Source organism: Corynebacterium sp. KPL2734, from assembly GCF_040225595.1.
Lineage (GTDB): Bacteria > Actinomycetota > Actinomycetes > Mycobacteriales > Mycobacteriaceae > Corynebacterium > Corynebacterium rhinophilum.
The window spans coordinates 1-57,247 of record NZ_JBEHFO010000012.1; the positions used below are offsets into that span (position 1 = coordinate 1).

At 61.5% G+C, this 57,247-nt stretch carries 49 protein-coding genes and 1 tRNA gene; 27 read left to right on the top strand and 23 right to left on the bottom strand.

The features are described 5' to 3' along the window. Positions 1 to 61 precede the first annotated feature (61 nt). Positions 62 to 412, bottom strand: a complete 351-nt coding sequence (locus ABRP88_RS08305) for a hypothetical protein (RefSeq protein ID WP_502879884.1) — start codon at positions 410 to 412, stop codon at positions 62 to 64. A 266-nt stretch (positions 413 to 678) separates the two neighbouring features. Then, on the bottom strand, positions 679 to 1,434 hold the full coding sequence (locus tag ABRP88_RS08310) for a hypothetical protein (protein WP_349836921.1): 756 nt from the start codon (positions 1,432 to 1,434) through the stop codon (positions 679 to 681). Between the two features lie 294 nt (positions 1,435 to 1,728). Here ABRP88_RS08310 and lysS point away from each other — a divergent pair, with 294 nt between their 5' ends. Beyond that, on the top strand, positions 1,729 to 3,306 hold the full coding sequence (gene lysS, locus ABRP88_RS08315; protein ID WP_349836922.1) for a lysine--tRNA ligase: 1,578 nt from the start codon (positions 1,729 to 1,731) through the stop codon (positions 3,304 to 3,306). A 375-nt stretch (positions 3,307 to 3,681) separates the two neighbouring features. Here lysS and crtI read toward each other — a convergent pair whose 3' ends face one another. The 3 genes from crtI to ABRP88_RS08330 are packed head-to-tail and all read right to left on the bottom strand — an operon-like array spanning position 3,682 to position 7,646. After that, complete coding sequence (gene crtI / locus ABRP88_RS08320) at positions 3,682 to 5,265, bottom strand: phytoene desaturase family protein (RefSeq protein WP_349836923.1); 1,584 nt, start codon at positions 5,263 to 5,265, stop codon at positions 3,682 to 3,684. Positions 5,266 to 5,320: 55 nt separating this feature from the next. Continuing rightward, on the bottom strand, positions 5,321 to 6,178 hold the full coding sequence (locus ABRP88_RS08325) for a phytoene/squalene synthase family protein (RefSeq protein ID WP_349836924.1): 858 nt from the start codon (positions 6,176 to 6,178) through the stop codon (positions 5,321 to 5,323). A 31-nt stretch (positions 6,179 to 6,209) separates the two neighbouring features. Then, positions 6,210 to 7,646 carry a GuaB1 family IMP dehydrogenase-related protein gene (locus ABRP88_RS08330; protein ID WP_349836925.1) on the bottom strand — a complete coding sequence of 479 codons (1,437 nt, stop codon included), beginning with the start codon at positions 7,644 to 7,646 and terminating at the stop codon, positions 6,210 to 6,212. A gap of 97 nt (positions 7,647 to 7,743) precedes the next feature. On the opposite strand from ABRP88_RS08330, the gene ABRP88_RS08335 reads away from it, so the two are divergent. Beyond that, complete coding sequence (locus ABRP88_RS08335) at positions 7,744 to 9,165, top strand: MDR family MFS transporter (RefSeq protein ID WP_284852294.1); 1,422 nt, start codon at positions 7,744 to 7,746, stop codon at positions 9,163 to 9,165. A gap of 94 nt (positions 9,166 to 9,259) precedes the next feature. On the opposite strand, the gene ABRP88_RS08340 is transcribed toward ABRP88_RS08335, so the two are convergent. Then, the gene (locus ABRP88_RS08340) at positions 9,260 to 10,597 is read right to left on the bottom strand and encodes a serine/threonine protein kinase (RefSeq protein WP_349836926.1); all 1,338 of its coding nucleotides are present in this window, start codon (positions 10,595 to 10,597) and stop codon (positions 9,260 to 9,262) included. A 216-nt stretch (positions 10,598 to 10,813) separates the two neighbouring features. Here ABRP88_RS08340 and ABRP88_RS08345 point away from each other — a divergent pair, with 216 nt between their 5' ends. Together ABRP88_RS08345 and ABRP88_RS08350 are read left to right on the top strand one after the other, a co-directional pair. Beyond that, the gene (locus ABRP88_RS08345) at positions 10,814 to 13,648 is read left to right on the top strand and encodes an ATP-dependent Clp protease ATP-binding subunit (protein ID WP_349836927.1); all 2,835 of its coding nucleotides are present in this window, start codon (positions 10,814 to 10,816) and stop codon (positions 13,646 to 13,648) included. A gap of 136 nt (positions 13,649 to 13,784) precedes the next feature. Then, the gene (locus ABRP88_RS08350) at positions 13,785 to 13,955 is read left to right on the top strand and encodes a DUF4236 domain-containing protein (protein WP_081443674.1); all 171 of its coding nucleotides are present in this window, start codon (positions 13,785 to 13,787) and stop codon (positions 13,953 to 13,955) included. A gap of 104 nt (positions 13,956 to 14,059) precedes the next feature. Here ABRP88_RS08350 and ABRP88_RS08355 read toward each other — a convergent pair whose 3' ends face one another. After that, positions 14,060 to 14,914, bottom strand: a complete 855-nt coding sequence (locus ABRP88_RS08355) for an HhH-GPD family protein (RefSeq protein WP_296089072.1) — start codon at positions 14,912 to 14,914, stop codon at positions 14,060 to 14,062. A 35-nt stretch (positions 14,915 to 14,949) separates the two neighbouring features. Between ABRP88_RS08355 and ABRP88_RS08360 the strand changes: the two genes are divergently transcribed. Together ABRP88_RS08360 and ABRP88_RS08365 are read left to right on the top strand one after the other, a co-directional pair. Next, on the top strand, positions 14,950 to 15,609 hold the full coding sequence (locus ABRP88_RS08360) for a carbonic anhydrase (protein ID WP_284770336.1): 660 nt from the start codon (positions 14,950 to 14,952) through the stop codon (positions 15,607 to 15,609). Positions 15,610 to 15,619: 10 nt separating this feature from the next. Continuing rightward, on the top strand, positions 15,620 to 16,339 hold the full coding sequence (locus tag ABRP88_RS08365; RefSeq protein WP_349836928.1) for a hypothetical protein: 720 nt from the start codon (positions 15,620 to 15,622) through the stop codon (positions 16,337 to 16,339). Between the two features lie 132 nt (positions 16,340 to 16,471). Here the strand turns inward: ABRP88_RS08365 and radA are convergent, their stop codons facing one another. Continuing rightward, positions 16,472 to 17,836, bottom strand: coding sequence for a DNA repair protein RadA (radA, locus tag ABRP88_RS08370; protein ID WP_349836929.1), 1,365 nt, complete (start codon positions 17,834 to 17,836; stop codon positions 16,472 to 16,474). Between the two features lie 84 nt (positions 17,837 to 17,920). Further along, complete coding sequence (locus ABRP88_RS08375) at positions 17,921 to 18,520, bottom strand: hypothetical protein (protein ID WP_296089066.1); 600 nt, start codon at positions 18,518 to 18,520, stop codon at positions 17,921 to 17,923. Positions 18,521 to 18,712: 192 nt separating this feature from the next. On the opposite strand from ABRP88_RS08375, the gene ABRP88_RS08380 reads away from it, so the two are divergent. The 5 genes from ABRP88_RS08380 to rlmB are packed head-to-tail and all read left to right on the top strand — an operon-like array spanning position 18,713 to position 22,948. Beyond that, positions 18,713 to 19,297: a CarD family transcriptional regulator gene (locus ABRP88_RS08380; protein WP_005279544.1), complete on the top strand. Its 585-nt coding sequence runs from the start codon at positions 18,713 to 18,715 to the stop codon at positions 19,295 to 19,297. Next, positions 19,269 to 19,994 carry a 2-C-methyl-D-erythritol 4-phosphate cytidylyltransferase gene (ispD, locus tag ABRP88_RS08385; RefSeq protein ID WP_349836930.1) on the top strand — a complete coding sequence of 242 codons (726 nt, stop codon included), beginning with the start codon at positions 19,269 to 19,271 and terminating at the stop codon, positions 19,992 to 19,994. The genes ABRP88_RS08380 and ispD overlap by 29 nt, the downstream gene beginning before the upstream one ends. Further along, positions 19,987 to 20,475 carry a 2-C-methyl-D-erythritol 2,4-cyclodiphosphate synthase gene (gene ispF, locus ABRP88_RS08390; RefSeq protein WP_005279548.1) on the top strand — a complete coding sequence of 163 codons (489 nt, stop codon included), beginning with the start codon at positions 19,987 to 19,989 and terminating at the stop codon, positions 20,473 to 20,475. Before ispD ends, ispF begins: the two co-directional genes overlap by 8 nt. Before the next feature lie 31 nt (positions 20,476 to 20,506). After that, complete coding sequence (cysS, locus tag ABRP88_RS08395; protein WP_349836931.1) at positions 20,507 to 21,937, top strand: cysteine--tRNA ligase; 1,431 nt, start codon at positions 20,507 to 20,509, stop codon at positions 21,935 to 21,937. A gap of 60 nt (positions 21,938 to 21,997) precedes the next feature. Further along, complete coding sequence (gene rlmB / locus ABRP88_RS08400) at positions 21,998 to 22,948, top strand: 23S rRNA (guanosine(2251)-2'-O)-methyltransferase RlmB (protein ID WP_349836932.1); 951 nt, start codon at positions 21,998 to 22,000, stop codon at positions 22,946 to 22,948. 169 nt (positions 22,949 to 23,117) lie between these two features. Here the strand turns inward: rlmB and ABRP88_RS08405 are convergent, their stop codons facing one another. From ABRP88_RS08405 to ABRP88_RS08425, 5 genes are all read right to left on the bottom strand, one after another. After that, entirely contained in the window at positions 23,118 to 24,254 is a 1,137-nt protein-coding gene (locus tag ABRP88_RS08405) for an HNH endonuclease signature motif containing protein (protein WP_349836933.1), read from the bottom strand. A 68-nt stretch (positions 24,255 to 24,322) separates the two neighbouring features. Then, complete coding sequence (locus tag ABRP88_RS08410) at positions 24,323 to 25,153, bottom strand: CE1 family esterase (protein WP_349836934.1); 831 nt, start codon at positions 25,151 to 25,153, stop codon at positions 24,323 to 24,325. An 11-nt stretch (positions 25,154 to 25,164) separates the two neighbouring features. Continuing rightward, entirely contained in the window at positions 25,165 to 26,064 is a 900-nt protein-coding gene (locus ABRP88_RS08415; RefSeq protein WP_349836935.1) for a metal ABC transporter permease, read from the bottom strand. Next, a complete protein-coding gene (locus ABRP88_RS08420; protein ID WP_349836936.1) occupies positions 26,057 to 26,758 on the bottom strand; it encodes a metal ABC transporter ATP-binding protein in 702 nt (233 codons plus the stop codon). Before ABRP88_RS08420 ends, ABRP88_RS08415 begins: the two co-directional genes overlap by 8 nt. Further along, positions 26,758 to 27,768 carry a metal ABC transporter solute-binding protein, Zn/Mn family gene (locus ABRP88_RS08425; protein WP_502879889.1) on the bottom strand — a complete coding sequence of 337 codons (1,011 nt, stop codon included), beginning with the start codon at positions 27,766 to 27,768 and terminating at the stop codon, positions 26,758 to 26,760. Before ABRP88_RS08425 ends, ABRP88_RS08420 begins: the two co-directional genes overlap by 1 nt. A 39-nt stretch (positions 27,769 to 27,807) precedes the next feature. Between ABRP88_RS08425 and ABRP88_RS08430 the strand changes: the two genes are divergently transcribed. Then, a complete protein-coding gene (locus ABRP88_RS08430; RefSeq protein ID WP_349836938.1) occupies positions 27,808 to 28,962 on the top strand; it encodes a LacI family DNA-binding transcriptional regulator in 1,155 nt (384 codons plus the stop codon). On the opposite strand, the gene otsB is transcribed toward ABRP88_RS08430, so the two are convergent. The 5 genes from otsB to thrE form a co-directional block, all read right to left on the bottom strand. Continuing rightward, entirely contained in the window at positions 28,934 to 29,692 is a 759-nt protein-coding gene (otsB, locus tag ABRP88_RS08435; RefSeq protein ID WP_349836939.1) for a trehalose-phosphatase, read from the bottom strand. The two genes, ABRP88_RS08430 and otsB, sit on opposite strands and share 29 nt — an antisense overlap. Before the next feature lie 11 nt (positions 29,693 to 29,703). Next, a complete protein-coding gene (locus tag ABRP88_RS08440) occupies positions 29,704 to 30,279 on the bottom strand; it encodes an META domain-containing protein (RefSeq protein WP_349836940.1) in 576 nt (191 codons plus the stop codon). Continuing rightward, positions 30,279 to 31,748, bottom strand: a complete 1,470-nt coding sequence (locus ABRP88_RS08445; protein ID WP_349836941.1) for an alpha,alpha-trehalose-phosphate synthase (UDP-forming) — start codon at positions 31,746 to 31,748, stop codon at positions 30,279 to 30,281. Before ABRP88_RS08445 ends, ABRP88_RS08440 begins: the two co-directional genes overlap by 1 nt. Before the next feature lie 14 nt (positions 31,749 to 31,762). Further along, on the bottom strand, positions 31,763 to 32,119 hold the full coding sequence (locus tag ABRP88_RS08450; RefSeq protein ID WP_023017948.1) for a hypothetical protein: 357 nt from the start codon (positions 32,117 to 32,119) through the stop codon (positions 31,763 to 31,765). Positions 32,120 to 32,181: 62 nt separating this feature from the next. Further along, positions 32,182 to 33,912: a threonine/serine exporter ThrE gene (thrE, locus tag ABRP88_RS08455; protein ID WP_349836942.1), complete on the bottom strand. Its 1,731-nt coding sequence runs from the start codon at positions 33,910 to 33,912 to the stop codon at positions 32,182 to 32,184. 152 nt (positions 33,913 to 34,064) lie between these two features. Here thrE and ABRP88_RS08460 point away from each other — a divergent pair. Then, positions 34,065 to 34,140, top strand: a tRNA-Thr gene (locus ABRP88_RS08460). 65 nt (positions 34,141 to 34,205) lie between these two features. Here ABRP88_RS08460 and ABRP88_RS08465 read toward each other — a convergent pair. Continuing rightward, positions 34,206 to 35,732: an MFS transporter gene (locus tag ABRP88_RS08465; RefSeq protein WP_349836943.1), complete on the bottom strand. Its 1,527-nt coding sequence runs from the start codon at positions 35,730 to 35,732 to the stop codon at positions 34,206 to 34,208. Between the two features lie 159 nt (positions 35,733 to 35,891). Here ABRP88_RS08465 and ABRP88_RS08470 point away from each other — a divergent pair, with 159 nt between their 5' ends. The 3 genes from ABRP88_RS08470 (at position 35,892) to ABRP88_RS08480 (ending at position 40,095) form a co-directional block, all read left to right on the top strand. After that, complete coding sequence (locus ABRP88_RS08470; RefSeq protein ID WP_284850201.1) at positions 35,892 to 37,637, top strand: pyruvate dehydrogenase; 1,746 nt, start codon at positions 35,892 to 35,894, stop codon at positions 37,635 to 37,637. 212 nt (positions 37,638 to 37,849) lie between these two features. Beyond that, complete coding sequence (locus ABRP88_RS08475; protein WP_349836944.1) at positions 37,850 to 38,554, top strand: response regulator transcription factor; 705 nt, start codon at positions 37,850 to 37,852, stop codon at positions 38,552 to 38,554. A 14-nt stretch (positions 38,555 to 38,568) separates the two neighbouring features. After that, positions 38,569 to 40,095, top strand: coding sequence for a sensor histidine kinase (locus ABRP88_RS08480; protein WP_349836945.1), 1,527 nt, complete (start codon positions 38,569 to 38,571; stop codon positions 40,093 to 40,095). Here ABRP88_RS08480 and ABRP88_RS08485 read toward each other — a convergent pair. Continuing rightward, a complete protein-coding gene (locus ABRP88_RS08485) occupies positions 40,092 to 40,520 on the bottom strand; it encodes an HIT family protein (RefSeq protein ID WP_284770355.1) in 429 nt (142 codons plus the stop codon). The two genes, ABRP88_RS08480 and ABRP88_RS08485, sit on opposite strands and share 4 nt — an antisense overlap. Before the next feature lie 34 nt (positions 40,521 to 40,554). Between ABRP88_RS08485 and purD the strand changes: the two genes are divergently transcribed. The 5 genes from purD (at position 40,555) to ABRP88_RS08510 (ending at position 47,240) form a co-directional block, all read left to right on the top strand. Then, positions 40,555 to 41,829, top strand: a complete 1,275-nt coding sequence (purD, locus tag ABRP88_RS08490; RefSeq protein WP_349836946.1) for a phosphoribosylamine--glycine ligase — start codon at positions 40,555 to 40,557, stop codon at positions 41,827 to 41,829. 33 nt (positions 41,830 to 41,862) lie between these two features. Then, the gene (gene purB, locus ABRP88_RS08495) at positions 41,863 to 43,302 is read left to right on the top strand and encodes an adenylosuccinate lyase (RefSeq protein WP_005279575.1); all 1,440 of its coding nucleotides are present in this window, start codon (positions 41,863 to 41,865) and stop codon (positions 43,300 to 43,302) included. A 52-nt stretch (positions 43,303 to 43,354) separates the two neighbouring features. Next, positions 43,355 to 44,248: a phosphoribosylaminoimidazolesuccinocarboxamide synthase gene (locus ABRP88_RS08500; protein ID WP_349836947.1), complete on the top strand. Its 894-nt coding sequence runs from the start codon at positions 43,355 to 43,357 to the stop codon at positions 44,246 to 44,248. 95 nt (positions 44,249 to 44,343) lie between these two features. Next, positions 44,344 to 46,467: a S9 family peptidase gene (locus tag ABRP88_RS08505; protein WP_349836948.1), complete on the top strand. Its 2,124-nt coding sequence runs from the start codon at positions 44,344 to 44,346 to the stop codon at positions 46,465 to 46,467. Positions 46,468 to 46,556: 89 nt separating this feature from the next. Then, entirely contained in the window at positions 46,557 to 47,240 is a 684-nt protein-coding gene (locus tag ABRP88_RS08510; protein ID WP_349836949.1) for a DUF2334 domain-containing protein, read from the top strand. Between the two features lie 267 nt (positions 47,241 to 47,507). Here ABRP88_RS08510 and ABRP88_RS08515 read toward each other — a convergent pair whose 3' ends face one another. Together ABRP88_RS08515 and ABRP88_RS08520 are read right to left on the bottom strand one after the other, a co-directional pair. Next, the gene (locus ABRP88_RS08515) at positions 47,508 to 49,490 is read right to left on the bottom strand and encodes an ExeM/NucH family extracellular endonuclease (protein WP_349836950.1); all 1,983 of its coding nucleotides are present in this window, start codon (positions 49,488 to 49,490) and stop codon (positions 47,508 to 47,510) included. Beyond that, positions 49,472 to 50,275 carry a lamin tail domain-containing protein gene (locus ABRP88_RS08520; protein WP_349836951.1) on the bottom strand — a complete coding sequence of 268 codons (804 nt, stop codon included), beginning with the start codon at positions 50,273 to 50,275 and terminating at the stop codon, positions 49,472 to 49,474. Before ABRP88_RS08520 ends, ABRP88_RS08515 begins: the two co-directional genes overlap by 19 nt. A 246-nt stretch (positions 50,276 to 50,521) precedes the next feature. Between ABRP88_RS08520 and purS the strand changes: the two genes are divergently transcribed. The 6 genes from purS (at position 50,522) to ABRP88_RS08550 (ending at position 57,076) form a co-directional block, all read left to right on the top strand. After that, positions 50,522 to 50,764: a phosphoribosylformylglycinamidine synthase subunit PurS gene (gene purS, locus ABRP88_RS08525; protein ID WP_005279580.1), complete on the top strand. Its 243-nt coding sequence runs from the start codon at positions 50,522 to 50,524 to the stop codon at positions 50,762 to 50,764. Next, entirely contained in the window at positions 50,765 to 51,448 is a 684-nt protein-coding gene (purQ, locus tag ABRP88_RS08530) for a phosphoribosylformylglycinamidine synthase subunit PurQ (protein ID WP_349836952.1), read from the top strand. A gap of 13 nt (positions 51,449 to 51,461) precedes the next feature. After that, a complete protein-coding gene (gene purL / locus ABRP88_RS08535) occupies positions 51,462 to 53,771 on the top strand; it encodes a phosphoribosylformylglycinamidine synthase subunit PurL (RefSeq protein WP_349836953.1) in 2,310 nt (769 codons plus the stop codon). Positions 53,772 to 53,916: 145 nt separating this feature from the next. Continuing rightward, on the top strand, positions 53,917 to 55,200 hold the full coding sequence (locus ABRP88_RS08540) for a glycosyltransferase family 87 protein (protein ID WP_349836954.1): 1,284 nt from the start codon (positions 53,917 to 53,919) through the stop codon (positions 55,198 to 55,200). Positions 55,201 to 55,432: 232 nt separating this feature from the next. Beyond that, a complete protein-coding gene (locus ABRP88_RS08545) occupies positions 55,433 to 56,587 on the top strand; it encodes an ImmA/IrrE family metallo-endopeptidase (protein WP_349836955.1) in 1,155 nt (384 codons plus the stop codon). A gap of 3 nt (positions 56,588 to 56,590) precedes the next feature. Continuing rightward, positions 56,591 to 57,076: a DUF4411 family protein gene (locus ABRP88_RS08550; RefSeq protein ID WP_349836956.1), complete on the top strand. Its 486-nt coding sequence runs from the start codon at positions 56,591 to 56,593 to the stop codon at positions 57,074 to 57,076. Positions 57,077 to 57,247 lie beyond the last annotated feature (171 nt).

A 57,247-nucleotide genomic window follows, 5' to 3' on the forward strand; every position in this document is an offset into this window, starting at 1 on the left:
CGTGATGGTCGCCTTATTGTGCACCGGCACGAGGCTTACCACGGGTTACAGATACACCACACTAGCGGACGCAACCGAGGCCGTTGCTTCCGCGAACAATACACTGGATAGATGGATCGACATCAAAGAGTACCTGGCGGCATTTACCACAGGGTGAAATTACTTGTCCGGTAGGTCCATATATAGCGACTACTGCTTGGATGGGATCCCCTGGATAACTAGCGGCATGGTTTGCTAAAGCAGAGACTTCGCCACAGGGGCCACCAAGGAAATGGTGTGCGTTTAAACCGAGAACGTGTTTTCCTGATTTGGTCAGGAGAGCTGCGGCTACGGTGTGGTCACCTCCGTCTTGGAAACGCTGCGCATGGGCGGTTGCTTTGGCTGTTAATTCCCGAAGTTCGTTAGTAATCACGCTTTAATGGTAGTAACTACTAGCAGCTTCGATCTATTTAAAGCTAGGGGCCAATCAAACCGGGATTTCCTGGGTTTGCTCGATCGCAGGAAACCTTAGCTCCGAAGCGTCACTTGGTTTATTCTTCTTAGGATTAGCAGAGTGTAATTAAAGTGGCCCGATGGAAGCATCTCAAATCCTATGCTCGAAGGCTGGGCTGCAGAAAATGCTAGGCAACTCCCAGGGTATTCAGGCATTCAACTTTCCCTTGGGTTTATTGAGTATATTCACAGAGTATGCGGCTTGGCCTTAATAACGGTCGGAAGAGTAGCTTGACCCGCAATGATCTGTGCAAAATCAGTATCCATAGAACGAAGTAAGCGTATCGCGTAGCGATGCGCAGACCAGAGACGATTAATATCGAGCATTGGCCGTAGATGAGCAGCTCGGTTTCTCATCCACCGCAGTTCATGGGCATAGCGATATACCGCTTCACGTCGAACGCCGTGAAATCCCGATGACAGTGCTGAGTTCCAGATTTCGACGCGTTTGTTGCGAGGACCAGCACTCGGAGAGGGAAGAATGCTAGTCCATGATCCGAAGTTCAAACTCGCCACCAAATCATCGTGAGTTGGCGGAATGGACTTCACCGAACGGCTACCAGGATGAGGTTTAGCATAATTATCTAGGGCCTTCTTCTCCCACCACTTTGGATATAGATCTGCAGTATTTCGAGGTTGCCATGAAGCAGGAATATTGGGGCGAACTAGATGTTGCAAAATCTTTGGAGCCGGATTCACAATCCAATCTTCATGACCTCCGAGAGCAGCATTCCATTTACGGAGACGCATATCGATTGTCTCGCGGAGCAAGACTTCGACTATCCCCGTTAGCTCGGTAACCGCGCTGGAAGCTTGTATATTCCATAGATAAAGCTGAGCTGCCTCAACAAGCCCTAGCGTGGCTTGCTTATATGTCTGGAAGCGCGCAGGAGGGATAGCCTGCTCTATTTGCCTAGCCGCACGATATGTCAGTTTAGGCATAGCACACTTGCCTTTCCTTTAGGATAGGTATAATATTTTGGCTATAAAGCGGGACAGTACCCGCAGCTACAGAATACCGGCGCTGAGAGGCTATCTCAGGGCCGGATTCTTTTTATAGGTGGGGAAGCGCAGGCTTAAACGAGGATTAAACGATATTTTGTAGGAATCGTTAATGTTCTCGGTCGATACAGCGTCATGGTGTGTACTTGCTGTCTGTGCGCTCTTTCGTTGCTTTGGCAGACATGGCTGGGCCAAATCGCGGGTAGCGGGCGGGATCGACTACCCTTGGCTAACGTGAACGAGCAGAAGAATACTGAAGTAAACGATGTCCCTGAGCAGCTGCGCATCCGCCGCGAAAAGCGCGACCGCCTGCTCGAATCCGGCGTGGAGGCCTACCCGGTATCCGTCGAGCGCACCATCGCGCTTAAGGAACTGCGCCATGATTTCCGCGTAGTGGCCGAGGGCGAAGAGCCGGGCAATGAAGAGGGCGTGACCTACCTGGAGCCCGGCGAGGAAACCGAGGTCACCCACGCCATCGCTGGCCGCCTTATCTTCATGCGCAATACCGGTAAGCTGTGCTTTGCCACCTTGCAGGACGGCGATGGCACCCAGATGCAGGCTATGCTTTCGCAGGCCAAGGTGGGCAAGGAGCGCCTCGATGCCTGGAAGTCCGACGTGGACTTGGGCGACTTCATCTCCGTTAGCGGCCACGTGGTTGCTTCCCGCCGCGGCGAGCTGTCCATCATGGCTGAGGAATGGACCATGGCGGCCAAGTCCCTGCGCCCGCTGCCGGTGTCCTTCGCGGATATGGCTGAAGATACCCGCGTGCGCCAGCGCTATAACGACCTCATTATCCGCGAAGAGGCCCGCAAGAACGCTATGGTGCGCGTGAAGGTCATGCGCGCGCTGCGCAATTACCTGGAAAGCCAGGACTTTGTAGAGATCGAAACCCCGATGCTGCAGACCCTGCACGGTGGTGCGGCCGCTCGCCCGTTTATCACCCACTCCAATGCGCTCGATATTGACCTCTACCTGCGCATTGCCCCGGAGCTGTACTTGAAGCGCGCCGTCGTCGGTGGCATCGACCGCGTCTTTGAAATCAACCGCAACTTCCGCAATGAGGGCGTGGACCGCTCCCACTCGCCGGAGTTCGCCATGCTGGAGACCTACGCCGCCTGGGGCGATTACAATGATTGCGCCCGCATGACCCGCGAGTCCATCCAGTCCGTGGCTCGCGAGGTCTTTGGTTCCACCACCGTCACGCTTGCCGACGGCACCGATTTCGACTTCGGCGGCGATCAATGGCCCGAAATCGAGATGTATCCTTCCCTGAATGAGGCCTTGCAGCGCAAGTTCCCCGGCCAGCCGGAGGTCACCATCGATACCGACGTGGAGACCCTGAAGGGAATTGCCAAGGTCATCGGCCTCGACGTGCCGAAGGGTGAAGGCTGGGGCCACGGCAAGCTGGTGGAGGAAATCTGGGAGGTCTTGTGCGAGGACCAACTGGAAGGCCCCATCTTTGTGAAGAACTTCCCGGTGGAGACCTCCCCGCTTACCCGCCAGCACCGTTCCGAGCCCGGCGTGACCGAAAAGTGGGACCTTTACGTGCGCGGCTTCGAGCTGGCCACCGGCTATTCGGAGCTTGTCGATCCCGTTGTCCAGCGCGAGCGCTTCGAGGATCAGGCCCGCCTTGCCGCCGGCGGCGATGAGGAAGCCATGGTCTTGGACGAAGACTTCCTCGCCGCGATGGAACAGGGCATGCCGCCCACGGCTGGTACCGGCATGGGCATGGACCGCCTGCTCATGGCCCTGACCGGCTTGGGCATCCGCGAGACCGTGCTCTTCCCGCTGGTAAAACCAGAACAGAAGTAGCCATACCCGGCGCCCACTCGGTGCCCGCCCACGCGGGCACACGTTAGCGCCCCGACACCGGCTGCAGCCTTCCTTTGGCTGCAGCCTTTTTGTTTACCCATTGCACCCGCCGCGTGTGCCTCGCAGCCCTAGTTGCACGCCTACTTCTGCCTAGTTCTATCGGTTTCACAAAAGTGCAACCTCCTCGGTGATATCTGAGCGAAAAATGCTACATCTCAGGGCCGAGTTTGCTCAGTTATCACCGAGGACCTATTGCATCGGAGGTTGCACAAAGGAGGTTGCGCATCAGAGGCTCCACAATCGAGGCCGAACGGAAGGCGTTGCGCATCGGAGGCCGCGCCGCGAAGAGCGAGCGACAAAGAATACCTAGTGTTCTCAGGCGCCATCTGTGGGAAGCGGCCCAGCGGAGGTATCGCCGCGCAGGCGCTTGATAATGTTTTCTGCAGAGATCAGGCACATCGGCACGCCGACGCCCGGCACGGCGGTCGCACCGGCGTAGTAGAGGCCGGCCACCTTGCGCGAGGCATTGCGCCCGCGGAAGAACGCAGATTGAAATAGCGTATGTGCTGGCCCCAAAGCGCCACCTGACCAGGAGTGATAGCGCTCGGCAAAATCGGCTGGTCCAAGGCTGCGCGTGATGGTGATTCGCTCGCGGAGGTCAGGAATATCGGCGGTGCGGGAAAGCTGGTCGAGGGCGGCATCGGCAATAGCAGCAACGCGCGGGGAAGCCTCGGGATGGTAGGCATCGCCGTGCCCGTAGGCTTCTGCAGCGGGGACGGGGATGAGGAAGAACAGATTTTCGTGGTCTTCTGGTGCGACATCCGCGTCAGTGGCCGAAACCTTCGAAATGTAGATGGACTCAGAGGCACCGAGGGGACGTTCCGTTTCCGGCGCGGAAAAGACCGCGCGGAAATCGGGGTCCCAGTCTTGGCTGAACAAAAAGGTGTGGTGAGCTAACTGCGGGAGCTTCCCCTTCACGCCGGCGAGTACCACCACGGTACCCAGCCCCGGATTGCGGCGGGCCCAGTAGCGCTCCGGATAGGTGCGCAGCTTCCGGGGCAGCAGCTGATTTTCGGTGTGGTGCAGGTCAGCAGCCGAGACCACAATATCGGCATCGATGTGCCCGTTCGTTGTGCGGACGCCGGTGGCGCGGGTAGAGGACCCACCGGTGGTGGTGATGGCGGTGACCTCTTCACCCAAACGGAAGGTGGCGCCGAATTTTTCTGCTTGGCGGCAAATGGCCTGCACCACTGCGTGGAATCCGCCGAGGGGGTAGCGCACACCTTCCACCAGGTCAGTATGGCTTAAAAGGGAATACAGCGCTGGGGCCGCGGCAGGCTCGGAGGAGAGAAAAACCGCTGGGTAGCTCAGGATCTGGCGCAGGCGCGTATCCGAAAATTGCCCGTTGACGTGTTTTTGCAAGCTAGTAGTAAGCAGCGCTGCAATCCGCGCTAGCCGATGCCGAATATCTGCATGCACCAAGTTCAAGGGCGCCGAAAATGTGGTGTACAAAAAGTGATCGAGCGCTACGTTGTAGGCGTCGCTGGCATCTGCCAAATAGCTGCGCACCTGGCTGCCCGCGCCTGGTTCTAGCGACTCGAAGAGTTGGGCCACGTTATCGGTCCCGGAATGTACATCCACGGGGGTAGGGCGCGAGCCGGTGCCAGTAGCGGATTCGGCGGGGCCGCCGGTATAGACGCGGTAATCCGGCGAGAGTCTCACTAGATCCAGTTCCTTTTCTGTCGAGGTGCCGCAGAGGGAAAAGAAGTGGTCGAAGGCATCCGGCATGAGGTACCAGGACGGTCCGGTATCCCAGCGGAACCCAGCCTCCGCATAGCTGCCCGCGCGCCCGCCGACCTCGTCTAGGGAGTCTACGACGGTAACTTCATAGCCCTCTTTTCCGAGGAGGGCAGCGGTGGCAAGGCCGGCGATGCCGGCCCCGATGACGACGGCGTGCATGATGTTCTCCTTAGGATTCAGTCTTCGGCGGGGTCCTTTACCTACGCGCGGTGCATTACCGCACCGCGCGCCTACGCACCGCACGCACCGCACGGGCGGCCAGCCACGCCTTGGTGCGATTCGGCACGGATATGCGGGTGGTTTTTAACTCCGCGGCGGGGGTAGCGGCGAGCCGGTTAGTGAGCTCGGCAAAGATATCGGCGGCGGCGCGCACACCGAAGCGGGCGGATAGCGGCAAGAGGTTAATGGATTCTTCGGCGGCAGCGAGATCGTGGCGGATATCGGCGATGAGCGCGGACTTGGCGGCCTCGGAAAGCTCTCCGCCAGCGGCCTGTGGAAAATAGGCCCGGCCCAGGACCGAGGAGTCCTCGCCTAAATCCCGCAGGAAGTTAATCTTTTGAAACGCTGCCCCCAAGTGGCGTGCGCCGCGGTCCATCGTGGCGCGGTCGGCGGCGGACACGGTTTCTTCCGCCAGGAAGACCTGCACGCACAATAAGCCGATGACCTCGGCGGAACCGTAGATATACTCGGCGAGTTCCGCGGCGGAATACTCCCGCTGGGAAAGGTCGGCGCGCATGGAATCGAAAAAGGCCACGAGGTGCTGGCGCTGGAAGCCACAGCGCCTAGCGGTAATGGCATAGGAGTGCACGACGGGATCGGTGTGCAACCTTTTCTCCGGCGCCGCTAGGATAGCGGCCTCGTAGGCATCGAGCGCGGCGGCAGCATCGATGCTGGCTTGGTGCGCGGTGCCATCGACAAGCTCGTCTGCGATGCGCACTACGGCATAAAGGTGGCGGATGTCTTCGCGCACCCGCCCGCGCAAAAGGCGCGTGGCCAGGGTAAAACTGGTGGAATACTGCCCCATAACCTGCGCGGCCGCGCGCGAGGCCGCCTGGTCATAGCGAGTCAACATACTTGCAAAAGTAGCACGCGCCTGAAACACCCTAGCGGTTGGTGGCCCGCGGCTGGCCCTCGGCAAAGCCGGCGGCCGATTGCACGCCCACGGTGGCGCGCTCGTGGAAGCTAGCCAGCGAATCGGCCCCGGCGTAGGTGCAGGACGAGCGCACGCCGGAGATGATGCGGTCCACCAAGTACTCCACGCCGCCGTGTTCCGGATCGAGGTAGATGCGGGAGGTGGAAATGCCCTCCTCAAACATCTCGCGGCGGGCGCGCTCGAAGGCCTCGGTGGCGGAATTGCGGCCGCGCACAGCCCGGCGCGAGGCCATGCCGAACGATTCCTTGTAGAACGAGCCATCGGCATCCTTGTGCAGGTCACCGGGGGATTCGAAGGTGCCGGCGAACCAGGAGCCAATCATCACATTGGACGCGCCCGCGGCCAGCGCCAGGGCCACGTCGCGGGGATCGCGCACGCCACCATCGGCCCATACGTGCGCGCCAACCTCGCGGGCTGCGGCGGCACACTCCAGCACGGCGGAAAATTGCGGGCGGCCCACGCCGGTTTGCATGCGGGTGGTGCACATCGCGCCGGGGCCCACGCCGACCTTGATAAGGTCCGCGCCCGCCGCGGCCAACTCGCGCACGCCGGCGGCGGTGACCACGTTTCCGGCGGCAATCGGCAGGCCCAGATCCAGGGCCTTGACCTTGCGCAGCGCCGCCAGCATGCTGTCTTGATGCCCGTGGGCGGTATCGATGACGAGGACGTCAGCGCCGGCATCGGCAAGCGCCCGCGCCCTGCCCTCAACGTCACCATTGATGCCCACCGCGGCACCGATGTGCAGGCGCCCTTGCTTGTCGATGCCCGGCTTATACATCGTCGCCCGCAACGCACCCTTGCGCGTCAAAATGCCGGCCAGCGTGCCATCCGGGTTGACCACCGGGGCGAGCTTGCGCGAGGTTGCGCGCAGGCGGGTAAAGGCCTCCTGCGGGTCGATGCCCACCGGTAAGGTGACCAAATCCGTGGTCATGAGCTCGCCCACGGCGGTAAAATTATCCTGCCCGCGCAGGTCCTTCGGCGTAATGATGCCCACCGGCAGCGCGCCGTCGACCACGATGGCCGCGCCGTGGGCGCGCTTGTGCAAAAGGTTGCTGGCATAGCCCACCGTGTGGTGCGGCTTGATGGTGATTGGGGTGTCATAGACCAGGTCAGCGGCCTTTACCGAGGCGATCGTCTCCGCCGCGGCCTCCAGGCTGAGATCCTGCGGCAGGATGGCCATGCCGCCGCGCCGGGCGATGGTCTCTGCCATGCGGCGGCCGGCCACTGCGGTCATATTCGCCACGATGAGCGGGATGGTATTGCCCGTGCCACCGGCCGCGGTGAGGTCGACCGCCTGCCGCGAGCCAACATCCGAGTGATTCGGCACCATAAATACATCCGAGTAGGTCAGCTCGTAGGGTGGGCGGGAATCATTGAGGAAATGCACTGTGGGATTGCCTAACGTGAATCGAGGGTGCGGTAGAAGACATCTAAATCATACGCCCCAAGTTTTGCCGGTTAAGCCAACTCAGTATCCTGATTTGGTGTCTCAGAATCCCGCTCCGAAAATCTCCGCAGAGGTCATAGCCAACCTCACCATCTTGGTGCTCTCCGCGATGGTGATGATCCTGAATGAAACCGCGCTTTCGGTGGCGCTGCCCACCATCATGGCGGATTTCTCCATCCCGGCGACCTCCGCGCAGTGGCTGCTGACCGGCTTCTTGCTCACCATGGGTGTGGTCATTCCCACCACTGGGTTCCTGATGGATAAATTCACCACCCGGCAGATTTTCGGTGCCTCCACCGGCGTTTTCCTGACGGGCACGGTGCTAGCGGCCCTCGCCCCGGCCTTTGGACTGCTCCTGGCCGGCCGCGTGCTGCAGGCCGCCGGTACCGCGCTGATGATTCCCACCCTTATGACCGTGGCCATGACGCTCGTTCCACCGCAACGCCGCGGCACCGTCATGGGCATTATCACCGTGGTCATCTCCGTGGCGCCGGCCCTGGGCCCTACCGTCGGCGGGTTTATTTTGAGCATGGCGACCTGGCACGTCATCTTCTGGACCATGGTTCCGCTCATCGCCGCCATTAGCATCGCCGGTTACTTCCGCCTGGTCAACGTGGGCGAGCGCAGGGATACCCCGCTCGATATTCCGTCGGTATTCTTATCCGCCCTGGCCTTCGGCGGGCTCATTTATGGCCTATCGTCCATCGAAAAGATGGTGGAGGGCGGCTCGCTTGCCGATGCCCTCCTACTCCTCCTCGGCATCCTCGCCCTCATTACCTTTACCGTGCGCCAACACCGGCTGGCCAAGGTAAACCGCGCGCTATTGGACCTGCGCCCGTTCAAGGTCCGCAATTTCACCCTCGCGGTTATCGCCATGCTGCTCATGTTCGCCCTGCTGCTGGGCACGGTGAATATCCTGCCCATTTATCTGCAGAGCTCGCTGGCGGTATCCTCGCTGGTCACCGGCCTCGTGGTCATGCCGGGCGGCCTCTTGCAGGGCGGGATATCCCCGATTGTGGGGCGGATTTATGACGCCCTTGGCCCCCGGCCCCTGTTGATTCCCGGCGCCATCATGTTTTCTACCGGCATTTGGCTGATGACCCTGCTGACAGAAAACAGTGAGGTGTGGATGGTTATTGGCATGCATATCCTGTTCGCCGTGGGCATCGCGCTCATGATGACCCCGCTGATGACGGTCTCGCTGTCCTCGCTTCCCGATGACCTCTACTCCCACGGCTCTGCCATCTTGAATACGCTGCAGCAGCTCGCCGGCGCGGCGGGTACCGCCTTCCTCGTGGCCTTTTTGACCAGCGGCACCAAGTCCGGCCAAGCCGAGGGCATGAGCGAGGCCGCCGCCACCGCCCAAGGCGCGCACTGGGCCTTCCTTTTCGCCGGCGTGCTCTCGCTTTTCGTGCTCGTGCTAGCGCCGCTGCTCAAGCGCGTGCCCGCCGCCGACTAGCGCCGTGACGTTGCACGGCGCCCGACGCGCCGCGCGGAGTAACCCCTGCCGGGAGAGCGCGGACCGGTCAGCCTCGCCAGCTCTCCTCCGGCGCCTACTGCGCGCACAGCGGTAGCTTTAGCCGCGCGGATTCGGCATCATCGCCCCACACCATGAAGATGGACTGGGTACCTTCCACGGCCATAACGTAGGTCTGCGGATCCGTTGAGGCCTCGTAGCTTTGGATGGTGCACTTATCGTTGGATAGCTCTACTGGGTCAGTGTTTGGGAGGACCGCATCGCGCTCTTCCACACTGGGGTAGTAGGCGGCGGTGTAGTCGAAACCGTCTCCCGAGCAGGTGATCTTCGCTTCTTGTCCATCCTCTGGGGAGCGGGAGGAACACTCTGCACCGAGCGCGCCGTCTTGGCCGCTGCGCGAGCCGATCAGGCTCGGATAAGCATCCGCCAAGTTCTTTTCCTTGTCATCCCAGCTGGGGTAGGACAGGAAGAACCACAACGCGCCCGCGGCGGCCACCGCGATGACGGCCAAAACAGAAATGAGCGCGATGAGCCCGCCCTTGCCCTTCTTCTTTGGCGGGGCCGCATTCATCGGCGGTACCGGCTGTTGCTGGTACTGCGGCTGATATTGCTGTTGATACTGCGGCCCGGCCTGGTTCTGCGGTGGGAACTGCTGCTGCGGTTGTGGCGGGAACTGTTGTTGCGGCTGGGACTCGGGCTCTGCGGCCTGCACCGGCGGGAATTGTGAGGTATCGAGATCTCGCTCGGGGCGCAGCGCCTTAACGACCTCTTTAGCGCTCGAGAAATCCTTGTCCGGTCTAAAAGAAGGACACGTGGCGGTAACGAGTTTTTGGAAGGCGCGGACCGCATCGGCACCCGTCGCGCTCTTCGCCTTTTCCGAATCTTTCTCGGCGGTTTCCTCCGACGATTTCTCCCCATCGTTCTCGGCGGTTTCCTCCGCCGTGCTGGCACCGCCTGGGCCAGCGGCGGCGAGGACGGCGACCTCTTTATCCTCATCCACGAAAACGCGCTCGGCCTTGAGTCCATGGACGGCGAAATCCGCGCGGTTGCGGCTAATCAGGAAATCCACCGCTCCGGCCACGGGGGTGAGGATTTCTTGGGTGCGGGGTTTGGTGGGGGCATCGGCAAGCGCGGGCAAGGCTGTGCCCTTACAGCCCTTGCGGACCAAGAACTCCTGGCCATCCGCGGTGGTGCCAGAACCCACCAGGGCGGCGAGCGCGGGATGGTGCAGGCCGTGCAGGGCAGTAGAGGCCTTGACGATGCCCTCTACCCCCGCCGCGAAGATCTCCACCGTAAATTCCTCGTGCGTGGAACCGTCCTCCACGGCAAAAAGGGTGGAATTGGGCCCCTCATCGAGCACTGCCTTTTCGTGCAGGTTGTGCTGGGAGGCAAAGAATTCGGGAAGGTGCGGCACGGCTATTTTATTCCTTTGTATCTACGAGACGACAGGGAGAATGAAGAAGATTCTAGGGCAAAAAGGCCCTGTTCGCTACCGGCGTACACCCATGTGAGCTGCGAGTATGGGCGGTTTGGGCCGTTTATAGGGCAATGGGGACCAAAAAGAGGAAATCCTTTGGGGTGTGCGGCGTTACAGTGGGTACCACATTAGAAGCGAAAGTTTAGGGGAGTCATGTTCGAGAGGTTTACAGACCGTGCTCGTCGCGTCATCGTTTTGGCGCAAGAAGAAGCACGCATGCTTAACCACAACTACATCGGAACCGAGCACATCCTGCTCGGCCTTATCCACGAGGGAGAAGGTGTAGCTGCCAAGGCTCTAGAGTCCATGGGCATTTCCTTGGAGGACGTGCGCCGTGAGGTAGAGGAGATCATCGGCCAGGGCAGCCAGCCGCACACCGGCCACATTCCTTTTACCCCGCGCGCTAAGAAGGTCCTTGAGCTGTCCTTGCGCGAGGGCCTGCAGATGGGTCACAAGTACATCGGCACGGAGTTCCTCCTGCTCGGACTTATCCGTGAGGGCGACGGCGTTGCCGCACAGGTGCTGACGAAGCTCGGCGCTGATCTGCCGCGCGTGCGCCAGCAGGTTATCCAGCTACTGTCCGGCTACGAGGGCGGCCAGCAAGAAGGCGGCGGCGACTCGAACCAGACCCCAGGCCCCATCGGCGCGGGCGCAGGTTCCGGCGCCGGTGCCGGCGGACGCGGTGGTTCCGGCGGCTCGGGCGAGCGCTCCAACTCGCTCGTGCTGGACCAGTTCGGCCGCAACCTCACCCAGGCAGCCAAGGACGGCAAGCTAGACCCCGTCGTTGGTCGCGAGTCTGAGGTTGAGCGCATCATGCAGGTACTCTCCCGTCGCACCAAGAACAACCCGGTGCTCATCGGTGAGCCCGGTGTTGGTAAGACCGCTGTGGTTGAGGGCTTGGCGCTGGACATTGTCAACGGCAAGGTCCCAGAAACCCTTAAGGACAAGCAGCTTTACTCGCTTGACCTGGGTTCTTTGGTCGCCGGTTCCCGCTACCGGGGTGACTTTGAGGAACGCCTGAAGAAGGTTCTTAAGGAAATTAACCAGCGCGGTGACATCATCTTGTTCATCGACGAGATTCACACCCTCGTCGGTGCCGGTGCCGCCGAAGGTGCCATCGACGCTGCTTCGCTGCTCAAGCCCAAGCTGGCCCGAGGCGAGCTACAGACCATCGGTGCTACCACCCTGGATGAGTACCGCAAGCACATCGAAAAGGATGCCGCGCTGGAGCGTCGTTTCCAGCCGGTGCAGGTCGATGAACCTTCGCTGGATGATACTTTCCTCATCCTGAAGGGCCTGCGCGATAAGTACGAGGCGCACCACCGCGTGTCCTACACCGATGAGGCACTGCACGCTGCCGCGCAGCTGGCGGACCGCTACATCAATGACCGCTTCTTGCCAGATAAGGCCGTCGACCTCCTCGATGAGGCCGGTGCCCGCATGCGCATCAAGCGCATGACCGCCCCGAAGGGCCTGCGCGAGGTCGATGACCGCATCGCAGAGGTTCGCCGGGAAAAGGAAGCGGCTATCGATGCCCAGGACTTCGAAAAGGCCGCCGGCCTGCGCGATGACGAGCGCAAGCTGGGCGAAGAGCGCTCCGAGAAGGAAAAGCAATGGCGCTCCGGTGACCTAGAGGAAATCGCCGAGGTAGGCGAGGACCAAATTGCTGAGGTCTTGGCGCACTGGACCGGCATCCCCGTGCTGAAGCTGACGGAGAAGGAATCTTCCCGCCTGCTCAACATGGAAGAAGAGCTGCACAAGCGCATCATTGGCCAGGACGAGGCGGTCAAGTCCGTCTCCCGCGCCATCCGCCGCACCCGTGCAGGCCTCAAGGATCCACGCCGTCCTTCCGGTTCCTTCATCTTCGCCGGCCCGTCCGGTGTGGGTAAGACCGAGCTGTCGAAGTCGCTGGCTAACTTCCTCTTCGGTTCGGATGATGACCTCATCCAAATCGATATGGGCGAGTTCCACGACCGCTTCACCGCCTCCCGCCTCTTCGGTGCTCCTCCGGGATACGTTGGCTACGAAGAGGGCGGCCAGCTGACCGAGAAGGTTCGCCGCAAGCCATTCTCCGTGGTGCTTTTTGATGAGATCGAAAAGGCCCACAAGGAGATCTACAACACCTTGCTGCAGGTGCTGGAAGATGGCCGGCTTACCGATGGCCAGGGTCGCGTCGTCGACTTCAAGAACACCGTCCTCATCTTCACCTCGAACCTGGGTACCCAGGACATCTCGAAGCCGGTGGGCTTGGGCTTTACCGGCGCCAGCGAGAACGATTCGGACGCCCAGTACGAGCGGATGAAGGCAAAGGTCAACGACGAGCTGAAGAAACACTTCCGCCCCGAGTTCCTGAACCGTATCGATGACGTGGTGGTCTTCCACCAGCTCACCCGCGAGCAGATCGTGCAGATGGTTAACCTGCTCATTGACCGCGTGGGTACCCAGCTGGAGGAGCGCGATATGGGCATCGAGCTCACCGATAAGGCCCAGAACCTCCTGGCCCAGCGCGGCTTCGACCCGGTTCTTGGTGCTCGTCCGTTGCGCCGCACCATTCAGCGCGATATCGAGGACCAGCTCTCGGAGAAGATCCTCTTCGGCGAGATTGGCGCCGGCGAAATCATCTCGGTCGACGTCGAAGGCTGGGACGGCGAGTCCAAGGACGACTCCGGCGCTACGTTCACCTTTACCCCGCGCCCGAAGCCGCTGCCGGATGACATCGATGAGCCTTCGCTTGCCGATGCCTCCGTCCGCGACAACGATCCCTCCGACGGTTCCGATTCGGATAACTCCGATTCCGATTCCAACGACGACAACGGCGACGGCAACGGTCCAAAGGACGGCGGTTCCGGTTCCGACAATGACGGCATCGACACCAACGGCGAGCCGGATGTCATTTCGCCGGATGTGCCATCGGAAAAGCTGGGCCCCGGTAACTCCGACGACGATGGCAAGAACCCGCCACCAGCAGGCGCTGGCCAACCGATGTAACTAATCGGCTCGGCTCGCCCCGCCCCGGCCCGGCCCGCGCGGGCCTCCATAACCACCCTCGGTTCCACTGCGAACCTTGGGTGGTTTTCGTATGTGCCCAGCGTGGTGCACGGGGGTATTGCTAAAATGGCCGGTTATGGGACTTCAGTATCGTTCGCGCAAAAAGACCGGCAAGAATAGCTGGATAAACATCTCCGGATCCGGTGCTTCCATGTCCACGAAGATTGGCCCGGTGACCTTTAATTCTCGCGGCGGCATGTGGGTCAACCTCCCTGGCGGGCTCAACTTCCGCGGCCGTTGGCGTTAACGATTCTCTGTGCTTCAACGCTGATAGGCCCGGCGGGAGGTTAAACCGGCAGGTGGTTAGACCGTCAGGTGGTTAAACCGGCAGGTGGTTAAACCGGCAGGTGGTTAAACCGGCAGGTGGAAGAGGCCGGCGGAGTTTTGCTCGGCGAGGCCATCGTCAAGCAGCGAAGCCAGCGCGCGGGAACGTTGCGCGGCATCGGGCCAAACCACGTCGATAGCAGACTGCGGCACCGGGTGTTCGGCGGCGCGCAGCACGTCTAGAATCTTGCCGCGCACCTGCCTGTCGGTCCCGGCAAATTTTTGCACGCGCTTTTTTGCGCGGGATTGTTCCGCGGCGGAAGGCTCGGGGCACCCGGCGAGCTGCCAGGCACACGTCGCGCGCAGGGGACAGCGCTTACAATCGGGATTTTTCGCCGTACACACCAGCGCGCCGAGCTCCATGAGCGCAGCAGAAAACCGCGGCCCGTTGCGCTCGGGCAAGAGGGCGGCCACAGCGGCGAGCTCGCGCTTGGAGGGCGACGGGGCGAGGAAATTCCCGTCCTCGGCGCGGGCATAGACGCGGCGCACGTTGGTATCGACCACCGGCACGTTCTGGCCAAAGTGAAAGCACGCCACGGCGCGGGCAGTGTAGTCGCCGATTCCAGGCAGTGCGAGCAGCTCATCCACGTCTGATGGAACCTCGTCCATTACCCCCGCGCACTCCCAGAGCCGCAGCGCGCGCCGCGGGTAGCCGAGCTTGCCCCAGGCGCGCAGAACCTCGGCGCGGGAGGCTTGGGCGAAGTCCGTGGGGGTGGGCCAGCGCCGCATCCATTCCTCCCACACGGGGGCGACGCGGGCGACGGGGGTCTGCTGGCTCATGACCTCGGAAAGGAGCACTCCCCAGGCGGAGGTACCGGGGCGCCGCCAGGGCAAATCGCGTTCATTGGCGTCAAACCAGGAAAGAAGTGCGTGCGTATCCATCTCGCAGGACAGTCTAGGGCATTAAAATGTAGTTCATGCCATTAAGTAACGTTGCCCATAATCCGCAAGCCGTCTGGGAGGCCCTCCAGGCCGGTAACCAGCGCGTCATCGACGGCACCATCATGGATCTCAACAAGATTTATGAGCGCGACGGGCTCACCAAGGGCCAGGATCCCCGCGTGGTGGTCCTGGCCTGCTCCGATTCCCGCGCGCCCATCGAGCACATCTTCAATATCGGTTTCGGCGATGCCTTCGTCATCCGCACCGCCGGCCACATCCTGGACGCCTCCGTGCTGGCTTCCTTGGACTATGCGCTCGACCACCTGCACCCCAACCTGTTGGTGGTCTTGGGTCACCAGTCCTGCGGTGCGGTGGCGGCCGCGGTGGATTTTGTCCGCGGCGGCGAGCTGCCCATCGGCCTGCAGCGGCCCATCATCGAGAAGGTCGCGACGTCCGCTTGGACTGCGGGGCCTGACGCCACGCTTGCCGATGTCGAGCGTCAACACACCCTCCAAACCGTCACCCAGGTCGTGGCCAGCATCCCTAATGTGCGCAAGCAGCTTGACGATGGCTCCTTCGGCATCGTCGGCGCCCGCTATCTCCTCGAAGAATCGCGCGTGGAGCCGTTGCACTCCTACGGCGTCGAGTTGACACGCGGAGCCGGCTTAGCGGATCCAGGCGCGTCTACCACTTAAAATTGAGTGCGTGAACCAGAATAAGCCCCTTCCAGAAGAGATCTATAAGCGCCGCCGGGTTGCCGCGCTTATCATCGTGATCGTCCTGGCCGTGGTGCTGATCTGGGCGGCGGTGGCCGCCTTCGGCGGCGATAGCGACGATTCCGTTGCCGCGTCCTCAGAGTCTTCGGCGGCAACCACCTCCGCCGAAACCACCAGCGAATCCGCAACCACGTCCACGGATTCGACGAGCGAATCCGAGTCCGAATCCGAACCTGCCTCCGAGTCGGAAGCCAAGGATGGGGAAGAGGGGGCATCGGAAAGCAAGGAGCCCGAGGAATCCGTGCACGCCGCGAAGGACACCTGCTCGCTTGAGGACTTGGAGGTGCGCACCTCCATGCTCAACTATTCCGTGCCGGACGGCGAGCTGCCGAAGTTCTTCATGACCGTCACCAACCCCACCGCCGCGGATTGCAAAATCGACCTAGATGAGAACTCGCTGCGCTTCGAGGTCTACAAGATGACCGATAACCAGCGCGTATGGTCCGATACCGATTGCTACGCCTCCGTGCAGACCGGTGAGCAGACCTTCCCCGCGGGCAAGGACCTGAAATTCGAGGCCGAATGGTCCCGCCAGGCATCCGAACCGGGCAAGTGCACCGACCGCCCGACTGCCGAGCCGGGTGCCTACTTCGCCCACACTGTTATCGGCGATAATTCCTCCCCGCCGCAGGACTTCACCCTCCGCTAAGCGCGCGGCCTCCTTACAGTCGGCCGCGCGGAACCAGCTCGGGCGGAAGCATCCCGCGCGGGAGTCCGCGCCGCCGGAGCGCCCTCCCCTCGGCAACAGCTTGGCAAGAACCAATCACCGGTTACGGTTGAACTACGGCTGGACTGCGGCGAGGGCCTCGCCAAGCGTTGCGACTTGCCGCACCTGCATGCCGTCCACGGGGTTGATTTCCCCGCGCGGGATAATCGCCCGCTTGTATCCCAGCCGCGCCGCTTCCTGCAGGCGCCGCTCAATATTCGGCACGGGCCGCAGCTCGCCGGCCAAGCCCACCTCGCCAATGACCACCGTCTTCGCCGGCAGCGGCTGCTCGTGCAGCGAGGACCAGGTAGCCAGCGCCACCGCGAGGTCGGTTGCGGTTTCGGTAATCCGCATGCCGCCCACCGTGGCCACATAAGCATCCTTATCGTTAGTGCGCTGGCCGGCGCGCGCCTGCAATACGGCGAGCACCATGGGCACGCGGTTGGCATCGAGTCCCGTGACCATGCGCCGCGGGTTCTTCGCCACGGGGTCCACGGTCAGCGCCTGGACCTCGGCGAGGATGGGCCGCACGCCGTCCATGGCAACGGTTACCGCGGAGCCATCCGGAGTCGTGCCGCGGTGGGAGAGGAAGAGCCCCGACGGGTCCGCGACCTCCCGAATACCCCCGGCGGTTTGCTCGAAACAACCCACCTCATCGGTCGCGCCGAAGCGGTTTTTCATCCCGCGCAGCATGCGGAGGCTGGACTGGCGGTCGCCTTCGAAGTTTAAGACGACATCGACAAGATGCTCCAAAACCCGCGGTCCCGCCACGTTTCCGTCCTTGGTCACGTGCCCCACCAGCAGCACGGGGATGCCGGTGGATTTCGCCAGGGAGGTCAGCGCCGCGGTCACGGCGCGCGATTGCGCGACGCCGCCGGGCACGCCTTCTACCCCCACTGCATGCATGGTCTGTACGGAGTCCACGATGATGAGGCCGGGTTTGACGGCATCGACATGCCCAAAGACGGCGTCCAGGTTGGATTCGGCCGCGAGGTACAGCGATTCTTGCAGCGCCCCGGTGCGCTCGGCGCGGGCGCGGACCTGGCCGGCGGATTCCTCGGCGGTGGCGTAGAGGACGGTGCGGCCGAGCTGGGCCCACCGGGAGGCGACCTCGAGAAGCAGCGTGGATTTGCCCACGCCGGGCTCGCCGGCCATGAGCACCACCGATCCCGGCACGATGCCGGAACCCAGCACGCGGTCAAGTTCGCCGATGCCCGTGCGCACCGTCTTCGTCGCCTGCGCGCCCACCTGCGTGATGGGCTGCACCGGGCTCGTCGGCGCCACGCCCTTATGCCCACCGCTTGCCGATGCCCCCGCCACCACCGGTGCCTTTTCCTCCATCGTCCCCCACGAACCGCAATCCGGGCAGCGCCCGAGCCACTTGGGGGAGACATAACCGCATTCGGAGCAGGTGTGGATGGGGCGAGATTTTTTGGCCATGATGTAGAGCCTAGAACGTGGCGGCCAAAACGACGAACGCGCCCGTACTCCGCGGAAAGAGTAGGGCGCGCGTGTGGTGGGCGATTAGTGGTGCGAGTTACCGGTATTCGCGTCGGTGGTGTAGCCCTCTGGGGATTCCACGTCGCGGTCGTACTTACCGGACTCCATCTGGGAGGCGGCGACGGTGGCGTCGACCTCGATGGACCCGTTGGAGAACTCGAAGGTAACCGGGCGGTGGCCGGCGTAGCCAAAGTCATCGTTATCCAGGTGGGTGGCTACGTACTGCACGGTTTCGGAATCGTGATCCGGAGTGGCGTCCAGGTTCTCCTGGGAGTCTGCCACGATGGAGTGATCGCGCTTGAGCGGCTGGGTCTGCTTCATCTCGACGGTCTGGCCGTCGACCTTCACGGACTTCAAGGTGATGACATCGGTTTCATAGCCCTGGTTGACGGCGTTGAACTTCAACGCGGCGCCACCGTCTGGCTCTGTCAGGATGGTGACATCACGGACGGCAATCTTTTCGTCATCGGTGCTGGCAGAAGCGCCATCAACCGCAGCTACCTTCTCTGCCGTCTGGGCGACGTGGCCTGCCGAGCAAGAAGCCAGCGCCAAAGCGGAGACGGCGGTAACGGAAATAATGGCACCGCGACGGGCGGCGGACTTCAGGGACTGCACGTTGAGCATCCTCCATCAATTGCGATCTCAGGGCTTATCAAATCTTTAGCCTAGTCCCTTTCGATATAAAGTACACAGTTTCTCGCTAACCTAGCGGGTAGTCTGTGGGGGTAATCGGGGGCATCCGGTGGCGGGCATGGCGCGCGTGATAAAATGGCGGCCTTAGTTATCGGCATATTCACGGGATTATAAGGAGTGGCAATGGAATATAAGGTCGGCGAGGTCGTCGTCTACCCGCACCACGGCGCGGCGGTCATCGAGGATATCGAAACCCGCGAAATGGGCGGCGAAGAGCTGGAATACCTCGTGCTACACATCAACCAATCCGATCTCGTCGTCCGCGTGCCTAAGAAGAATGCGGATAACGTCGGCGTGCGCGATGTCGTGGGCAAGGAGGGCCTGGAAAAGGTCTTCTCCGTGCTGCGCGATGAAGACGTGGAAGAGGCCGGCAACTGGTCCCGCCGCTACAAGGCCAACCAGGAGCGCCTTGCGTCCGGCGATATCAACAAGGTGGCAGAAGTGGTGCGCGATCTCTGGCGCCGCGACCAGGACCGCGGCCTGTCCGCCGGCGAGAAGCGCATGCTGGGCAAGGCCCGCACCATCCTGGTGGGCGAGCTGGCGCTGGCGCAGCCGGTCGATGACAAAAAGGCCGATACCATGATGGAAGAAATCGACGCCACCATCGAGCGCCACCGCGCCGCCGGCTTGGTCGATGATCAGTCCATTACCACCGATATCGACAACGACATCGATCTCGATGACCTCTCCTTCGACGACGAAGACTAAACCCCGCGTTATCGCCTTAATCGCCGCGGCCGGGCAAGGCACCCGCCTCGGCGCGCAGGTGCCCAAGGCCTACGTCGATCTGCACGGCCGCACCCTGCTGGAGCGATCCATACGCACCATGGCCAACTCCGGCCTCGTGGACGAGGTCATTGCGGTGGTGAGCCCGGCTATGGAGGGGGAAGCTGGGGGCATCGTCAAGCGCGTGGGCGCAGATATCCCGGTGCGCCTGGTGCATGGGCACGGCGAGCGCGCCGATTCCATTTGGGCCGGGCTGCAGGCCATTCCGGACGAGGACGCCGTGGTGCTCATCCACGATGCCGCCCGCGCGCTCACGCCCACCGCGGTGGTCGAGCGCGTGGCGCGGCGTATCCTTGCCGGTGTGCCCGCCGTTGTCCCGGTGGTTCCCGTGACCGATACCATCAAGGAAGTCGCCGGTGACACCGTCATTGGCACCCCCGATCGCGCCCGCTTGCGCGCCGTGCAGACCCCGCAGGGGTTCCGCCTCGCCGCGCTGCGCCAGGCCAACCTGGATTATTGGCGCAAGCAGCCGGATTTCACCGCCACGGACGATGCCAGCCTGATGGAATGGCACGGCCAGCGCGTGGAGACCGTGCCGGGCGATATCCTCGCCTTCAAAATCACCACCCCCACGGACCTGACCCTGGCCCGCGCCCTTGCAGAGGAGCAGCATGACTGAGCCCATCATCCCCCGCGTCGGCATCGCGACCGACGCCCACCAGATTGAAGCCGGTAAGCCCTGCTGGATTGCCGGGCTGCTTTTCGATGACGCCCCCGGCTGCGAGGGCCACTCCGACGGCGACGTCGTAGCCCATGCGCTTGTCGATGCCCTCCTCTCCGCCTCCCACCTCGGCGATCTCGGCTCCTTCGTGGGCGTGGGCCGGCCCGAATACGATGGTGTGTCCGGCGCCCAGCTCCTGCGCGAGTGCCGCGAGCTGCTGGAAGCGGAAGGTTTTATCATCGGCAATGCCGCAGCCCAGCTCATTGGCCAGACGCCGAAGATGGGCCCGCGCCGCGAGGAGGCCGAGGCCGTGCTTTCGGAAATCCTCGGCGCGGATGTTTCTATTTCCGCCACCACGACCGACCATTTGGGCTTTACCGGCCGCAAAGAGGGCCGCGCGGCGGTAGCAACGGCCGTTGTCTGGCGGCGCCAACACTAACCCCGCGCACGGGTGATTTAGACTGGGTGGCGTGAGTACTTTGCGCATTTTTGACACAGCCACCCGCAGCCAACGCGACTTCGAGCCGATTCGCCCCGGCCATGCCTCCATCTACTTGTGTGGCGCCACCCCGCAGGCGCAGCCGCACATCGGCCACCTGCGCTCCGGCGTGGCTTTCGACATCCTGCGCCGCTGGTTGCTCGCGCAAGGCTATGACGTCGCGCTCGTGCGCAATGTCACCGATATCGATGACAAGATCCTTACCAAGGCCGCCGAGAATAATCGCCCCTGGTGGGAGTGGGTGTCCACCTACGAGCGCGAGTTCACCAAGGCCTATAACCTGCTCGGCGTTCTCCCGCCGTCCGTGGAGCCGCGCGCGACGGGCTTTGTCACCCAGATGGTCGAGTACATGCAGCGGCTTATCGATGCCGGCTTTGCCTACCCCGTCCCCGCGCCCGCGCAAGACGCCGAAGACACCCCCGCCGATGCAGCCGGCTCCGTGTACTTTGATGTCGAGGCCTGGACCAAGGCGGAAGGATCCGACTACGGCGCGCTGTCCGGCAACCGCGTCGAGGAGATGGAACAAGGCGAGTCAGACAACGCGGGCAAGCGCAGCCCGCTGGACTTCGCTCTGTGGAAGGCCGCGAAGCCGGGCGAGCCGAGCTGGCCCACCCCGTGGGGGCGCGGCCGCCCGGGCTGGCACTTGGAGTGCTCTGCCATGTCGACGTACTACCTGGGTTCCAATTTCGATATCCACTGCGGCGGCCTGGACCTGCAATTCCCGCACCACGAAAACGAGATCGCGCAATCGCACGCGGCTGGCGATAAGTTTGCCAATTACTGGATGCATAACCACTGGGTGACAATGGCCGGCGAGAAGATGTCGAAATCGCTCGGCAACGTGCTTTCCATCTCGAATATGCTAGAGCTCGTGCGCCCAGTGGAGCTGCGCTATTACCTAGGCTCTGCGCATTACCGCTCCGTGCTGGAATACTCCGAATCCGCGTTGACGGAGGCGGCGGCGGGCTATCGGCGGATTGAGGACTTCGTCAAGCGCTTTGCAGGCGTCGAACGCGGTGACTGGACGCCGGACTTCGAGGACGCCATGAATGATGATATTGCCGTGCCCAAGGCGCTGGCCGCCATCCACACCACCGTGCGCGCGGGTAATAAGGACCTGGCCGCCGGGGACGAGGACGCCGCCCGCGCGAAGGCCGCCCAGGTGCGCGGGATGGCGCACGTACTTGGATTTGACCCGCTGGAGTGGGAAGATGGAGGCGAAGCTAGCGGGGCAGACGCGGCGCTCGGTGCGCTGGTCCAGGCAGAACTGGAACGGCGCACGCAGGCCCGCGCAGAAAAAGACTTCGCTACTGCCGATGCCGTGCGTGACCGCCTCACTACCGCCGGCATTACCATTACCGATACCCCAGACGGCCCCACGTGGTCGTTGACCCAGCGCTAAGCAGCGTTTCGCTGTTATTTCCGCTGGTTATTGAACGGTTTCCTCGAAAGGACTGAAACGATGGCACGAACCCATGGCCGCGGTGGCGCGGGCATCCGCAAGACGAATAAGAAGGGCGCTACCAAAGGCTCCGGCGGCCAGCGCCGCAAGGGCCTAGAAGGCAAGGGCCCCACCCCGAAGGCCGACGACCGCGTTTACCACGCCAAGCACAAGGCGAAGCTGGAGCGTGAGCGCCGCAACTCTGGGCGTCACCAGAAAGAAACCGCAGAGATGGTGGTGGGCCGCAATCCGGTCATCGAGTGTCTGCACGCCAAGGTGCCAGCCACCACGCTCTACATCGCTGCCGGAACTCGCAATGATAAGCGGCTTTCCGAGGCAGTGTCCATGTGCAATACCCGCAATATCCCCATCATCGAGGTCCAGCGCCACGAGATGGACCGCATGACGGGAAATGGCATGCACCAGGGCATCGGCTTGCGGATTCCGCCGTACAAGTACGCCGCGGTGGAGGATTTGATTGCCAACGCCGCCGAGAACCCGCGCCCCGGCATGTTCGTCATCCTGGATAACATCACCGATCCGCGCAACCTGGGTGCCGTCATCCGTTCCGTGGCCGCTTTCGGCGGCGATGGCGTGATCATCCCGGAGCGCCGTTCGGCTTCTGTCACCGCGGTGGCCTGGCGCACCTCGGCCGGAACCGCTGCCCGTTTGCCGGTCGCCCGCGCGACGAATATCACGCGCACCGTGAAGGAATTCCAGAAAAACGGCTACCAAGTCGTCGGCCTCGACGCCGGCGGCGATCACACGTTGGATACCTATGAAGGCGGCACGGACCCCGTGGTCATCGTCATCGGCTCCGAGGGCAAGGGAATTTCGCGCTTGGTCAGCGAAACCTGCGATGTCCTCATGTCCATTCCCATGACCGGGTGGGTCGAATCCCTCAACGCGTCTGTCGCCGCGGGCTCGGTCCTATCCGAGTTTGCGCGCCAGCGCCGCGCCGCCGAAAAATAACCCATTTTCACCCTGCCGGCTCGCCGCATCGGACTATCGCCAGCGGCCATGCTGGTCATGTTTCGAGCGCTCAGAATCACCGGCGCGGGTGCAAGCCCAGCGTCAAAAGGCACGCTGGGTTCTTTGCGGGCACAACGTACTGGGTGCGAAGCGTTGTGGGCCGCAACGATTAACCATTATCTGCCCAGGGTGGCAGCCACCGGATAGTTCCGTTGACCCGGGCTAAGTGCCCGCGCAATGGCGGGGCGTTGGGATCGTCGTCATTCACGCCATTGTGGTACGGACAGGCGATGGTCAAGTTTCGCGGGTTGGTCTCGCCACCATTTTTCCAGGCATTGAGGTGGTGAACCTGGCATTCATCGGCGGGGTAGCGGCACTCCGGCCACGGGCAGACCGGGTTTTCGGCCGCTGCCATCAGGCGTTGCTTTGCAGAAGCAAAGCGCGAGGTGCGGTAGAGGTTTACCGGGCCTTCCACTGGATGAATGAGCGTGACGTAGCCGTGCTCGGTAAAAGCCCGTCGAACCAGCTCAGCGCCGGTCATTGTGGCGCCATTGGTCAGTTGGACCACGACATCGCCGTCAGAGTCAGAACCATAGGCAGAGTCAGCGCCAAGGTTCGCGCTAGGGTCAGCAGCGGCGTTGGAGCCCGAGCCGGCGCGGGCGTTGGAGCTCGAGCCAGGCTTGGAGCTTGAACCGGAAGGGGAGCCGGAGCCGAAATCGACGATGCGGTCGAGCTCGTCGAGGCGAAGCACGACATTGGTTGTCACGCTGGGGCGGGCGGCGGCCTCGCCGTGGAAGATATTCTGCACAGAGGCAAGCGGGGCGTCCTTATCAATCGCGGCGTGCATATCGGCGATATCGGCGGACGGGCCGGTAATGGACATTGTCCAGGGGCCGTCAGCGCGGCGATAAATCTTCACGCCGGGCTGGCGCTTCACGGGGCCCTTGAGCTCTTTGACGCGGGCGCGGCCCCGCTTATCGATATCCGAGACCTTTCCCTTCATCCCACACAATTCGCGCCGCAGCGCCCACGCATCGCGCTTTTTCTTCAGCTTGGCGGCGTGGCGCTCGATGGTAAGCAATGCCGTGAGGCTGTGCCCATTGGCGCGGCTCGCGGCGATGGACTCGCGTTGTTGGCGGCGAAAGGCGGTGGTGCCGAAGTAGGTTTCGGCAAGCGTGAGCAGGCGGGTGGCGGTGGTATCGGGGCACCCGGCCGCAATCAGCGCGCGCACAGACATGCCGTGGCAGTCGGCGATGATATCCATGCCGGGTGCCAGGCCCCTGAGAAATGTCTGCAGCGCGTTCATGCCCCAGAGACTAGGAAGCCCTGCAAGCCCGCGCTAGCCGATGCCCACCTCCCTGTGGACAACTACCCTTAAGCGTCACCTAAGCCGAAGAATTCGCGGACTTTATCCACAGCATTGAAGGAATCCGTATTTGGTCCTATGCTCAGCGGCGTTTCTTTGCTAGAGGGGATCACGTGCCCGAGGCCTTCCATGGTCCACAGCTCCACGGGAAAGTCGCCGTCGTAGTAGGTGGACGTTATCCCGGGAATGGGCTGGGTTTCGCGGGGCGGGCGGCAACCATTGGCGAGTGCGAAGTGTTTTGCGGTGGCGGGAGCAGATAGCACGCACCCGCGGGTTTGCTGCCCATCGATGCCGGCTAGCCCACCATCATAGGGCGCAATCGGATCTTCGGTGCCGTGGATAAAAAGCAGCGGGGTAGGCCGGTACCCCTCGGGGTGGGTGGGCGCGTGATTGGAGCCTTCGCCCAGCGTGGAAGCGAAGACGCAGGCGCCGGTGAGGGTAAAGGGGGCATCGTAAAGCAGGCGCAGCACCATCTGCCCGCCGTTGGAATAGCCGGCGGCGAAGGTGCGCGCGGTGGAGTACTCGCGCTGCATGGTCTCGATGAGGAAGGTGCTAAAAGCAACGTCGTCCACCCCGAGCTCCCGGGCGCGGACCGGCAGATCGGCGCGGGTGTCGTTGAAGTGGTGGCCGATGCCGTCGGGGTAGACGACGAGGGTATTGGTGGCATCGGCAAGCGCGTCCACCGTGCCGTTGGTAAAGCGGCGGATGACGTTGGCGGACTGGTGGGAGCCGTGGAAAAACAGCAGCAGGTCCGGCTGGGGCGCGAGGTGCTCGGGCTCGATGACGATGAAGCGGCGGGTGTGGCCAGCCACATCCGCGGTGCGGCGATGAATATGCATGCCCGCCGAGTTTAGTCGGCGTGGTGGGCCTCTGCGGCGGTGCGGTTATCGGCGTGGAAGTGCTTGGCCACTACCTCATCGCGGATGGCGCGCTTGCCCTGCCGCCAGCCGATGAACCGGCACACCAGGTAGATCACAAAAGAAATGGTGGTCACGAAGACGGAGACCGGTAGGCCTGGCGCCAGCGAAAGGATGAAACCGCCTACGGCGGAGACCTCGGCGAAGATGGTGGACCACAGCACCGCGCGCAGGGGCGAGGAGGTGATCTGTACCGCCGCCGCGCCGGGGGTGATAAGCAGCGCCATGACGAGCAGCGAGCCGACGATTTGCACCGACTGCGCCGCGGCGAGGCCGACGAGGACGGCGAAAGCGACGGAGATGGCGCGGGTGGGAACGCCGGCGGCGCGGGCCATATCAGGATCGGCGGAGGCAAAGAGCATGGGCCGCCAGAGGAAGCCGACGGCGGCGACGATGATGACCGTGGTGGCGGCCAGCAGCCACACCGAGGCGGAGGAAACGCCGACGATTTGGCCGGTCAGAAGCGTCATCGCTGTATTGGAATTGCCGGGGTAGAGGTGCAAGAACAGCACCGAGAGGCCCAGGCCAAAGCTCATGACCACGCCGATGGCGCTATCTTGCTGGCCCTTAAAGCCCAGCATGGCCAGGATGATGGCGGCGACTATGGCACCGGCAACCGCGCCGAAGCCCAGGTTGAGGCCGAAAAGCAGCGCCGCGGAGGCGCCCATGAGTGCGAGCTCAGAGGTGGCGTGGACGGAAAAGGACATCTGGCGCAGCACGATGAGCGAGGTCATCACGCCAGACAGGATGCCCAGCAACGCAGAGGCGATGAGCGAGGACTGCACGAAGTCCACGCTGAGTAGGTATTGGGTATCTTCCCAGAAGCTAGACAACGATGAGCCTCCCGTCGACGTTTAAGACATTGACCTTGGAACCGTACAGCTCCGAAAGCACCTCGGAGCGCATGACCTCATCCACCGGGCCGAAGGTGTGACCATTGGGCGCGATGTAGAGGACCTTATCCGTCACCCCGAGCACGGGGTTGATGCCGTGGGTGACAAAGATAATGGAGGTCCCGCGCTCGCGGCGCAGCGAGTCCAGCTTGTTAACCGTGGCGTTTTGCCGGGCGGGGTCGAGGGAGAGGAGGGGCTCATCGGCAAGAATGAGGTCCGGGTCATTGGCCAGGGCCTGGGCCTGGCGGATGAGCTGTTGCTGGCCGCCGGAAAGCTGGCCGACGCGCCGGTCCCGCAGCCCCGTGGCACCCACCTCTTCCAACAGCTCGTCCACCCGTCCACGGGGTGGGTGCCGGTGCCGGAACACCCCGTGCGCCACGGAGAGCGAGACCAAGTCGCGGGCGCGCAGGGGAAGGTCAGCGGGGAACATGCGCTGCTGGGGGATGAACCCAACCCGGCAGTTGACGTCGACGCGGCCGCTGGTCAGCGTGCGGGTGCCGAGGATGGTGCCCAGCAGGGTGGACTTGCCCACGCCATTGGGGCCTAAAACGGCGATAAACTCGCCGCGGTCCACGGCGAGGTTAAGCTGCGACCACAGCGGTTCTACTGCGGCCTCATGGAATTCAATGAGCACTAGTGCTTCCCCAGCTTGCTCGTGACTTCGTCGTAGTATTCCCAGAACTTCTTGCCGTCCGGCGGAGTTTCGCCGATTTCTACGATATCGACGTCATTGTCCTCTGCGGCGGACTTGATGCGGTTGGCGGTATCGGTTTCGGTCTGGGGGTTGAAGATGAGGAGATCGACCTCGCCATCGTCAATGGCCTTGATGAAGGCGGCGACATCGGCAGTAGCGGGCTCGCCCTCGGAGATGGTGGCCTTGCGGAAGCCCTCGGGGGTGACGTCCTTGGTGTCGGTGTACTTCATCAGGTAATCGGCGATGGGCTCGGTCTGCGCGTAATTCAGGCCATTTGGAAGCTCCTTGAGCTTATCGCGCAGCTGGTCCACGTGGGAGTCGATCTTCTCGGTGGTGGCGCCGGCGTCGGAGTATTCCTCATTGATTTGGTCCGCGATGGAGCCTGCGACCTCCTCCAGGGCGGCGGGGTCGTACCAGATGTGCTCGTTGCCCTCGATATTGGTGACCTTGTCCGGGTCATCCTTGGCGGTGGCCTTCGCGGCATCGATGGTCATGACATCGGGGTCCTCGTCCAACTTGCCATGGTCCGTCAGGGGCAGGGCGGAGATGATGTTCTCCTGATCGGAGACGGCCTGGTAAATCCAGGCATCGTAGCCGCCGCCGTTGACCACGAGCATATCGGCGTCATTGGCCTTGGCTACATCGGCCGCGGTGGGCTCGAAGTGGTGGGGGTCGGTGTCATTGCCTTCCACGATGGGTTTTACCTCGATGTCGATGCCGGAGGCGGTATCGGCCACCGCCTGGGCAACATCGGCCCAGATGGATGTGGAGGCGACGATGGAAAGCTTCTTTTCGCCGGAGTCGGATCCGGAGCCAGATCCAGAATCTGCGGAGCACGCGGCGGTGAAAAGGAGGCCACTTGCTGCGAGTAGGGCTGTTGTTGCGCGTAGTGACGTGTGCATACCCTCCAGTGTGCGTTTGCTGGCAATCATTGTCAATTGAATATGCATTGAAAATCCAGCGGCGGGGCGCAGGGTAAGGTAACAGGCATGGTTAAACGCAGCCCCACCCGGAAGACACTGGCCTCCCTCGCCGCGGAGCTGGGGGTTTCGCGCACAACCGTATCCAACGCCTATAGCCGCCCTGACCAGCTCTCCCCGGCGACAAGGGAGCGCATTTTGGCCGCGGCCAAGGCACGCGGTTACCCGGGCCCCGATCCCACGGCCCGCAGCCTGCGCACCCGCCGCGCCGGGTCGGTAGGCGTGCTGCTAACCGAGCATCTGTCCTACGCCTTCGAGGACATGGCGTCGGTGGATTTCTTGGCGGGTATGGCGGAGGCATCGGCAGGCGCGCAAACCACGCTGACGCTGATTCCCGCCGGCCCAGAAGGCGAGGCGGAGGCGACCAGCCTGGTGGGTTCGGCCGCGGTCGATGGCTTCGTGGTCTATTCGGTTGCCGCGGGCGATGCCTACCTCGCGGCCGCGCGGGGCCGGGGACTGCCGCTGGTGGTCTGCGATCAGCCCACGGACGCGGGGCTGCCGTTCGTGGGTATTGACGATCGCGCGGCGATAGCTCCGGCGGCGCGTGCGCTTGTCGATGCCGGACATCGCCACATAGGCATCCTCGCCATCCGCCTGCGCCTGCAGCGCCACGACGGCCCGATTTCTTGGCAGGAAGTCCAGGATGCGGAGATGCACGTGCAGCGCTCGCGGGTGATGGGCGCGCTCGACGTATTCGCCGAGGCGGGCATTGCGCCCGAGTCCGTGCCCGTGGTCACGCAGCACATTAACGATGCCCATACCACCCGCGCCGCCGCCGAGCTCCTGCTCGAGGCGCACCCGGAGCTGACGGCCGTGTTGTGCACGACCGACTCCATGGCGCTCGGCGTGCTGGCCTATGCCCGCGAGCGGGGGCTCAGCGTGCCAGAGGATTTATCCGTGACCGGCTTTGACGGCATCGATGCGGCGCAGCGCCTCGACCTGGCCACAGTCATCCAGCCCAATAAGGCCAAGGGCGCCGCGGCCGGCCATATGTTGGAAAAGCTCATCGCTGGCGCGACAAGTGATTCTGCAGGTGCAGGCAGCGCGAAGGCTGGTGCGGGGACACAGGGCGCTGAAGAGGCAGAGGAAGTACCGCGGCGGGTACTGCAGACGCGGTTCGCGCCGGGGAAATCGGTTACTGCACCGCGGCCGCGCGGGCGGTAGCGAGCTCGGAGAGGAAGTGGGCGACGGCGTCGACATCGGCAAGCTGCACGGCGGCGATGGAATCGCCCTCGCCCACCTTGACGCCCACGTCCGGCGGCTGGTGGAGGGCGCGGAAGCCGTCCTCATCGGTGACGTCATCGCCCAAGAAGACCATGGCGGTGGCGCCGGTGCGCTCGCGGAGGGTTTCAAGCCACGTGCCCTTGGTGGCGGTGGTGGCAGAAAACTCAATGACGGACTTGCCGGCGGTGCGCGGGAAACCAGCGGTATCTAGCGCCAAGCCTGCCTCATAGGCGGCCGCGGCCTGCTCCGGATTCTCAAGCTCGAGCGAGCGCAGGTGCAGCACGCGCTGGAAGGGCTTGACCTCGAGCTCTGCGCCGGGGAAGCGGTCTATGATGCCGCGGATTTCTTCCTCCTTGCGCGCAAGGTGCTCGCGCATGGCGGCGGTGAGCTCGGTCTGCTGCCAGGAGGATTCGGCGCCGTGGGACCCGCCGAAGAGGACGGGGTGGCGCAGGGGACACACGCGCTCGAGGCCCTCGAGGTGGCGCCCAGACAACACCGCGGCCGTGGTACGCGGCAGGTGGGCCAACTGGTCGAGGGCGCGGGCCGCATCGGCGTTGATTTCCACGTCATAAATGGCTGTGGCAAACGGGGACAGTGTGCCGTCAAAATCAGAAACCACGGCGAGCTCTTCTGCCGCGGCCAAGGCCTTAATGGTGGTAGAAAGCGTCATGGTATCCCATGCTACGCGCGGGAGACCAGCTTGATGGAGGGTGAATCTACCTCATCGGTATCGAGCTCCAAGATGAGCTGGTTATTGCTATTTACGGTGTAGATAAAATCATTATCCGAGGTAATGAGGTTGCGCAGCAGGTTATCGGCCCACACGGAACTGCCTTCGCAGTCCTCATCGGTGTCGTCGTATTTGACCTCATCGAAGTGCAGCTTGTTGCCATCGCGGATATTCTCGCGTTCGTCATCGGCGGTGTAGGTCAGCCGGGCCGCAAGCCGAGTGCAGCCGGTGGTGCCCACCATGGTGGATTCGCCGAAGCTAAATTCCGGCGCGTGAGGAATCGACTCCGGGATGGTGGATGCTGCATCCGGCGCGGTATTGATGGAGACGACCTGCCAGTGTTTGTCCACAATCCGGTCATCGCCCGCGGGCTGCGGGGCATCGTCCTCGGAACCGCAGGCAGCAAGCAGCGTGACGGCGCCCAGTGCGGCCACGGCGGCGGCATGCTTGCCGATGCCTTTGTGCACAGCGGGTGTACCCGCACCGGCCGCAGCGGCAGTGCGTACGCGGGGGAGGGAAGGAGGCATTAGGAGTCCTTTCCGTGTGAGTCGGGAGCTTGCGAGGCGGTTTCGGTCCGAACGGCGGGCAGGCAGCCCAAAAAGGACTGCGACCACAGCCGCACATCGTGCGTGGTGACCTGTTTGTGCATGGTGAGCATGCGCTGGGTCATGATGGAGGGGGCATCGGAAAGCGCGCGCACGGCATTGAGTAAGGCGCGTTTGACGGACTCGATATCAAAAGGATTGCACAGGTAGGCTTCATCCAGCTCCGCGGCGGCGCCGGCGAATTCCGAGAGCACCAGGGCACCAGAACCGTCATCGTGGCAGGCCACGAACTCCTTAGCCACGAGGTTCATGCCGTCCTTAAAAGGCGTGACCAGCATGATATCGGCCATACGGTAATAGCAGCGCAGCACGTCCTTGGGCACGCCGCGGTGCTGGTAGTGCACCACGGGGTGGCCCATGCGGGAAAAGCGGCCGTTGATGCGGCCGACGGCCTCTTCCACCTGGGAGCGGGTGGCCTTGTAATGATCGAGGCGCTCGCGCGAGGGCGTGGCCAGCTGTACCAAGGTGACCTCTTCCGGATCTAGGGCGCCGGTTTCCAGGAGCTCCTCGAAGGCGGTCAGGCGCTGCAGGATGCCCTTGGTGTAATCGAGGCGATCTACGCCCAAAATGATGCGTTTGGGGCTGCCCAAATCCTTGCGCAGTTGGGCCACGCGGCGTTCATCTTCGGTGCTAAACTGGCCGAAATCCTGCGCGGCAATGGAAATGGGGAATGCGCCGACGCCCACGGTGCGGCCCCCGGGGAGGTGTATATGGGCGGTGACATCGCGGGTGGTGGCCTCCCCACGCACCTCAAGGCCTTGGCGGCGGGCCAGTTCCAAGAAATTGCGGGCATTGGCCTCCAAGTGGAAGCCGATCAGGTCTGCTCCTAAGATGCCGCGCACCGTTTCCTCCCGCCAGGGCAGTTGCCGGAAGAGATCGGGGGAGGGGAACGGAATGTGTAGGAAGAACCCAATGGTGAGATCGGGGCGCATTTGCCGCAGGATGCCCGGCAATAATTGCAGCTGATAGTCCTGCACCCAGACCGTCGCGCCTTCTGCGGCCACGTCGGCTACCTCGTCCGCGAAGCGGAGGTTGACCTCGCGGTAGGCATCCCACCAGTCGCGGTCATAGGTTGGGGTGACGATGAGATCGTGGTAGAGCGGCCACAGCGTGGCATTGGAAAAGCCCTCGTAGAAGGCCTCAAAGTCGGCCTCGGTAAGTTTGACCGGGTGCAATAGCACCCCGGCCTCGGTGCGGAAGGGCTCGGGCGCGGCATCGGCAACGCCGGGCCACCCCACCCAGCAGCCCTGGTGCGCTTCGAGCACCGGTGAGAGCGCGGTGACCAGACCGCCAGGCGAGGCCGTCCACGTCTGACTGCCATCGGCCGCGGTAGTTAAATCTACCGGCAGGCGGTTTGCCACTACTACGAAGTCATTGCCGCGCTCACTCATAGTCCAAGACTAGCTTAAGACTTCTTGGTCGACTTCTTTGTTGCTTTCTTCGTTGACTTCTTGGTGGACTTTTTGGCCGCCTTGGTGGTCTTCTTGGTCGACTTCTTAGTGGACTTCTTCGATGCCTTGGAGGTCGACTTCTTGGTGGCCTTCTTCGTGGATTTCTTCGGCGCGGCATCGGCCTGTTCAGCCAATACCTTCTTGTGCACCAGGCCCTTGGGCTCGACACCCAGCATGGACATCAAGGTCACGCCGTCCAAAAAGTCTTGGGAGTAGGTGGCCACCACGCGGCGGGCGGCGCGGGCGGTTTCCTCTGCCAGGGCAATATCTTGTTCTGCCTGTGGGTGTGTGTCTTGGACCTTGGGTGGCACGGCGAGTCCTCCTGAATGTTGGGAAAGCTATCAGGCTAAATATTGTACGCTACCGGCGGCGTTTAGGGCTCCTCGGGTTCCTCCCCGCCGGGCTTGGCGGATCCGGATTCCTCCGGCGTGGGCGATTTCTGCCCGGGCACCGTATAGGTGGTGCGCTCGGTATCCTGCGGCTGGGCCGGCCACTGGGAACCCGCCGGCCACAAATCCTTCGCGGGAGTGGTCCCCGGCGCGTGCTGCTGCGTGGGCGCCTGCTGCGGTGGCTTTGGTCCTAGCGTGGGCGGCAATTCGGGGCGGTTGACGCGTGGGGCAAAGGGGGACATCGGCACGCGTGGGATGCGCGGGGCCTTGCGCGCCAGGTTCGTTGCCTTGTGGAAGGAGAACCGGCCGATGCGCTTGAAAGCGGAGTACGGGCGGAAGTACTTCGGGCGGCGCAAGCGGCGGGCGACGCGCTCGCCAAAGACGACGCCGGCTGCCAGCGCGCCGGAGATGGCCAGCGCGGTGGCAAGGTTGGTAAAGCCGGTAATCATCTGCTCGTTGATGGAGGCATACATGCCGCGGTACAGCATGAGGCCCGGCAGCATCGGCGTATAGCCCACGATCATCGTAATGAGCGGCGGGATGCCCCACCGGCGCGACATCAAACCGCCGGCCAGGCCCACCACGATGGCGGATAAGCCCGAGGCAATCACCGGGCCAACGCCGAAGGGCACGACCACGAAGTAGTAGAAGACCATTCCGGCGGCCGCCGTAAGCCCCGAGAGGGTAATTTCTATCCAGTTAGCCCCGCAAGCCAGCGCGAATGCGGCCGAACCCGTGCCGCCGAGCAGCACCAGAAGGGGAATCTTGTGATAAACCGGCGGCGCCAAGGTGCCCATTGGGGGCAGGTCAAAGCCCATGGCAGAGGCCAGCTGGATGCCCACACCCACACCGGCGATGATCGCGCCCGTCGATAACAGCGCAGAGAAAAAGCGCGCGGAAGAGGTGACGGGGGAGCGGGTGATGCCATCGACAAGCGATTGCACCAGCGTCAGCCCCGCCACCAGCACGATGATTCCGGACGCAATAATCTGCGCCGGCGACATATTAATGCCGAAGGCGGCGGCAACGTTATACAAAATCGCGGCCGGGAAGACGGCCAAAAAGCCGCCGACGACGTTTTGATAAAAGGGCGGCAGGCGGTAATTGGCCAACCAGTCATTAAGCCCCATAATCAGCGCGGAGACCACGAAGGCAATGAGACCCACGAGGAGGTCGCCGCCGAGCATCATGGAAATCAGGCCACCCATGCCGCCCCAGCCGAGCATCACCGTGGACGGCTTATATGGCGCCGGCATGCGGTCGATGTCATCCAGGCGCTTTTCCGCCATAGCGGGCGGGACCTTACCGGAGTGGATATCGCGGATGAGCCGGTCTACTTCCGAAAGCTTGGAAAAGTTCACGCCCACATCCGGCACCACGCGAAAGACGTGGAGGTTCTGGCGCTTATCGCCCGTGCCGATCGCGGTGTGGATGGTGATGGTATTCATCAAGATATCCACGTGGCAGTAGTGAAGACCGTACGACGACGCCGCCAGGTGCACCTGCGCGCGGGCGTCCGAGTTGGCGGATCCTGCGCTAATGAGCAGCTCGCCGATGCGCGCGGCAATCTCCATCACGCCCGTAACTTGGGCGGAATCGGTCAGATCGACCGGGGCGAGTGGCGATGGTGGGGGTGCGGCTTTGGCCGCGTCAATGATGGCGACTTGGCCTGCGGATACGCGCAGGCGCTCCCGCATAGCGGACAGTAGTGACACGAAAATAACCCTCGAAAAAGCGGTGGGACACTAGTAATAATTTCAGCCTGAACTTTAACCCTTGTGGGGCGCAAATGCATACAAGGGGGACCGGCTTTCCACTTGGGCGAGGTCCTCGGGTACCATGCAACGAGCGGAAGAAATTCTGCGGTGCTGGAGTGGCGCAATTGGTAGCGCAACGCACTTGTAATGCGTAGGTTGCGAGTTCAAGTCTCGTCTCCAGCTCCAAAAACTACCCCCTAGCTGCATAAACAGTTAGGGGGCAAAAGTTTACAAGTTAGCTAGGTGGCTATTTATCCGCTACTTTGCGCAGTAAGCGCCCCAGACTTCGGGTTATCGCGGAAGCACCAGGCGGTCGGTGCGGCGAAGATGAGGGCCAGGCAGGCGAGCCCGCCGACGGTGAGGAAATATGCCGAATCGTAGGCGGATGCGGCAGCGTCATGCGTAGCCGGCGATGAGAGTGCGTCGGTGCCTTGTGGGGCGAGGGCATCGGGAAGCTTGTGTGTCATCAGTAGCGGCATGAGGGAGCCGGTAATGGCGATGGAGAGCAGCGTGCCGAACTCGTAGGACACGGCTTCCACACCAGAGGCCATGCCCGCCCGGTGGGAGGGGGCGGCATTAATGATGGCGGTAGAAGAAACGGACATCGACGAGCCGGCGCCCAAGCCGGTGAGGATGAGGCCGGTAATAAATACCGCGAGGTTATCGGTGCGGTCGGCCCAGATGATGCTCAGCATGCCAACGGACATGCTGAGGAAACCGCCGCTGATGATGGGCAAAAAGCCCACGCGGTGCAAGACGCTGCCGCCCGCAATGGCGGTGGGGATGGCCGCAAGCGCCATGGCGGAGATGAAAAGGCCGGCGTCGAGGGGTGAGAGGGCATCGACAAGCTGCAGCTTTTGGGTGGTTAAAAGCTCAAGGCCCGTAAGGCCAAACATGGCGCCGCCGGCGGTGAGCACGCCGCCGGTAAAGGTGGGTGAGTGGAAGATGTCAAAGGTTAAAAGCGGATCACTAAGTCGGCTTTGCCGGTGTGCAAAGGCTGCGGCGCCGAGCAAGAAAGCGGCAATGGAGCAGACCAGCAGCATGACATTGATTTCGGTGGCCGCCGCAGTTTTAATGGCCAGGACCAGGCTGGACAGGATAATAAGCGCATAGAACGAGGACGGGAAATCCCAGTGCTTATGCGGATTCGGCAGGTTGGGTGGACCAAGGAGGAAGGTAAGGATGATGGCGAGGGCCACGATGGGCACGTTGATCAAAAAGACCGAGCCCCACCAGAAATGCTCTAAGAGAAATCCGCCCACGGTGGGCCCTGCGGCAGCGCCGACGACGGCGACGGAACTCCAGATACCGATGGCTTTATTGCGCTCTACCTCATTGGGAAAGGTCAGGCGGATAAGCGCCAGGGTAGAAGGCAGCATGATGGCAGCGCCCAGACCCAATAAGGCGCGGCCGGAAATGAGCAGCCAGGCATTGGGCGAATAAGCCGCCACGAGGGACGCAGTGCCGAAGGTGGCCAGGCCAATGAGGAACATCAGGCGGTGGCCAATGCGATCGCCCAATGTGCCGGTACCGAGGAGCAAGCCCGATAGAACCAGCGTATAGGCATTGATGATCCACAATTGCTGCATGTCAGTGGCGTGCAGCTGCTGTGTGAGCTGCGGCAGCGCCGTATAAAGGATGGAATTATCCAAGCCCACCATGAGTAGCCCCAGGGACACCACGGCAAAGAAGGACCACCGCTGCGCTGGGGTGGAAGAGGATTCCGCGGCCGCGCGGTGCGGGGGCTTAGTGGCGGTATCAGGTGACTCGATGCTCATCGCTAGAAACCGTAGCGAATTAGCCTGTGATATTTCAGGTTAGTATTGCCTTCCTCACAGATGGGCCGGTGGTGTGAGTATGTAGGAATTGCTGGACTTTCCTGCACGTTTAGTAGCACAGTGGTACTAGAACAGTTAAAGAGTTAAGGATGATGTTTAATGGCACGTAATTACGCAGAACAACTCGTTGAGACGCTAGAAAAGCAGGGCGTCGAGCACATTTATGGCCTCGTGGGAGACTCCCTCAACCCGATCGTGGACGCGGTGCGCCGCTCCTCCATCGAGTGGATCCACGTGCGCAATGAGGAAGCCGCGGCCTTTGCCGCCGAGGCGGACTCTCTGACCACCGGCAAGCTCGCCGTATGTGCGGCCTCTTGTGGCCCGGGCAATACCCACCTCATTCAGGGCCTTTATGATGCCAACCGCAATGGCGCCAAGGTGCTGGCCCTGGCATCGCACATTCCTTCCCGCCAGATTGGTTCCCACTTCTTCCAGGAGACCCACCCGGAGCAGATCTTCCAGGAGTGCTCCGGCTACTGCGAAATGGTCATGTCCGGTGACCAGGGCGGGGTAGTGCTCCACCACGCCATCCAGTCCACCATGGCCGGCAATGGCGTCTCCGTGCTGGTTATCCCTGGCGACGTTTCTACCGAAGAGGTTGATGATGACACCTTCGTAGAATCCAAGATCTCCACCGGCCGCCCCGTGGTCTACCCGGACCCGGCTGAGGCCGCAGCGCTGACCCAGGCCATCAATGAGGCCGAGTCCGTCGCTTTCTTCGTGGGCGCCGGTGCGAAAAATGCCCGTGAGCAGGTGCTGCAGCTGGCGGAAAAGGTTAAGGCACCCATTGGCCACGCGCTCGGCGGCAAGATGTACATCCAGTACGATAACCCGTTTGACGTGGGCATGTCCGGCCTACTGGGTTACGGCGCCGCGCACGAGGCCACCCACGAGGCGGACCTGCTGATCCTCCTTGGCACGGACTTCCCATATAACGACTTCTTGCCTAAGGGCAACGTGGCGCAGGTGGATATCAACGGTTCCCACATCGGCCGCCGCACCAAGATCTCCTACCCCGTGACCGGTGACGTTGCCGCCACCATCGACAACATCTTGCCGCACGTGGAGGAGAAGAAGGACCGCTCCTTCTTGGACAAGATGCTCAAGAAGCACTACGACAAGCTGGAGCACGTCGTCGAGGCATATACCTCCAACGTGGAAAAGCACACCCCGATCCACCCTGAGTACATCGCGGACCTCATTGACCAAGAGGCCGACGATGACGCCATCTTCACCGTCGATACCGGCATGTGCAACGTCTGGGGCGCGCGCTACATCACCCCGAATGGCAAGCGCGAGCAGATCGGCTCCTTCCGCCACGGCACCATGGCAAACGCCCTGCCGCAGGCCATCGGCGCGCAGCAGGCCAACCCGGGCCGCCAGGTCATCACCTTCTCTGGCGACGGCGGATTGTCCATGCTCATGGGCGAGCTGCTGACGGTTAAGCTGCACCAGCTGCCGGTCAAGATGTTCGTGTTCAATAACTCCTCGCTGGGCATGGTCAAGCTGGAGATGCTGGTGGGCGGCATCCCGGAGCACGAGACCGACCACGAGTCCGTGGACTTTTCCAAGATCGCAGAAGCCGCTGGCATCAAGACCTTCCGCATCGAGGATCCGAAGCAGGCTCCTAAGCAGATCAAGAAGGCCTTGGCTTATAACGGCCCTGCGCTTATCGATGTCGTCACTGACCCCAACGCCCTTTCCCTGCCACCGACGCTGACCTTCGATCAGCTCCTGGGCTTCTCCAAGGCAGCTACCCGCACCGTCTTCGGCGGCGGCGTGGGCTCCATGCTGTCCATGGCCAAGTCCAACCTGCGCAATATCCCGCGCCCGCAGGACTTTTAAGCCGTAACTTACTTATGGCTTGCTAGCCACGCTTTCTTTTCCTACCCCGGATCTCGTTCCGGGTGGGGAGGGGGAGCGTGGCTTTTTGCTTTCACAGGTTTCATCCAGAAACTTATCAGTAGGCTAGAAACTGGGTTTGCCATGATGGCTTACTGAAGCTTGCACGCACGCAGGTGTGCAGATAACAGGAAGTAATAGGAGCTACAGGACGCATGGAAGACAATAAACTTGCCAAAGTCCTCGTCGTTGATGACGAGCCGAATATCGTGGAACTACTGACGGTATCGTTGAAGTTCCAAAATTTTGAGGTCTACAGCGCTAACTCAGGTAACGAGGCGCTGCGCGTGGCGCGCGAGGTAAACCCGGATGCCTATATTTTGGACGTCATGATGCCGGGTATGGACGGCTTCGAGCTCTTGGGCAAGCTGCGCCAGGAAGGCCTAGACGGCCCGGTGCTGTACCTGACCGCCAAGGACGGCGTGGATCAGCGCATCCACGGCCTGACCATCGGCGCGGACGATTACGTTACCAAGCCCTTTAGCCTTGAAGAGGTCATTACCCGCCTGCGCGTGATCATGCGCCGCGGCGGTGCCGCCGAGGAGTCTTCTAATGACGCCACCATGAGCTATGCCGATCTGACCTTGAATGACGATACCCACGAGGTCACCAAGAGCGGCGAGCTCATCGAGCTGTCTCCCACGGAGTTCAACCTCCTGCGCTACCTCATGCAAAACAAGGAAGTGGTGCTCTCCAAGTCTAAGATCCTGGACAACGTCTGGCACTACGATTTCGGCGGCGATGGCAACGTCGTGGAATCTTATATTTCTTACCTGCGCCGCAAGATCGATACCGGCGATACGCAGCTTATCCACACCGTGCGCGGTGTTGGCTATGTGCTGCGCACCCCTCGGTCCTAAACTGACGTTTTATAATGGCAGATTCACAGGAGAAACCCGCTGCGGGCAGGCCCGTGCAGGCTAAGCCCCAGCAAACCCAGCAGCCGCCCAAGAAATGGCATGAGCAGCTGGACCAGCTGCCGCAGCAGGGGCAGGGAAAGAAGAAGCGCTCCAAGCGCGACTACATCAAGCAGATTCCGCAGGCGATGCCGCTTCGCACCTGGCTGGTGGTTCTCCTCGTGGTTATCTCCGGCCTCGGGTTAACGGGCTCGTCCTTTGCCGTGAACTCGATCATGCGCAACGTGCTCTATAACAACGTCGATAGCGAGCTGCGCTCGGCGTCGTCCTCCTGGGCCCGCGATGTGGGCAATGACTTCTTCCTAGGTGATCACACCAAGCGCCCGCCCACGGAATACGTGGTGCTCAATTACCTTCCAGATGGCACGATTCGCTATTCCGGGCCCACGTCCACCACCCCGGACGTAGAGGGCGTTCCCTTGGGTGGCTACCCCACGACGGTGGGCTCGATTGAAAATAACACCAAGTGGCGCGCGCTGGCCTTTGCGGATTCCAATGGCGTTATCACCGTCATTGCCAAGGACATGACCCATGAAAAGGAAATCCTGCACGGCCTTGCCATGGTGCAGGTATCCATTGCGGCGATTGCCTTGGCTGCCATGGCCGGCGTGGGCTTCTGGTTTATCCGCAGGGCGCTGCGGCCGCTGCGGGTGGTGGAATCGACAGCATCGGAAATCGCGGCCGGCGACCTGGACAAGCGCGTGCCCGAGTGGCCGCTGCACACGGAGGTCGGCCAATTGGCCGCCGCGCTCAATATCATGCTGGGCCACCTGCAGCGCTCGGTCGTTACGGCGCAGGAAAAAGAGGAACAGATGCGCCGCTTTGTCGGCGATGCCTCCCACGAGCTGCGCACCCCGTTGACCAGCCTGCGCGGTTACACGGAGCTTTACCGCTCTGGGGCGACAAACGATGTCGATCTGGTCTTTTCCAAGATCGATAAGGAATCCAAGCGCATGTCGCTGCTGGTAGAGGACCTGCTGGCGCTGACCCGCGCGGAAGGCACGCGTCTAGACTTGCGGCCGGTGGACCTTTTGGAGCTTTCCCTTTCGGTGGGATCGTCCGCGCGAGCCGCCTTCCCGGAGCGCGAGGTCAAGGTGGTTAATAATGCGCAGTCCATCCCGGTGGTCAATGGCGATGCAGACCGCCTCCACCAGGTGCTACTCAACCTGATTTCCAATGGCCTGCGCCACGGCGGCGAGGATGCCACGGTCACCCTGCAGTTGCGCCGCGACAACAAGGACATCCTCGTGGATGTCATCGATGACGGCAAGGGAATGTCCTCTGAGGATGCCGCCCACATCTTCGAGCGCTTCTACCGCGCGGATTCCTCGCGCACGCGCGATACCGGCGGATCCGGCTTGGGTCTTGCCATCGTGCATTCCTTGGTGGAACAGCACGGCGGCAGCATCAGCGTGGATTCCACGCTCGGCCACGGCACCACCTTTACGGTGCGCCTGCCCGCGCTGGAGGAACCGGAGGATTAATCCTCGCGGTAGCCGTCCTCGTTGGTGCCCAAGTGCTGGCGGATGCGCGCCGCCGCCTCATCCATGGCGGCATCATCGGTGTCCTCGGCGGCATAAGCCTTGGCAAAGTCGTACTCTTCCATCTTCTCGGTGGGGAAGAGGTGGATGTGGGTGTGCGGCACATCGAAGCCGGCGATGACGTAGCCGGTGCGCGGGGTATCGTACGCGTTCTTGATGGCCTCACCGATTTCTAGGGCCACCTCGTTCAGGTGCGTCCAGGTCTGGGGATCCAGGTCGGTCCACTTATCTACTTCCTCGACGGGAACGACCAAAGTGTGGCCGTAGCGCAGTGGCTCGATGGATAAAAATGCCACGCAGCTCTTATCGCGGTAGACAAAGCGAGCGGGTAGGTCACCAGTGATGATTTTGCTAAATACAGAAGCCATAGCTGCCAGGCTACCCCCAGCTATGATGGTGGGCATGCGCATTCTCGTAATTGGTTCGGGCGGCCGTGAACACGCCCTCGTAAAAGGACTGCACGCTGATCCACAGGCTGCGGAGATCCACGTCGCGCCCGGCAGCGCGGCCATGGAACCGCTGGCTACCCTGCACCCGGAATACTCCCAGGTAGATGATCCAGAACGCATGGTGGGACTGGCCCGTGAGATCGCTGCCGAGCTCGTGGTTATTGGCCCCGAGGTGCCGCTGGTCGCCGGCGTGGCGGATGCGCTGCGCGCAGAAGGCATTGCGGTATTCGGGCCGAATAAGGACGCCGCCCAGATTGAAGGCTCCAAGGCCTTTGCCAAGGAAGTCATGGAGGCAGCTGGGGTCAACACCGCCCGCGCGCAGCAGGTGCGACCAGGCGCTAGCGAGGCCGATATTGAGGCCGCGCTGGATAATTTTGGTCCTCAGTTTGTGGTCAAGGACGATGGCCTGGCAGGCGGCAAGGGCGTGGTGGTCACCGGCGAGCGCGCCGCTGCCCGCGCCCACGTGGATGCGGTCTTAGGCGCCGGCAACCCCGTGCTGCTGGAAACTTTCCTGGACGGGCCCGAGGTATCGCTATTTTGCCTTGTCGATGGCGAGACCGTCGTGCCGCTGTTACCCGCCCAGGATCACAAGCGCGCCTACGACAATGACGAGGGCCCCAATACCGGCGGCATGGGCGCGTACACACCGCTGCCGTGGCTTGGCAAGGACGACGTGCAGCGCATCGTGGACGAGGTATGCACCCCGGTTGCCAAGGAAATGGTGCGCCGCGGCACCCCGTATTCCGGCCTGCTCTATGCCGGACTGGCCTGGGGCGAAGAAGGCCCAGCGGTGGTGGAATTTAACTGCCGCTTTGGTGACCCAGAAACCCAAGCGGTGCTCTCACTCCTAAAATCCCCGCTGGCACAAGCGCTCAATGCCACCGCCACCGGCACGCTGGCAGAACTCGAGCCCCTTCAGTGGGAAGATGGCTATGCCATCACCGTGGTCATGGCGGCCGAGGGATACCCAGCCTCGCCCCGCAAGGGCGATGCCATCACGGGCGAAGGCCTCGAGGATCCAGAGCGCGTGCTGCACGCCGGCACGAAACGCTCCAATGGGGTATTCCAGAGCAATGGTGGCCGCGTGCTCAACGTGCTGGGCAAGGGCGAAACGCTAGACGCCGCGCGCGAGAATGCCTACGCCACCGCCCAGGGCATTGAGTTTGCGGGCGGGTTTGTCCGGAGGGACATCGGCAAGCGCGCAGCAGCCGGTGAAATTTCTATCTAGCAAGTAGCCACGGGGGAGGGCAGGCATGGAATAATAAGCCACGTGGCTGAGAAGAAGAATATCCCCAACGTCCTGTCCTCCCGTTATGCTTCTGCAGAGCTTGCCAATATCTGGAGCGCGGAGCATAAAATCATCCTCGAGCGCAAGCTATGGATCGCCGTGATGCACGCCCAGAAGAACCTGGGCGTGGACATCCCCGCCAAGGCCATTAGCGCGTATGAGGCCGTTATCGAGGACGTAAACCTCGAATCCATTGCTGAGCGCGAGCGCGTCACCCGCCACGATGTGAAGGCCCGCATCGAAGAATTCAATGCGCTGGCCGGCTACGAGCACATCCACAAGGGCATGACCAGCCGCGATCTCACCGAGAACGTGGAGCAGTTGCAGATCCACACCTCGCTGGAAATCATCCGGGATAAGGCCATCGCCGTGGTCTCGCGCATCGGCCGTCACGCCGCCGAGTACCAATCCCTAGTCATGGCTGGGCGCTCGCACAACGTGGCCGCGCAGGCCACCACGCTGGGCAAGCGCTTTGCCACCGCCGGCGATGAGATGCTGCTGGCCATCGAACGCGTGGAAGACCTGCTTTCGCACTACCCACTGCGCGGCATCAAGGGCCCCATGGGCACCTCGCAGGACATGCTCGATCTCATGGGCGGTTCCGAAGATAAGCTCGCCTCCCTAGAGACCAATATTGCGGATTACCTGGGCTTTCGCCGCATCTTCAACTCTGTGGGCCAGGTGTACCCGCGCTCGCTGGATTTCGATGCCATCTCCTGCCTCGTCTCCCTGGGCACCGCCCCGGCATCGCTGGCCACCACCATCCGCTTGATGGCCGGCAACGAGACCGTCACCGAGGGCTTCAAGGAAGGCCAGGTCGGCTCGTCCGCCATGCCGCACAAGATGAACGCCCGCTCCTGCGAACGCGTGACCGGCCTGCAGGTCATCCTGCGCGGCTACCTCACCATGGCCGCAGACCTCGCCGGCAGCCAGTGGAACGAGGGCGATGTCTCCTGCTCGGTGGTGCGACGCGTGGCGCTTCCCGATGCCTTCTTTGCCATCGACGGCCAATTCGAAACCTTCCTCACCGTGCTCGATGAATTCGGTGCCTTCCCGGCCATGATTGACCGCGAGCTGGAGCGCTACCTGCCCTTCCTCGCCACCACCCGCATCCTCATGGCCGCGGTGCGCGCCGGGGTGGGCCGCGAGACCGCCCACGAGGTCATCAAGGAAAACGCCGTGGCCGTGGCGCTGAATATGCGCGAAAACGGTGGCAACCAAGACCTGGTCCAGCGCCTCGCCGCAGATGACCGCCTGCCCATGGACGAGGCCGAGCTCGAAAGGGTCCTCGAGGATAAGCACGCCTTCATCGGCGCCGCTGAATCCCAGGTCTCTCAGGTCCTGCACCGCATCAAGGCCCTCGTGGGTGAGCACCCCAAGGCCGCTGCCTATACGCCGGGCGAGATTCTCTAAGCTCACGCGCGGGCTTACGTGCCCGCGCACACCCGCGCGTTATGATGAGACCATGCGTCCTGAGCTTTCTTCTTATACCCATGTAGCCTCCGGCAAGGTCCGTGATATTTACGATGTGGATGACACCACCCTGCTGATGGTGGTCTCTGACCGCATCTCCGCCTACGACTTTGCCTTGGAACCGGCCATCCCGGACAAGGGCCGGGTTCTCACGGCCACCTCGAAGTTCTTCTTTGATGCCATCGATTTTCCCAACCACCTCGCCGGACCGCTCGATGATGAGCGCATTCCGGAAGAATGCTTGGGTCGCGCCATGGTGGTCAAGAAGCTAGACATGCTGCCCTTCGAGTGCGTGGCGCGCGGTTTCCTTACCGGCTCCGGCTTAAAGGAATACCAGGCCGACGGCACCGTGTGCGGCATCGAGCTGCCCGCAGGCCTTGTCGAGGCCTCCCGCCTGCCCGAGCCCATTTTCACTCCGGCCACCAAGGCTGAGCAGGGCGATCACGATGAGAATGTGTCTTTCGAACACGTGGCAGACAAGCTCGGCCGCGAGCGCGCCGAGGAACTGCGCGCGGCTACCTTGCGCATTTATGCCAAGGCCGCCCAATTGGCGGAGGAGAAGGGCATTATCTTGGCCGATACCAAATTCGAGTTCGGCCTCGATGCAGATGGCACGCTCGTGCTTGCCGATGAAGTCCTCACCCCCGATTCCTCCCGCTACTGGCCCGCAGATTCCTACGTGGAAGGCGAGGTACAGCCCTCCTTTGATAAGCAGTACGTGCGCGATTGGCTGACTTCTGATGCCTCCGGCTGGGATAAGTCCTCTGAGACCACCCCGCCCGCGCTTCCCGATGACGTCGTTTCCGCCACCCGTCTGCGCTATATTGAGGCCTACGAAAAGCTATCGGGTGAGCGTTTCGCGGACTTCTTTGCGCCGCGTTCCTAGCCGCCCGGGCCGGTCTAGGCCGCGCGCGTTAGCTGGTTGCCTGCGGCTGTTGCCCGCCGCTGGGGAACCGTCGGTGACGCGTACAGTGGTAGGGCATGAGTGATGAAAAGACGACCGCACCGGTAGCCCCAGTCCACCCCGTAAAGCGCGAATTTCACGGCCGCGAATTCGTGGATAATTACGAGTGGATGCGCGATAAGCAATCGCAGGAAACCCTGGATTACCTCAACGCCGAAAATGATTACACCGCGGCGCATACCGGGCACTTGGATGCGATGACGGAGAATATCTTCCAAGAGATTAAATCCCGCATTAAACAAACCGATATGTCCGTGCCAGCCCGCCGCGGTAAGTACTGGTACTACGGCCGCTCCGAAGAGGGGAAGAACTACGGGTATTCCTGCCGCATCCCGGTAGAAGAGGGCAGCGATCCGTGGACCGCACCGGTGATTCCAGAAGAAGGCAGCCCAGAGGGTGAAGAAATTATCTTGGACGCCAATGCCCTGGCAGAGGGCAAGGACTTCTTCGCCCTTGGTGCGGCCTCCATCTCAGATTCCGGCCGCTACCTGGCCTATTCCGTAGACTTTGCGGGTGACGAGCGCTTTGAACTGTCCATTAAGGACCTCGAAACGGGAGAGCTTCTAGAAGATCACCTCACCGGAATTTTCTATGGCGCTACCTGGGCGGGCGACGGCTATATCTTCTACTCTACGGTCGATGATGCCTGGCGCCCGGATGCGGTGTGGCGCCATAAGGTAGGCACCGAGCAGTCCGCGGATGTGCGCGTCTTCCACGAGGAAGATGAGCACTTTAACGTGGGCATCGGCAGTGCCCGCTCCGATAAGTACCTCTTCATCGGGGTGGGGTCGAAGATTACCTCGGAAGCCTGGGTATTGGATACGGAGAACCCCGAAGGCGAATTCCGCCCGCTGTGGACGCGCGAGACCGGCGTGGACTATGACGTAGACCATGCCGTAGTGGGCGGCGAGGACTACTGGATTGTCACCCACAACGCCACCGGCCCGAACTTCGCAGTGGGCTATGCCAAAGTGGATGCGGAACTTCCCGCCCTGCGCGAGCTGCCGGAGCTTCTAGCACACGATGACACCACCCGCATCGAGGGCGTGGATACCTACCGCGATCACATGGTGGTGGGCTACCGCCGCGGTGGCATCGGCCGCGCTGCCATCATGCGCGTTGGCGATGACTTCGGGGAATTCGAAGAACTCAATTTCAACGAGGAACTCTTTACCGTCGCCGTGGCCGGTAACCCGGAATGGGATGCGCCGGTAGTCCGCGTGAATTACGTGTCTTATATTCAGCCCGCGCAGCTTTTCGATTACCGCGTGGATACCGGCGAGTACACGCTGCTGAAAGAACAAGAAGTCCCCGGTGGCTATGATCCGGATGATTACGTGGCCTACCGCATCTGGTCGACTGCCAGCGATGGCACCAAGATCCCAGTCTCCGTGGTGCACCGTTCCGACTTAGACCGCACCAAGCCCAACCCGACGCTGTTGTATGGCTACGGCTCCTACGAGGCCAGCATGGACCCGTACTTCTCCGCGACCCGGCTATCACTCATGGACCGCGGCATGATTTATGCGGTCGCCCACGTGCGCGGCGGCGGCGAGATGGGCCGTAAATGGTACGACGATGGCAAGATGCTGCAGAAGAAAAATACCTTCACCGATTTCATCGCTGTGGCCGATGACCTCATCGAGCGCCGCGTGACCACCCCGGACCAGATGGTGGCCGAAGGCGGGTCCGCCGGCGGCATGCTCATGGGCACCGTGGCCAATATGGCCCCTGACCGCTTTACCGCCATCCAAGCCGTGGTCCCCTTCGTGGATCCGCTGACCTCGATGCTCATGCCGGAACTTCCCCTTACCGTTCCCGAGTGGGAAGAGTGGGGCGATCCGTACCACGATCCTGAGTACTACGACTATATGAAGTCCTACTCGCCCTACGAGAATGTCGAGGCCAAAGACTATCCGGATATCTTGGCTATCACCTCGCTGAACGATACCCGCGTGCTGTACGTGGAACCGGCAAAGTGGATCGCCCAGCTGCGCGCTACCGCCACAAGCGGCGAGTTCCTGCTCAAGACGGAAATGGCCGCCGGGCACGGTGGCGTATCCGGCCGCTACGATAAGTGGCGCCAAAACGCCTTCGAATACGCCTGGACCATCAATAAGGCCACCGGCCTGACGGAGTAACTGCTTACCACAGTCGTGCGCTGGCTGGCACTCTGGCCAGCGTTCTGGCCAGCGCGCGGATCTGGCGGTCCTGTGCGATAATTTGAGCTATGACTAGCCACCTTCTGGTTTCTATCTCCAGTATTTTTGAGGACACTCGGAAGCAGGCTACAAGCTTCCTGTCGGTTCTGGACCGGGAGGAAATCCCCGTCTCCCTGCTCATCGCCCCGCATATTGACGGCAATTGGCACCTAGCCAAGGACAAGGACACCCAACAGTGGCTCAAGGATCAAGCGACCGCTGGTCGCCCACTTATCCTCAATGGCTTTGACCAAGCAGTCCAAGGCCGCCGCGCGGAGTTTGCCAACCTCAATTCACACGAGGCGAAGCTGCGCCTAGCCGGTGCGACCCGGCAGATGGCACAGATTGGTTTCGAACCCACCATCTTCGCACCCCCGCGCTGGCGCATGTCTCCCGGAACGTTGCAGGTCCTGCCCAAATTCCCCTTTGAGGCGGCGGCTTCTACCCGCGGCATCCTGGAGGTCCCCACCGGGAAATTCCACCAAGCCCGCAACCTTTCTTTTGGTGAGGGCTTCGGTTCCGCCAAGTGGTGGCGCAAAAACATCATCCGCGCGGCCGAGCGTTCCGCCCAGCGCGGCAATACCGTGCGCCTTTCCATATCCGCCCGCAACCTAGATGATCGCAAGGTCAGCAAGGATTTTGTGAAGGCAGCTCGCCGCGCCCTTGACGCGGGCGCTACTCCCGCTGATTACAGCATTTACCTGCCGCGTTAGTCCGGCGGAGGTTTTATAGTAGACAGCACGAAACGAACAGATGAACTAACAACGCGAGAGGCGGCAGACCTTCTGAATGTCTCACGGCCGTGAGTCATCAAGCTCATGGACGAAGGAGTCCTGGAGGGGCATACAGAAGGAACCTACCGCCATCTGTATGCCTCCAGCGTGCAGGATTTTAAACGCCAGAGAGACCTTGAACAGCGTGCTGCTGCAGACGAGCTCGCGGTGCTTTCTGACGAGATGGGCCTGTACGAGTAGGCGCTCCTACTTGCTTAGGCCGTTGATGAAGTCCTTCGCCTGCTGCGGGAGCATGCCCCAGATTCCAGCGGGGATGATCTTTTGCAGGTTGCCGGTGGCCGCCATGAAACCGGGGATGGCGAGCAGGCCAGCCAGGATGGCGAAGCCGATGATGGCGCCGGTGCCAAGTGAGCTAGAGCCGAACCCGAAGCCCGGGCCATCGGTGTTGTCATCGTCCTGGTCGTCGCCGCTGGGGGCGTCAGTGGATTCATCCTCGCCCAGGGTGAAACCGACCTTGACGGGGTCGTGGTCGGAGGCGCGGAAAGGGGAGTCGTCGTAGAAATCCACTGCGTTGTAGTTGCGGCGGGAGTACTCAAAGGCAACGGGTTCGTCGGCGTTGATGTTCCACACTTGGGCATCGGCAAGCGTGCCTGAGGCAACCTCATTGGCCAGAACGTGGTCCAAGGTTCCGAGCAGGCCGCCGAACTGGTAGGAGGTATCGGCGCCGTATTTTTCCGCAGGCACGGTAAAACCATCGTTGCGGAAGACATCGAGTGCGGTTTCGTGGGTGTAGGCATTGAAATCACCCAGGGCAAAGAGCGGCTTATCCTTCCAATCGTCCTGTTTGTGCAGGGCATCGAGCACGGCCTGGGCCTGCGCGTTGCGGACGTTGGGGTTATTGCCCTGGCCATCGCCGGGATCCTCATCGCCCTTGGCCACCGAGCCCTTGGACTTGAAGTGGTTGGCCACGGCGACGAAGGACTCGTCATCGCTATTGAGCGGCTGGAATTCCTGGGCCAGCGGCTCGCGGGCGGTGCCGGAAAAGCGCGGATCCTGGAAGATACGGGAATCGCCCACGGGCTTGACCACGTCCTTGTGGTAGATAAACGCGGTGCGGATGACATCGGGGCGCTCAGGGACTTGTTCCTTGGACGGGGAGGGAACGAAGGCCCACTTTTCTGAGCCCGCGGCCTCGTTGAGTTTTTCGGTCAGGCGTTTCAGCGCCTTATCGCGCTGGTTAAAGTCCCCGGTGACTGCGTAGCCATCTTCGATTTCGGAAAGTCCAATGACATCGGCATCCAGGCCATTGATGGCGGCGACGATCTTGCGCTCTTGGTCCTTTAACGCGGATTCGGTATAGGCGCCGCGGGTCTTGCCACGGTTGACGGTGACCTTATTGCCCGCGCGGTCGGTATAGGCGCTGCCGCCGTATTCCTCGCCCAGGGAGGTGAAGTAATTCAGCACGTTAAAGGCACCGATGGTGTATTCGCCCTTTACGTCATCAACGGCGTGCAGCTCCGCATCGCGGGATTCTTCCCAGGAGATGGGGAGATCGGCGCCGGCGGTCTCACCGGTGACCGGTTCGGTGGGCTGGAAGCGCCACTGCTCGTGGGAGTAGCCCACGATGACCGGGTGCTGGAATTCGACGGTATCGGTGGTGCGCAGGGACTTGATGGTCTTGCCGCCATCTTGGGCGATATAGGGCAGCGGGGTGTCCTTATCGGTCCTTAAATAATCGCGGGTGCGGCCATCATCCAAGGTAACGAGCTTTTCAGCGTTATCCTTGGCCAGTTTGTGCAGCTCGGAATTGGGATCGGTGGAAGGGGAGTGGACATCGGAAGGCTGGCGGAAAGCTTCATCGCCCGGGGCGAGGCCGACCTCGCCGTATTGGTTGAGCGAGTAGTTATTGGTCACGGTGTGCGCGCCGGGTTGGATGAGCATGTGCTCAAAGGGCTCGCGTGCGCCGTCGCCTTGGGGCAGCTCATCCACGGCGAGCGGGGTGACCACTTCCAATGCGGTATCGAGCTGCTTGAGGGAAGAAGCGCTGACCTGGGTGGCGCCGTAATACTCGGAGACCTGGCCGGTGATCTCTACGGAATCGCCGATGCTGGGGTACTTATCGGCGCCCTTTTTACCCATGTGCACAAATAGCGCCTGGGAGGCATCGGTGGTTTCTTGGCCGGTGCCGCCGGTTTGGATGGTAAAGCCATTCAGGCCCCCTCGCTCCACACGCCGGTGACAACGCCCTGGGTAGCAACGTTCTTGCCCTCGAGCGGGGAGGCATCGCCGGTGCCTTGGATTTCAGCGATCGGGGTAATGCCCTCGGGCGCGGGAAGGTTCTCGGAATCATCGGAGCTGCCCGAGTCACCCGATCCGCCTGGCTGCGGGGAGGGGGACGCGTTGCCGGAATTGGTGGGATTTGGCCTACCGACGGTGAAGTCCGCGGAGTTGTCATCGGTATCGGTGCCCGCCGCGTTGCGGGAAGCGGAGGCGTCATTGGATAGCGCGCCGGTGGCAGCTCCTTCAGACTTGGAGGCGGCGCCGTAACCTATGAGGTCAATGGTATTACCGGTGGCATCGGCAAGCTGCACCGAGCCCTTCGTGCCGGACATATTGACCTTGCCGTCTGCATCCGGGGCGGGAAGAGCCTGGGCCTGGCCATTGCCGGCGGCAGCCTGTACCAGGTAGTAACCGTGGGGAGCGATGGTGCCGGACAGGGTGATCTTGCCGCCGCTATTGCCGTTGGAGGCAAAGTACTCCACGGACCAGCCGGTGAGATCGATTGCGGCATCGGTGGGGTTATAAAGCTCGATGAAATCATTGGAAAAGCTCGCACCCTTGTTTCCGCCACCGCCGTAGACCTCAGAGATGACCGCGGTGGAATTATCCGGGGCGGCCATGGCGGAAGGCACCGCAATGGATAGGGAGAGGGTGGAGAAACCGGCAGCGAGGGCTACCCTGCCAAGGCGGCGAAGAGCCATAGAAGTCACCTTAATCATAGAGAAAGTTGTCATGGACGCCTTTTATTTTTACTCGCTGAACTATCGGTGTACCCGGGACCGCTTTGGGCGGGTTTCGCGCGAGCAGGCTGTGAAACCTGGGTGCCGCGCAAAATTCATTTTCCTGCTGGTGGTAATTTACGCGGAGTTTGCTTTACCGGGGTGAAAACCCTGCAGTGGGGGTATATCTAGGGATTGGGCGGGGGTATGACTACACTGAATCGGGCAGACCTAAGCCCCATACAGTAAGGCAAAAATTTCATGGCTCGTGTAGTTGTCAATGTCATGCCCAAGGCGGAAATTCTGGATCCGCAGGGCCAAGCTGTCGTCCGCGCATTGGGTCGCATCGGAGTATCCGGTGTCAGCGATGTGCGCCAAGGAAAGCGCTTCGAACTCGAGGTAGATGATTCCGTTACCGCAGAGGAACTGGATAAGGTAGCAGAAACGCTGCTGGCTAATACCGTCATCGAGGACTACGAGGTTACGCAGCTGGAGGTCAAGTAAGTGACCGCAAAAATCGGAGTAATCACCTTCCTCGGCACCCTGGATGATGTGGATGCCGCCCGCGCAGCCCGCACCGCCGGCGCCGAGGTCATTAACCTCTGGCACGCGGATGCTGATCTGCGCGGCGTGGACGCGGTAGTAGTGCCGGGCGGCTTTTCCTATGGTGACTATCTGCGCTCGGGCGCTATCTCGGCGCTTGCCCCCGTCATGCGCAGCGTCATCGACCGCGCCAAGGCAGGAATGCCGGTACTCGGCATTTGCAATGGTTTCCAAATCTTGACTGAAGCAGGCCTCTTGCCGGGCGCATTGACCCGGAATAAGGGCCTGCATTTTCATTGCACCGATACTTACCTGGAGGTGGAGCACTCCACCACGGCCTGGACCAGCGAGTTTGAAAAGGGCCAAAAGATTTTGGTTCCCGCCAAGCACGGCGAGGGCCGCTTCCAGGCAGGCGATGACGATATCGCCCGTATCGAGGGCGAAGGCCGCGTGGTCTTCCGCTATACCGATAATTACAACGGCTCCATCAATGGCATTGCTGGGGTAAGCGATGAGTCCGGCCGCATCGTGGGCCTCATGCCGCACCCAGAACACGCCATTGACCCGCTGACCGGCCCATCTACCGACGGATTGGGACTATTCGTATCCGCCATCAAGGCCGTCGCGGAAGCGCCGGCGGTTTAAGGAGGCCACCTACATGACCGTTTCTAATGACACCGTAGACAAGGCGCAGTCCACCCCGGATGAGCAGCAGCCGTACGTTGAGCTCGGCCTGAAGGATGACGAATACCAGCGCATCCACGATATTCTGGGACGGCGCCCTACCGACGCGGAGCTGACCATGTACTCCGTGATGTGGTCCGAGCACTGCTCCTATAAGTCCTCCAAGACGCACCTGCGCTACTTTGGTGAGACCATGACGGAGGAGATGGGGGAGAAGATCCTGGCCGGCATTGGTGAAAACGCCGGCGTGGTGGACATCGGCGATGGCAACGCGGTGACCTTCCGCGTGGAATCGCACAACCACCCCTCCTATGTGGAGCCCTACCAGGGCGCGGCGACCGGCGTGGGCGGCATCGTCCGCGACATCATGGCCATGGGGGCGCGCCCCATCGCCGTGATGGATCAGCTGCGCTTTGGGCCTGCCGATGCCCCCGATACCAAACGCGTGCTACCCGGCGTCGTCTCTGGTGTGGGCGGCTACGGCAACTCCTTGGGCCTGCCCAATATTGGCGGCGAGACCGTCTTTGATGAAACCTATGCCGGTAACCCGCTGGTCAACGCCCTGTGTGTGGGTACGCTCAAGGTTGATGACCTGAAACTCGCCTTCGCCTCCGGCAAGGGTAATAAGGTCATGCTCTTTGGCTCCCGCACCGGCCTGGACGGCATCGGCGGCGTATCCGTGCTGGCCTCCGATACCTTTGAGGACGGCGCGGAGCGCAAGCTACCGGCCGTGCAGGTGGGCGACCCCTTCGCGGAAAAGGTGCTCATCGAATGCTGCCTGGACCTCTACCACGCCGGCGTTGTGGTGGGCATCCAGGACTTGGGCGGCGCCGGCCTGGCTTGTGCCACCTCTGAGCTGGCCGCTTCCGGCGATGGCGGCATGGAGGTCAACCTCGATGCCGTGCCGCTGCGCGCGGAAAACATGACCGCCGCGGAAATCCTTGCCTCCGAGTCCCAGGAGCGCATGTGCGCCGTCGTGGCACCGGAAAACGTGGAGAAGTTCCGCGAAATCTGCGAGCACTGGGAGGTCACCTGCGCCGAAATCGGTGAGGTTACTGAGGGCGATCACCTGGTCATCCGCCACCAGGGTGAGGTCGTCGTCGATGCGCCGGCTGGCACCATCGCGGATGAAGCGCCCGTCTACGAGCGCCCCTACGCCCGCCCCGAGTGGCAGGATGAGCTGCAGAAATACCAGGGCACGAACAAGCGCGGCCTGGTGGAATCCCTGCAGAAGCTTATTTCCTCGCCTTCGTTGTGCTCGCGCGATTTCATCATGAATCAGTATGACCGCTACGTGCGCGGCAATACCGTCCAGTCCCACCACGCGGATGCGGGTGTGCTGCGCATTGATGAGGAGACCGGCCGCGGTGTCGCCGTTTCCGCCGATGCTTCCGGCCGCTACACCAAGCTGGATCCGAACATGGGCGCGCGCCTGGCTCTGGCGGAGGCCTACCGCAACGTCGCGGTTACCGGCGCGAAGCCCGTTGCGATTACCAACTGCCTGAACTACGGTTCGCCGGAAAACCCGGACGTGATGTGGCAGTTCCGCGAATCCGTGCATGGGCTTGCCGATGCCGCCGTTGAACTCTCCATCCCCGTCTCCGGCGGTAACGTCTCCTTCTACAACCAGACCGGCTCCGAGCCCATCCTGCCCACCCCGGTCGTGGGCGTGCTCGGCGTTATCGACGATGTGCACCAAGCCATTGGCAATAACTTGGGCACCGTCAATGAGAAGGAAGTCCTCATCGCCTTGGGTGAGACCAAGGATGAGTTCGGCGGTTCCATCTGGCAGCTGGTGAGCGCCGAGGGCGCCGATAAGGACAACCTCAACGGCTTGCCGCCGCAGGTGGACATGGCAAATGAGAAGCGCCTCGCGGACTTCTTCCACGGCAACGATCTGCTCACCGCCGCGCACGATGTCTCCGAGGGCGGCCTGGCCGTCGCCGCCTTTGAGATGGCCAAGCGTGCCGGTGCGCCTGCCGATGCCGCCGGCCTAGGCCTCGACCTCGATCTCACCGCCGTGCACGAGGACGCCTTCACCGCGGCCTTCTCCGAGTCCGCTTCCCGCGCGCTCGTGGCCACCACCGCTGACCGCGCCGATAAGGTGCTCGCCCGTGCCGCTGAGCTTGGCATTCCAGCAGCCATCGTGGGTGAGACCACCGAGACCGGTGCGCTTACCTTGGGTGGCGAATCCGTGGCCATCTCTCAGTTGGTTGAGGCATGGTCTGCTACCTTGCCTGACCTCTTCGGTCACGCCGTGGGCGCTAACTCCGTTGTGGAGTAAGCCAGCCCCTGTCACCGCTTAGCTCAAGCCCGGCTTTGGCCGGGCTTGAGGAGCGTTTAGACTATCTTCGATGATCGGGGTCGCTGCCCAATGAGCATCGCCCTTTCTCTCTGTCTCGAATCGTAATTTTTATATTAGGAGTCCCATGAGCGCGCATTCCCGCCATCAAGCCTCCGCGCCCGCAACAACAGTGCTGCGGTGGTACCACCATGGTATTGGGCTGGTATTTGGCCTCGTGGTTGCCGTAATTTCCGCCGGAAAACTGAATTACGGTGACTGGGGTGCGTTATGGATTGCTGGATTGCTCGTCCGCGATGGAAATCGGGAGCATTTATATAGGATCGATGAACGCGATTTCGCACTGCCACGTGGTGATGTGTGGTTAGACACCATCGCCCACTCTGATGTCACTGAGTTCCCGCACCCTTATGTTCACGTCCCATTTCTCGCGGATGTGATGAGCTTGGTCGTGCGGGTCATGAGTTTTGATGTCTCCGTGATATTGCTCGCGATTGCTTCCGGTTGGGCGCTGGTGGTGTTGATAGTCTCCGCCTGGTTCTTGTGGTTTGAAGAAGAAATACCGACCATGGCCTTGCTTTTTGGAATCCTCTTGGGCTGGGCATCGAATGCATTTCAGTCATCGTTATTTCTTGGCCAGACGAGCCCGCTGATTTTTGCGGGAGTTGCATACGGCCTTGCTGCTTCTCGCGTGCACCCAGTACGCGCAGGAATTGCACTAGGACTTGTATCTGCAGTGAAGCTAACCCCCATTATCCTCGTGCTCATCTGCGTGGTTTTCCCGCGGGCGCGCAAAGCGGGATTGGTAGCACTCGGGACAGGAGCCGTTGCCGTACTCTACTCAATCGTCGTTTCTGGCTGGGACGTGTTTACCTCTTGGTGGGATACCCTGCAGGACATCAAGGCGGCAATAATGGTCGCTCCTGTCAACGGGTCGATTGCTTCCCAACTGAGCACCAATCGCGTTGAAGATGACAGCATTCTTGTCACCATCGTTCATGATCCTTCACTGGCTGCCAGCCTTATTCCGCCTTTTGTAACCCTGGCATTAATTGCGCTGGTTATTGTTACCGCTTTGCGGTCACAGGAGCCGTGGCGCATTGCTGCCGTCGGCATCTTTACGGTTCTCACGGCTACCGGCAATATCTTGTGGGATCATTACGTCTTGTGCGCCGTATTGCCACTGCTAGGCGTTCTGGCCCGCGGGCAGAATCGCATCATTTATGTTGTGCCGGTCTTAGGTCTATTCTTATTCCCACCGCTGGCCAGGGCAGATTCTGAAATGTGGTTGTCATGGTCCTCGTTGATCGTCTTGGTGGGCTTTGTAATCGCACTGTGTATCGCGGAGCTAAGCCGAAAGGACGCCCTGCCTCTGCGAGACCGCCGCCTTTCCTTCAAAAAGGCGAGTTAGTAAGCGGCTTTCCTCCACTAAAGCCGCCACCACGTCTCTCCGGAACCGAGGACTTGAAGATCGTTGCCCGGCTGCTATCCGCCCAATGATGCTGGTACCCACTCAGTGATGGTGTATGTTCACGGCGGGTAGTTGGTGCTGAATGCGCTTGCCGATGCCGACGGCCTGGGCCGGGCCTTTTGCTTGGTTTACGCTACTATTTAAGATCTATGGACAGTGAAGGAGGATCGTCATGGCACCTGTACGAGTGACGATTCAACCTGCTGTGCTGTCTTGGGCGGTATCCCGCACTAGGCTCTCAAAATCCGCGCTACTCAAGCATTTTCCCAAAATCCATGAATGGGAAACTGGTGAAGAGCGTCCCACTTTAAAACAAGCGAAAGACCTAGCGAAAAAAGCTCACATTCCTTTCGGCAGGCTGCTTCTCGATGTTCCTACAGGCGATGAGGTTGAGGTCGCGGACTTTAGAACCGTGCGCAATGAGCAGCTCGATACGGTCAGCCCAGAGCTGCAGGAAGTCATGTTCGCTTCCCAGACGCGCCTCGATTGGTACGCCGAATACGCACGGGACATAGGAATTGATCCGCCGGAACTTTTCCGTAGTGCGACGATTTCTGAGTCCGCAGCGGTTGCCGCTAGTAGCGTTCGGCACGCACTCCGCCTCAAGCGAGAAGCTCCTCTTCCTGGGCGTGACAAAGTTCGTGAATTGGTTTCCTTGATGGAAGATGCTGGGATACTCGTTGCCCGAAACTCCATTGCTGAAAACTCCACCCGCAGGGCACTTAATACAGAAGAATTTCGTGGATTTACCCTTGAGGAGGATGGCTACTGCCTAGTTTTCATCAATACTCGCGATGCCAAGACAGCTCAACTTTTCAGTCTTGCGCACGAATTAGCTCACGTTGTGCTTGGCAAACCCGGAATTTCTGATCACTCGGAGCGCCTAGAAACCGAGCAATGGTGTAATCAATTTGCTGCGGCTTTCTTGTGCCCGGGGCGTTCTCTGCGGGAGAAATTGCAGCCCACTGATGAGCTAGAGGAACAGGTCTCAACACTATCCAAGATATACGGTATGAGCCGCGAAGCATTGTTGTGGCGGCTGGTAGGACTTGGAATGGTCCCACAAGAAGAAGCTATTCCACTTGCGGCACGGTTCCGGAAAGAACAGGCGCTAATAAAGACTTCGCGAGATGCTAAAGGTGCGCCTCCTCGCCATGTTTTAATTAAAGCAAGGGTGGGAGAGAGATTTTTTGAGACAGTATTAGGCGCCGCAGAATCAGGAGTCCTACCTGAAAAACAAGCTGCAAGTCTTCTGGGAACAACTACGTATGATTCCTTTGAAAATCTTGTATCGTCTGCACGATCTTCGGGCAGAAAAGCGGTATAAGCGATGTACGTCATCGATACGAATTTTCTTGGTGAGTTAACGACTACTTATCCAGAAGACGTATTCCCCAGCCTGTGGAAAGAGCTTGAGATTAAGCTTTTTGTTCCGGGTATTTACTTCCATGATGAGGTCCACGAAGAAATGAAGAGCTGGGGGCATCCTCGCTTTGCGTGGTATGAAAACCTTGTCCGTCCCAGTCAGCGGTTGTCTCCTGATGAGGAAGAAATCCTAGCTTATGAAGAAATGACACGTTGGGTCAGTACGGAGCGCGAGCCTAAATACAAACCAAACGCAGTAGATATATTTTTGGATGCTGCAGATTCTTGGTTAGTTGCCTCCGCGTATCGGCATAAAGCGAAGATTGTAACCAACGAGAAACCCGCGCCAAATGGAAAAGCACGAGTGAAGATTCCGGATGTAGCACAGTACTTTGACGTCGAGTGTGTGGATGGTATTGATTTCTTAAGAAAACTTAATATTAGTATTTAGTCCCATGCAAGTGGCATAGAACTTTGTGGAGCTAAAATCGTGTGTATGTAGGTGGATATCTCGTCTGCGAGAGCATCGCTAGGGTGCTTCAAAAGGTTGCGTCCGCTAGTGTGGTGTATCTGTAACCCGTGGTAAGCCTCGTGCCGGTGCACAATAAGGCGACCATCACGG

What these genes read in the sequence shown, in the direction of transcription:
- ABRP88_RS08310 (WP_349836921.1), bottom strand. Translation starts at nt 1,434, where the DNA reads ATGCCTAAACTGACATATCGTGCGGCTAGGCAAATAGAGCAGGCTATC.
- crtI (WP_349836923.1), bottom strand. Translation starts at nt 5,265, where the DNA reads ATGCACGCCGTCGTCATCGGGGCCGGCATCGCCGGCCTTGCCACCGCT.
- ABRP88_RS08325 (WP_349836924.1), bottom strand. Translation starts at nt 6,178, where the DNA reads ATGTTGACTCGCTATGACCAGGCGGCCTCGCGCGCGGCCGCGCAGGTT.
- ABRP88_RS08345 (WP_349836927.1), top strand. Translation starts at nt 10,814, where the DNA reads ATGTTCGAGAGGTTTACAGACCGTGCTCGTCGCGTCATCGTTTTGGCG.
- ABRP88_RS08350 (WP_081443674.1), top strand. Translation starts at nt 13,785, where the DNA reads ATGGGACTTCAGTATCGTTCGCGCAAAAAGACCGGCAAGAATAGCTGG.
- ABRP88_RS08355 (WP_296089072.1), bottom strand. Translation starts at nt 14,914, where the DNA reads ATGGATACGCACGCACTTCTTTCCTGGTTTGACGCCAATGAACGCGAT.
- ABRP88_RS08360 (WP_284770336.1), top strand. Translation starts at nt 14,950, where the DNA reads ATGCCATTAAGTAACGTTGCCCATAATCCGCAAGCCGTCTGGGAGGCC.
- radA (WP_349836929.1), bottom strand. Translation starts at nt 17,836, where the DNA reads ATGGCCAAAAAATCTCGCCCCATCCACACCTGCTCCGAATGCGGTTAT.
- ABRP88_RS08375 (WP_296089066.1), bottom strand. Translation starts at nt 18,520, where the DNA reads ATGCTCAACGTGCAGTCCCTGAAGTCCGCCGCCCGTCGCGGTGCCATT.
- ABRP88_RS08380 (WP_005279544.1), top strand. Translation starts at nt 18,713, where the DNA reads ATGGAATATAAGGTCGGCGAGGTCGTCGTCTACCCGCACCACGGCGCG.
- ispD (WP_349836930.1), top strand. Translation starts at nt 19,269, where the DNA reads ATGACCTCTCCTTCGACGACGAAGACTAAACCCCGCGTTATCGCCTTA.
- ispF (WP_005279548.1), top strand. Translation starts at nt 19,987, where the DNA reads ATGACTGAGCCCATCATCCCCCGCGTCGGCATCGCGACCGACGCCCAC.
- rlmB (WP_349836932.1), top strand. Translation starts at nt 21,998, where the DNA reads ATGGCACGAACCCATGGCCGCGGTGGCGCGGGCATCCGCAAGACGAAT.
- ABRP88_RS08405 (WP_349836933.1), bottom strand. Translation starts at nt 24,254, where the DNA reads ATGAACGCGCTGCAGACATTTCTCAGGGGCCTGGCACCCGGCATGGAT.
- ABRP88_RS08410 (WP_349836934.1), bottom strand. Translation starts at nt 25,153, where the DNA reads ATGCATATTCATCGCCGCACCGCGGATGTGGCTGGCCACACCCGCCGC.
- ABRP88_RS08425 (WP_502879889.1), bottom strand. Translation starts at nt 27,768, where the DNA reads ATGCATATTCAATTGACAATGATTGCCAGCAAACGCACACTGGAGGGT.
- ABRP88_RS08430 (WP_349836938.1), top strand. Translation starts at nt 27,808, where the DNA reads ATGGTTAAACGCAGCCCCACCCGGAAGACACTGGCCTCCCTCGCCGCG.
- otsB (WP_349836939.1), bottom strand. Translation starts at nt 29,692, where the DNA reads ATGACGCTTTCTACCACCATTAAGGCCTTGGCCGCGGCAGAAGAGCTC.
- ABRP88_RS08440 (WP_349836940.1), bottom strand. Translation starts at nt 30,279, where the DNA reads ATGCCTCCTTCCCTCCCCCGCGTACGCACTGCCGCTGCGGCCGGTGCG.
- ABRP88_RS08445 (WP_349836941.1), bottom strand. Translation starts at nt 31,748, where the DNA reads ATGAGTGAGCGCGGCAATGACTTCGTAGTAGTGGCAAACCGCCTGCCG.
- ABRP88_RS08465 (WP_349836943.1), bottom strand. Translation starts at nt 35,732, where the DNA reads ATGAGCATCGAGTCACCTGATACCGCCACTAAGCCCCCGCACCGCGCG.
- ABRP88_RS08470 (WP_284850201.1), top strand. Translation starts at nt 35,892, where the DNA reads ATGGCACGTAATTACGCAGAACAACTCGTTGAGACGCTAGAAAAGCAG.
- ABRP88_RS08475 (WP_349836944.1), top strand. Translation starts at nt 37,850, where the DNA reads ATGGAAGACAATAAACTTGCCAAAGTCCTCGTCGTTGATGACGAGCCG.
- ABRP88_RS08480 (WP_349836945.1), top strand. Translation starts at nt 38,569, where the DNA reads ATGGCAGATTCACAGGAGAAACCCGCTGCGGGCAGGCCCGTGCAGGCT.
- ABRP88_RS08485 (WP_284770355.1), bottom strand. Translation starts at nt 40,520, where the DNA reads ATGGCTTCTGTATTTAGCAAAATCATCACTGGTGACCTACCCGCTCGC.
- purD (WP_349836946.1), top strand. Translation starts at nt 40,555, where the DNA reads ATGCGCATTCTCGTAATTGGTTCGGGCGGCCGTGAACACGCCCTCGTA.
- ABRP88_RS08500 (WP_349836947.1), top strand. Translation starts at nt 43,355, where the DNA reads ATGCGTCCTGAGCTTTCTTCTTATACCCATGTAGCCTCCGGCAAGGTC.
- ABRP88_RS08505 (WP_349836948.1), top strand. Translation starts at nt 44,344, where the DNA reads ATGAGTGATGAAAAGACGACCGCACCGGTAGCCCCAGTCCACCCCGTA.
- ABRP88_RS08510 (WP_349836949.1), top strand. Translation starts at nt 46,557, where the DNA reads ATGACTAGCCACCTTCTGGTTTCTATCTCCAGTATTTTTGAGGACACT.
- ABRP88_RS08520 (WP_349836951.1), bottom strand. Translation starts at nt 50,275, where the DNA reads ATGACAACTTTCTCTATGATTAAGGTGACTTCTATGGCTCTTCGCCGC.
- purS (WP_005279580.1), top strand. Translation starts at nt 50,522, where the DNA reads ATGGCTCGTGTAGTTGTCAATGTCATGCCCAAGGCGGAAATTCTGGAT.
- purL (WP_349836953.1), top strand. Translation starts at nt 51,462, where the DNA reads ATGACCGTTTCTAATGACACCGTAGACAAGGCGCAGTCCACCCCGGAT.
- ABRP88_RS08540 (WP_349836954.1), top strand. Translation starts at nt 53,917, where the DNA reads ATGAGCGCGCATTCCCGCCATCAAGCCTCCGCGCCCGCAACAACAGTG.
- ABRP88_RS08545 (WP_349836955.1), top strand. Translation starts at nt 55,433, where the DNA reads ATGGCACCTGTACGAGTGACGATTCAACCTGCTGTGCTGTCTTGGGCG.
- ABRP88_RS08550 (WP_349836956.1), top strand. Translation starts at nt 56,591, where the DNA reads ATGTACGTCATCGATACGAATTTTCTTGGTGAGTTAACGACTACTTAT.